Consider the following 57,671-nt stretch of genomic DNA (forward strand, 5'->3'; position numbering starts at 1 on the left):
ATGGCGTGCCCCAACGCCTGGCGGATTTACAGCAACACAACTGCATCTTCCTGCGGCAAAACGAAACGCCTTACGGCGTTTGGAGTTTCACCAATGGCGGGCGCACGCAAAACATCAAAGTGCGCGGAGCGTTAGGCTGCAACGACGGTGAAGTGGCCCTGAACTGGGCGCTGGAAGGTTACGGCATTCTGCTGCGGGCCGAATGGGACATCGCCCGTTACGTGCGCAGTGGCCGCTTGCGCCTGGTGTTGGAAGATCAGACCCCCACCCGCGCTGATGTCTACGCCGTTTATCCGCAACAGTTGCACCTGTCGGCGCGAGTACGCAGTCTGATCGATTTCCTGGTCGAGCGCTTCAAGCACATCGATCACCTGGAAGAACCGGAATCTACGTGCGAATGAATAGGGTTGGCGGGCGTCAACTCACGGGCCAAGAGCGGTCGTTGGTGATGGGGGCTATGAGCTCGGCTGTCGGTGCCGGGCATAGAGTATTGAACCACCCACTCCCGACGTTCCTCTAGTTTGCAGTTCAAACGTATCCGGATACCCCTTGATCAACTCGCTGAGCTTTTTATAGCCATGGGTGCGAGGATCGAATTCAGGTCTCAATTTGCTGATGTTGGTGCCCAGCGCTCCCAAGGGAGCCCAGCCGTCTTCGTCGGCAATGTCATCCAAGATCTTTGCGATAAAACTTACTGGTGCCTTGGGTCGCTTTTTTACCTCGGGCGTACTGGCGACTTTGACGGCCTCGATTTCGGCGAGTGGCTCGGGTTTGGGTCGATCATGTTCATTGCTTGCAGCAACAAGCACTTCACCGCGCAGCAATTCGGTATAGATGAACTTGTCGCAGGCCGACACGAACGGTCTCGGGGTTTTTTCTTCACCAAACCCGTAGACCGTCAAACCTTCTTCTCGTAACCGCGAAGCGAGGCGGGTGAAGTCACTGTCGCTCGAAACCAGGCAGAAACCGTCGAAGCGTCGGGTGTACAGCAGGTCCATTGCGTCGATGATCAAGGCACTGTCTGTTGCGTTCTTACCTTTGGTGTACGCGAACTGTTGGATAGGCTGAATCGAATGGTCGAGTAGCACCTTTTTCCATCCACCCAACTGAGGGCCAGTCCAGTCGCCATAGATCCGCTTGACGTTGGCGACACCGTACTTGGCGATTTCTTCGAATAAACCTTCGACAATTGCTGCGGGGGCATTGTCGGCGTCGATTAACACTGCCAAGTGTTTTTGCGTGGGGGTGGGTGCGTGGATGGCCATGGGTCGTCCTTGAGTTGAGGACTTCAACATACCGTTAAATCACGGATGAACAAAGGGATCACCGCTTCGCGCTAGAGAGCGTGTTTTGCCAACGGCTACGGGTTTGCGGTGATGTGCAAAGCGGAACCGATTAGCCAATGACTTTTAATCGACCGATAGCAGCCGATGGTCAGAGGCTGCTTTGGGTCGGCTGCTGCCCTTCGTAACTGGTCGTTATCGACCGAACGTAAGGAGGTAGGAACCTTTAAGGCCCACCCTCCCACAACTCAGCAGCCACCTGCGAGCATTGCTACGTCCAGTAATCGACCTGATGATGCCAGCCGCTCGACAGAAGTCGCAATTCAATCCCGAGCAATCTTGTCATTTACCAAGGCTTAGGGCAGGGTCGATACCACTGAGATCTCTGCCAAAGGAGTCACCCCATGTCAAAGCTATATCCCAGTATCGATCCCGAGGGGCTGGTCGAGTACTCAGTGGTCTACACCGACCGCTCGCTCAACCACATGTCGCAGTCATTTCAAGGCGTGATGAAGAACATTTCCAGGACCCTGAAACAGGTCTACAACGCCCAGGCTGTTGCGGTGGTCCCGGGCAGCGGCACATTCGGCATGGAAGCGGTGGCGCGACAGTTTGCCACCGACCAGCAATGCCTGGTGATACGCAACGGCTGGTTCAGTTATCGCTGGAGCCAGATCCTTGAGATGGGCAACATCCCAGCGGCCACCACGGTGCTGAAAGCCCGACCGGTCGACACTGGTCGCCAGGCTGCCTACGCCCCACCCCCTCTGGACGAAGTGCTGGCAGCCATTCAGGCGCAGAAACCGCAGATTGTCTTCGCACCCCACGTTGAAACCTCCTCAGGGATTATCCTGCCCGACGAGTACCTGCGGGCCGTCGGCGACGCCGTGCATGCGGTGGGTGGCCTGTTCGTGCTGGACTGCATCGCCTCAGGCACGCTTTGGGTTGATATGCAGAAATGCGCAGTCGACCTGCTGATCAGCGCACCGCAGAAAGGCTGGAGCGCCTCCCCTTGCTGCGCTCTGGTGATGCTCAGCTCTTTGGCCCTCGAGCGCATCGAACAGACGCATAGCAGCAGCTTCGCCTGCGACCTGAAAAAGTGGCTTCAGATCATGCAGGCCTACGAACAGGGCGGACATGCCTACCATGCGACCATGCCCAGCGATTCCCTCGCGCGATTTAACGAAGTGATGAAAGAGACGCAAGCCTACGGTTTCGACAAGGTCCGCGGCGAACAACAGGCTCTGGGCGATCGGGTGCGCGCAATGTTGGCCGGCAAAGGCATCAAAAGCGCGGCCGCAGCCGGCTTTCAGGCCCCTGGCGTAGTGGTGAGCTACACCGATGATGCCGACATCAAGAGCGGTAAGAAATTTGCCAACTACGGCCTACAGATCGCCGCCGGAGTGCCGTTGCAATGCGACGAGCCGGCCGACTTCCAGACCTTCCGCATCGGTCTGTTCGGACTCGAAAAGCTGCACAATATCGAGCGCACGGTCAGCATCCTCGAGCAGGCACTGGACGAGGTCATGGTTAACTAAGCCCTCATCTTGCCCGTAGCACATACCGAACTTGTGAATTCTAGGAAGGCATCCTGCCCTGGGCACTGCGGCCGATGGCGCTGATCTTCGACGAATATGACGCTGGTCGCCCGGACGTCATGTTAGAACCATAAGGGAAAGCCCGTGCACGCGTCTTACTGACACGTGCGCCCTTCAGCGCTATCAGAAAAGGTTTCCAACGAAGCCTTTCACGGGGCGGATGATTGGCGGCTGTATGACTTCCTCAGGGCGTGAAGCTGACGATGGCGACAGGCTGAAATCAGCCAGAGCAAACCATGAACACGCCACTAATGACTCCGTAATATGTGCACAAACCGTGTCGCTTTGCCTTCTCATGTCCGGCCCTGCAAACGATCCGCTACATGACCATTGATGCGTCAAGCGGGGTAGCGCGCCTGGCTCACCCCAGCGCTCTGAATTCGGCACACTCGCCCGTGCGCTGGCCCGAGCCGCGCTCGAGGCGTCATCGCAGACTATTCTTGATCTGAGTAACCGACCGGTCGCACCGAAGGAGGTCACTCGTTTATGCACTGTGTCCTTTTCGAAATCCGCCGCGGTTCGATCTGATGCATGAAGGCAAATCGAGCCGCGCCGTCATCGAGTTCCGATGAACTACCGGTCTGGGGCACGGCCCAGGCACTTTTGTCTGCCACCCTGAAACGGAGACGCCAGCATGAGCACCTTGAAACTTCACCCTGCACTGGACAATGGTATCCAACCCGCCGCCGCGAATTTCGCAGGTGGCACCCTGCAATGCCTGTGTGCAACCGACAAGGTCGAGGTCAAAATCGACGCACAAACGCTGCATAACCACGCGTGCGGCTGCAGCAAATGCTGGAAACCACAAAACGCGACATTCGCCGTCATCGCCGTGGTGCCTCGAGATAAGGTCAGCGTCATTGCCCACGGCGAAAAACTGGCGATTGTCGACGAAGCCGCCACCATCCAGCGCCACGCCTGCAAGCAGTGTCACGTCCATCTCTTTGGGCGCATCGAGAACAAGGACCATGCGTTTTATGGCCTGGACTTCGTCCACACCGAGCTTTCGCCACAGAGCGGATGGGCTGCGCCGGGATTCGCGGCGTTCGTGTCCTCCATCATCGAAACCGGCACACCGCCAGCGCAAATGAAGGCTATCCGCGAGCGCCTGCGCTCGATCGGCCTGGAACCCTATGACTGCCTGTCCCCGGACTTGATGGACGCACTGGCGACTCATGTCGCCAAACAGAAAGGCCTGCTCCCCGCCGCCTGATTGATCGGTCGCCGCGGTTCTTTTCCGGACCGCGGCGCTGCCTCTACATCAGGCAGATAACGGCCAGTTTTTACCTCTCACGACTGACCGAAAATCGCCGATAAGAACAATGAGACATTCCTTATTGATTTATTGCGTCGCGTGAACATTTTTACCCGCTGGTGCAGCAGAAATCGGGAAGGAGTCTAATATTGAATTGCCATAGATCGGTCCATCTCCTACCCGCGTAATGAGGCTAGGGACCGTTGGCATGCAGGCGGCTTTGGAGCCAACACCGGACCGGTGCTGGCTAAATAGATTCAAAATTGGAGGGAACCATGAGCAATCTCATCGCCACCGGCGAGCCACCTGAAGCCGTTCGCCTGATGGTCAAGGTTTACGCCTACTTGCTGCTCGCAGGGTTTGCGTTTGTTCCCGCCTATCTGATTGGCTACTTATACGTCTTTCAAGACCCCACCCTTATATTCGAGAACCACCTGTTCCATATATTTGCGATCACGGCAGCCACCTTGGCGGGCTTGTTTGTGACTTACGTCACGTGGCGCTGCTATCAGTCATCGGGAGATCCGCTGCTGCGATGGATGACGCTTGGTTTTCTCGGCTTTGTACTGATCTACGCGTTGCATGGTGCGTTCACCGGGCAAGCACACCACAATATCTGGCTATTCCTGCTTTATGGACCGGCCTCTCGACTGGTCATGTCGATTCTGCTGTTAATCGGAATGCTGTCGTACCACCGCCCACCTGATTCCGCGGACCAACGAATGAAGGCCCGCCCTTGGTTGACCTGGATAGGACTGTTCCTGCTGGTTGACGTAGCAGTGGCGTACGTCGCGAATTCACCGATCGCCGGCAATCTCGCGGTGCGCCTCTCGATGGAAGGTGGTGCCCTCATTCTTTCCACATTGACCGTGGTAATACTCCTGCTGCGCCGTATCCGTTCTCCACTGATGATGATTTTTGTCGTCTCGGTCACCGCGTTCGCGCTGTCATCGCTTGCCTTCATCCTTGCACGGCCGTGGAACCACATGTGGTGGCTCGCTCATGCGATCTTCGCCGGTGGGTTCTTCATGTTGAGCTATGGGGTCGTGCAAGCGTTCCTCACTACGCGGTCGTTCTCGAAGATTTACAGCCAAGAGGAGTTGATGGTGCGTCTTGCCGAAGCGATGGCGTATGCCGAGAGCGCCCTGCAGGAACTCCAGCGCACCAATCAAGAACTCGGGCACCTTGCGGCCACCGATCCACTGACTGGCGCTGATAATCGGCGTCGGTTCATGGAGCGGCTCGAAGTCGAAATGGGCCGGACCAAGCGTGGCGGTGAACCGTTCTCCGTGTTGGCACTCGACCTGGATAATTTCAAGTCCATCAACGATCGCTTCGGGCATCAGGTTGGCGATGACATCCTGAAGGATTTCGTGGAGAAATGCCTCGATTCGATCCGGCCGTATGACGGCGTAGCCCGAGTGGGCGGGGAAGAATTCATGATTCTGCTACCGCAGACTTCACTTGAAGGCGCGCATGTAATCGCTGAGCGTTTGCGAAGCACCGTCGCAAATAATTCTTTTCATGGCCTGCAGCGGTTAACCGTGGTCACCGTGAGCATCGGCGTTTCGCAATCCGGTCGCGACGGCGACACCATCGAGGCCATTCTGCGTGCAGCCGATCAACGCCTGTATCACGCTAAACACGAAGGCCGTAACCGTGTGGTCACGACCATCGAAGCCAGCCTCCAATCGCTGTGAAAGCGTCGGCACCGATACCCGGCTTTGCACCACTGCATTGGGCGTTATTCGATCTCCACATTTGGAGCGCTCCTTTCACAATGTACGGGCTGCGCTTGGCTTCAGATAGCACTGGATGCTCGAAAAATTCGTCTCAGTACTACAAGCGCCTTCGATGAGGATTTCTAATGACAAACCAATCCGCTTTCGTCGAGGTGGTTAAAGAGACCGATCCTATACTGCTCAGATCTTTGAATGACCTTCTCCCACAGCTTTCCAAAAACGCTCAAGCGATGACAATGGAAGATTTGAAGCAGATCGTGGATTCAGAGTGCTCCCATTTATTAGTCGTGAGAGCAACAAGTGGAGGAAGCATTTTGGGGGCGCTAACCCTAATTCATTTCCGTATTCCGACAGGCGTTCGTGCTTGGATCGAAGACGTCGTAGTAGATGCCAATGCTCGAGGCCAAGGGATCGGCAAAGCACTCATACAAGCAGCAATAGAAAAAAGCCATGACCTCGGCGCGAAAACACTGGATTTTAACATCCAACCCAGATCGTGAATCTGCCCATCGTTTATACGAAGGGGCAGGATTCTCGTTGCGCACAACAAAGGTTTACCGACATATCAAATGACGCAGGACCGTCCTGGATGGCTGCCGTCCTGGCCCCGCCGACTTGGACTTAAACGACGTCTGAGTTCCCCCACTCGGTCACCCAATTTCCAGGGCGACATACCAATAGCGCCATACCCGCCAATCCACAGAACCCTCAAGGCAACCTTTAAATGGCAGAATCTCCTTAACTTGATCGTTTCGGAGACCACCATGCTTCGCGCATTTGAACAAAGACTCGACCCCTTCCCGCCCGACGAGGTACCACCGCCACCCGAAGGCCTGGCTCGGTTCCTTTGGGCGTGCACACGGGGCGCCCGCGGCTATATTCTCGCGTTTGCGCTGCTCAGTGCCGGTGTGTCGATCTACGAAGCCTGGCTGTTTTCTTTCCTCGGTCAGGTCGTGGATCTGCTTTCTACCTGGAAGGCCGGCGGTGATACGGCTGCGCAGGAAAGTCGCGTGTTATGGGGCATGGGCATCGTAATGCTGACCAGCATCGGGCTGGTGGCGTTGCGGACCATGGTGCAGCACCAGATATTGGCGATCAATCTGCCGTTGCGGCTGCGTTGGGACTTCCACCGCCTGATGCTGCGGCAAAGCCTTTCGTTCTTTTCCGATGAGTTCTCCGGCCGGGTCACCACCAAGGTGATGCAGACTGCGCTGGCCGTGCGCGACGTGCTGTTCACCCTTATCGAGATCGCACCCGGAATCGGGGTGTATTTCATCGCGATCATCGCACTGGCCGGCGGCTTCGCACTGAAACTGATGCTGCCTTTCGTTGCCTGGATCGTGTTGTTCGGGCTGGCCATGCTCTACTTCGTGCCCCGCTTGGGGAAAGTCGGACAGGAACAGGCACATGCGCGCTCCTCGATGACCGGACGTATCTCAGACGCCTACACCAACATCACGACAGTGAAGCTGTTCTCCCATTCCAATCGTGAAGCGCACTTCGCGCGCGCGGCCATGGAGGATTTCAAGAAGACCGGCTTTCGCCAGATGCGCCTGGTCAGCCAATTCGAGATCGTCAACCAGGCGTTGGTGGTGGCGTTGATCATGGCAGCAGGCGGTTATGCACTTTGGCTGTGGCACCTGGGCGAAGTCGGCACAGGTGCCGTGGCGGCGATTACCGCCATGGCGTTGCGTATCAACGGCATGTCGCACTGGATCATGTGGCAAATGACCTCGCTGTTCGAGAGCATCGGCACCGTGCAGGATGGCATGACAACCCTTACCCGCGGCCCCAAGGTGCAGGATGCCCCGAACGCGGGCGTGCTGGTGACCTCCGGCGGGGCGGTAACCTTCGACAATGTGAGCTTCAACTACAATGGCGAACGCCAGGTGCTCGATGGCTTGAACCTGAACATTCGCCCGGGCGAAAAAATCGGCCTGGTAGGCCGCTCCGGCGCGGGCAAATCCACGCTCATCAACTTGCTGCTGCGCTTCTATGATGTCGACAGCGGGCAGATTCGCATTGACGGGCAAGACATTGCGCACGTGACACAAGACAGTCTGCGCAGCGCCATCGGCATGGTCACCCAGGATACTTCCCTGCTGCACCGTTCCATTCGCGACAACATCGCCTACGGCCGACCCGATGCAAGCGATGCTCAAATCCGCAGTGCCGCGGCCAATGCCCAGGCCGATGAGTTCATCAGCCAACTGAGCGACCGGCAAGGTCACTCCGGCTACGACACCTTGGTGGGCGAGCGCGGCATCAAGCTTTCGGGCGGCCAGCGCCAGCGCGTCGCGATTGCCCGAGTGATGCTCAAGAACGCCCCGATCCTGCTACTTGACGAGGCTACCAGCGCGCTGGATTCGGAAGTCGAAGTGGCCATTCAGGAAAGCCTCGATGAAATGATGAAGGGCAAAACCGTCATCGCCATCGCCCATCGGCTGTCCACGATTGCGGCGATGGATCGACTTATTGTCATGGATGATGGACGCATCATCGAACAGGGCACCCACACCGAATTGCTCGCTAAGAACGGCCTCTATGCGCGGCTGTGGCACCATCAGAGTGGCGGGTTCCTGGGTGAGGACCAGGGGGTGACCGAGGTTATGGATCAGGTATGAGCGTGAACGGCCCGAGATGATCTGCAAGCGGCTGCTTTGAGTCCGGTTGCAGCCAGGCCGTCCTGGTCTGGAACGAACAGTGACCAATAGCCGTAGACCTCGCTCATGCGAACATCCCTACTTCGCCGAGCCACCACGCGGCTTATAAAAAAGAAACTTCGAGGTCTCGGTGGTCTTGATGTATTTCCTGGCCCAAGCGGGTTTCACCTTCCTGTCGTGGAAATACATCGCGCCGTGGGTTCGATCGTTCAGTTGCTTGTTGAGCGCCTTGCGCGCGATTTCCTTGGCAATCGCGTATTGGGTTTCTTCCTGGACCTGATCCGAGCGTCCATCACACCACCACGAAAACTGACAATTTTTGCTTTCAGAACCTTGCTTGACCACGGCGCATACCGTGTCCGGAAAGCCCTCATGGCCCAGCCGGTTCATGACGACGCTGGCGACGGCTTCCATGTCGGCGGACGATTTGCCTTTGGATTCCCAATAGATGGAGCGTGCCAGACAGGTGATTGCATCGTCCATGGGCGACTGACCGGCCGGATCGACCGCCTGAGCCTCGGAGGTGGTGATGGTTTCGGACTTGGGCACCGGTACATCAGTGCCCTTCTCCGCGGCTTTCTGCTCAAGGACCACGGCCTTGTCCTCAGCCACTTCCTTTTTTTGCTCCTGCTCAGACGCGATGGCGTGGCCGGCGAGAAGGGTTATTGCCAAGCAGGTGGCTATCCAGATAACGCGCATGATCGATCCTTCGGACTGAACCGGAAGCACGCCGCACTGGCGACTTTGCTTGATTGTAGTTGCCTAAATTCATTCCAACAGACGGACAAAAAAACTGTCTTGGGGCGTGAAAAGTCGTTGCGCTCGCGGGGGTGAAATCGCGCATCATGGGCGCAGTCAGCTCAAGGGGATTTCCATGCGCTTCAAATCATCTGCTATGCGTCTTGCCACGTTGTCACTGGGAATGTTGTTCGCCGTGAATGCGTTGGCAGCCGACGAGAAACAACTGATTGATTCGATCAACCTTTACCGTAGCCAGGTGCAGCGCTGCGCAGGTCAGGTATCGCAGGAACTGCCACCGCTGGCCGGCGACCCACGGCTGGCGTTGAACGCCAACAGCGTCGGCAATCTACAGCAGGCAATGGCCAGCGCGGGTTATCCGATGAAGAATGTACAGGCGATCAGCCTGTCCGGGCCGCGTGATGCGCCATCGGCGATGAAAGCGATTCAGGAGAGTTTTTGCCAGATCGTGCTGGACCCGCAATTCGTCGATATCGGCGTCAGCCGCCAGGACCGTGAGTGGCGTATCGTGCTGGCGCGTCCACTGTTGAGCGCTCGCCTGGGCGACTGGCAGGCGGAAGGTCAGAAGCTGTTGGCCGAACTCAACATCGCACGCAGTCAGCCGCGCCAGTGCGGCACGCAATCCTTTGCGGCCACCACGCCACTGGCCTGGAACGCCACGCTGGCGACGGCGGCCGAGGAGCACTCCCGGTCGATGGCCAACAACAATTACTTCGATCACAAGGACCGCGATGGCCGCATGCCGGGTGACCGGGCTGAATTGGCAGGTTATGGCGGCGGGCAGATCGGCGAGACCATCGCTGCCGGCCAAGACTCCGTGCGCAAGGTGGTCGATGGCTGGGTGTCCAGCGCCGGTCACTGCGCGAACCTGATGAACCCACAGTACCGGGAGCTGGGCGCGGCGTATGCGGTCGATCCGAAGAGTGATTCGGGGATTTACTGGACGGCGATGTTCGGGGCGCAGTGAGTTCGGGACGACCGATAGAAAAAACCCGGAGCCCTGTCATGGGGCTCCGGGTTTCTTTTTGTAGGGGGCGTCAGTGGGTGCTTATTCCGGCGACTCGCCCCACGCGCAGCCAGGGCAGTCAAAGCCACCGTTCTGGTTGGTCTTGAGCATGGCGCGAATGTTTTTCAGGGCATTTTCACTGCCTAACCAACTCTTGGTAACGCTGATCAGCGCGCCCCAACCGGCGGCGGCGCCTTTATAGGGTTTGTAACGGTCGACTTGAGACATGGTAATTCTCCGTGACAATGCACACAGGCGTTGACCTGATTAAGGTCTTTGTTCGATTGACCGAGAAAGAATATGAACGGGGATTAAATATTGTCTAATCGCTATTTACGACTGCATTATCGAGGACATCTATCATTGTATTTTTTCGTTAATAATCAGTTGGTTGTACATACATAAAACAACATTAACCGCCTAAATAAATCCTTCATCGACTCCGTCGATCAGCCGGTCATTAATAGTGATTGGACGCCCACTCTAGTTGCTCTTAGCCTGCGCTCAACAACTCCGTTAATAGCGGAATACTCATGTCACGGATGCAAGCGAGGATGTCATGTCAGAGCGAGTCTTGATCGATGGGTTCTCCAGGCGTGTGGACTATCTGCGGATGTCTGTCACCGACCGCTGCGATTTCCGTTGCGTGTATTGCATGGCTGAAGACATGCAGTTTCTGCCACGCCAACGGGTACTGACCCTGGAAGAAATCTACCAACTGGCCGAAAGCTTCGTGGCGTTGGGTACCCGCAAGATCCGCCTCACGGGAGGCGAACCGCTGATCCGTCCGGGGGTGGTGCAGTTGTGCGAAAAGATCGCCGCCCTGCCCGGCCTGCGTGAACTGTGCATGACCACCAATGGTTCGCAGTTGGGCAAGCTTGCAGCGCCCCTGTTCGAGGCCGGGGTCAAACGGCTCAACATCAGCCTCGACAGCCTGGACCCGCAACGCTTTCGTGAACTGACGCGCACCGGCGATCTGGCGCAGGTCATCAACGGCATCGACGCGGCCAACGGCGCGGGATTTCGCCACACCAAACTCAACTGCGTGGTGATGAAGGGCCGTAACGACCATGAGATCAACGACCTCGTGAGTTTTGCCATCGACCGAAATCTCGACATTTCTTTCATCGAAGAAATGCCCTTGGGCACTATCCATGAACACAGCCGTGCAGAGTCGTTTTACGCAAGCCATCAGGTACGTGAACGGATCGCCGAGCGCTACACGTTGATCGAGTCCGCCGAGTCGACCCAAGGCCCGTCGCGCTACTGGCGTCTGGCCGAGGCACCGCAGATTCGTCTGGGGTTCATTTCCCCTCACAGCCATAACTTCTGTGGCACCTGCAATCGGGTTCGGTTGACGGTGGAAGGTCGTCTGCTGCTGTGTCTGGGCAATGAACACTCCGTCGACCTCAAGGCCGTATTACGCAGCCACCCCGGCCATCCCGAGCGCCTGGAGAAAGCCATTATCGAGGCCATGAAACTCAAACCCTATCGGCACAATTTCGAAGTGAACGACGATGTTCAGGTGGTTCGCTTCATGAACATGACAGGCGGCTGAACACAATGATCGTCAGACCCAAACCCAATCTGATCGGCGTCCTGACTTCCCAGAAATGCCCTCCGCCCCCAATCCAAAGTAGACGCAGAACCTGTGGGAGCGAGCTTGCTCGCGAAGAGGCCGGCACATCCAACATTGATGTCGACTGACAGACCGCTATCGCGAGCAAGCTCGCTCCCACAGGGTTTTCGGTTTTAGAACAATTCGCTGAAAGGTCCAATCGCGCTCAGAGGTATTCCCGCCGGTGACCGGAGGCTGAACCATGACGGTTCGGCCGCTTCAAAAAAAGACTCTGCGCCCGACTACCCAAACCAGTCCTTCATGGCTACTGTCTCTGGCTCTAGACGAATTTGAACAAGGAGTACCCGCTTGAGCCACACGCCCTCCTCGGTTACGGAACAGGAATTGCCAAAACCCGAAGCCATTACCCTGCGAGAGGCCTTCCGTTTCTGGCTCAAACTCGGCTTCATCAGTTTCGGCGGGCCGGCCGGACAGATCTCGATCATGCACCAGGAGTTGGTCGAACGCCGACGCTGGATTTCGGAGCGGCGGTTTTTACATGCCCTCAACTATTGCATGTTGCTGCCCGGGCCTGAGGCTCAGCAATTGGCGACCTACATTGGCTGGTTAATGCATCGGACGTGGGGCGGCGTGATCGCCGGAGCGCTGTTTGTGCTGCCGTCGCTGTTCATCCTGATTACGCTGTCCTGGTTGTATATCGCCTTCGGAGAAGTGCCGGTGGTGGCTGGACTGTTTTATGGCATCAAGCCGGCAGTGACCGCGATTGTGGTGCAGGCCGCTCATCGAATCGGCTCTCGCGCACTGAAAAACAACTGGCTGTGGGGGATCGCCGCCGCTTCCTTCACTGCAATATTCGTCTTCAACCTGCCCTTTCCATTGATTGTGCTGAGCGCGGCCGTCATCGGTTATGTCGGAGGACGCCTGGCCCCCGAGGAATTCAGGACCGGTGGCCACAGCGCTGCCAAAAAATCGTTCGGCCCCGCGCTGATCGATGACGACACTCCCACCCCCGAACACGCCCGTTTCAGCGGCTTGAAACTGCTTCGCCTGGCCCTTGTCGGTGCCGTTTTATGGGCGTTGCCGATGGGGATTCTCAGCGCATTTTTCGGCTGGGAAGGCACATTAACCCAGATGGCCTGGTTCTTTACCAAAGCGGCGCTACTGACGTTTGGCGGGGCGTACGCCGTGCTGCCGTATGTCTATCAGGGGGCGGTCGGCCATTATGGATGGTTGACGCCGACACAGATGATCGACGGTCTGGCGCTCGGCGAAACCACGCCGGGGCCGCTGATCATGGTGGTGGCCTTCGTCGGATTTATCGGCGCCTACGTTCAACAGGTATTCGGCCCGGATCAGGTTTTCCTGGCCGGCGCCCTCGCCGCCACGCTGGTGACCTGGTTCACCTTTCTGCCTTCCTTCCTGTTCATCCTCGCGGGCGGCCCACTGGTGGAGTCCACTCACAACGAACTCAAATTCACCGCACCGCTGACCGCGATTACGGCGGCGGTGGTCGGGGTGATCCTCAATCTGGCGTGCTTCTTTGGCTACCACGTTCTGTGGCCCAACGGTTTCAGCGGGCACTTCGACTGGCCTTCGGCACTGATCGCGATTGCGGCGGCCATTGCGTTGTTCCGGTTCAAACGAGGGGTTATCGAGGTTCTGATGGGCTGTGGGCTCGTTGGCCTGGCCGTGCATTTTCTGCGCTAGAGAAGGGTTGAGCATCAAGCCCGGACAACGGATATGAACTGCCGGGCGGGAAGAAGTGGCGTGATCCGGCAGCGATTGTTCACGCCTGCGCTTGCACCACCTCAATCCCGAGCTTTTGATAATCCCCGACATTGCCCGACGCCACATGGCGCTCGGTGATCAGGGTATGTATGCGCTGGCACGGCGCGACAACAAACGGCTCCACCGCTCCCAGTTTGTCGGCGGTGGTGACGGCAACGACATGGGAGGCGCTGGCGAGCATCGCCTGTTTGACCGGCACCTCGTCGAAGTGCAGGGAGCTGATGCCGACTTCCGGGTGAATCGCGCAGACACCGGTGAACAGCAGATCAGCCTTGATGCCCTCGATCAACCGCAGGGTTTCGTGTCCGCTGGACGACAGGGTCGCGGGATTGAGTTGCCCGCCCGCCAGAATCACCGTGATGCCTTTGTATTCGGCCAGGGTGATCGCGATCATCGGGGACGCGGTGACGGCCGTGATGGCAATGTCCGAAGGTAGCGATCGGGCGATCTGCAGCGTCGTACTCCCGGAATCGAAAATGACAATCTGGCCGTTGTGTACCTGGCGCGCGGCGAGTTGCGCCAGGTGGGTTTTCACCTCATCGGTTTCGCTGACGCGGGTGAAATAATCCTTGCCGGTGTCCTTGGGCCGCGGCAGTGCCCCGCCATGCACCCGCTGCACCAGCCCGGCAGTGGCCAACTCCGCAAGATCACGGCGAATGGTGTCTTCTGACACCGCGAAGTGCTGGCTCAGCTCGCCCGCCATGACCTTGCCGTCACGTTCAAGAATGAGCAGGATTTTTTGCCGGCGCAGTTGAGGGAGCTCGGCGGCTGAATGGGAGTCGTGCATGTTTTTGCCTGTTTTCGCGCGAAATTGCGTGCTTGTGCGAGATTAGCCAAAGCGCGGAATAAACACAAACCGCCGGCTATCAATTGTTTCGATGATTCAAATCAAGAAGCCGAATTTTTTATTTGTTTGTGACCTATTCAAGATGGCGCCATCAAAAATGTTTTGGATGAAAACTTCATGAACCTGAATTTTGCTTTTGCTTGCATGATCGTGGTCTCGTTTGCCATTGCGTTGGGGCACGCCTGATCAGCGGGAACCAAGGGCCATTCCCTCCCTCCTCCATCCAGAGTCGACTCATGCTGCGTTCCCTTGTATCGAACGGCGCTCTCGTCACGCCTGAAAGGCCGGATAGGAAAGCCGGCGCTGAAGATTATGGCGCGCAACGCAGAACCTGCCGGGACGCCCTCAATGACATCCGGCAACCTGACGGGTCGGCGATATACCGGGTAAATGAGGTCAGTTGACGGCGACCTGCCCCGCACTTCCAGCCGTCACCAGCGCCTTCAGCGATGCATCAAATTGCTTCAACGCGTTCAATTGCAGCTGGGTTTGTTGGTCGATTTGCGCGGCAATCTCCGGGGCCGCTTTGCCATGGACCCAGACCGAAGGCATCTGCTGTTCACGTGAGCCTTCGGCCTTGCCGATGTACTGCAGGTTTGAGTCGTAGAACTTGGCAAGGAAGCGCGCGTCAACCTGGTTGTTGTGCTTCGACACCAGACGGCTGTAGGTGTCCAGCATCACCACTACGTCAGGATGGGCTTGCACCAGCGCATCGAGGTTGTCGTAGACGGTCACCGACGCAAATTCTTTTTGCAGCGACCCCATGAGCCAGTTGATCGCGAGCTTCGGATCGGAGCTGTTGACGAAGGCGTTGCTGATGCGCGAATCCAGTGCAGGGTTCTTCGCGCCGTTCAACGCTACAGAATGGTACTGCTCAAGGTATTCGATCGTGTTGAGGGTGTTTTCGCTGTAAAGCACGCCCACGGATTGGACATGACGCAGGCCAGTGGCGCTATCGGCCATCGGTAGAAAGTGGCAGGACGGGTCGGACGCATATGCCGGCACGGTGGCGGCAACGCTGCCGGTCAATACGGCGACAAGCGCCAGTAAGCTAGACATTCTCATCGCGCAGTTCCTTCAGAGGCGATTGTGGTAGGTCGCTATCCTCCTCCGTTGCCGAAAAAACAGAACGTGCATTCCTTGATGGTGATTATTGATCAAACGAATGGTTCCGCCATGCTTTTGCGACTGAGGGAATCAGCAGTTCACGACGACCGTCCGGATGCTCGATTTGTTCACCGGTCAGTCGCAGGCGACGGTCGCTGAGGTAGTCGTAGCGTGATGGCGAGTGGATATCTGCGCGAAGCCGATTATGCTTCAAGAAACCTTGCAGCGATGCGAGGCCGTCAGCCTGTGTGCATGCTTCGCGCAATTCGTCATCCGATGACTTCAGCCCCAGGGCCTGGGTGCGGTAAAAAAGATAGTGAGGTACTCCGGCCTACAACAAGAACGACGGAGAAGACTCATGGCCGCAATCGACAACACTTCCACGGGCAGCGCGCCCCACCACGGGATCACCAAAGAGGAGCGCAAAGTCATTTTTGCCTCGTCCCTGGGCACCGTGTTCGAGTGGTACGACTTCTACCTTTATGGGTCTCTCGCTGCGATCATTGCCAAGCACTTCTTCGCCGGCGTCAATGAGACAACGTCCTTCATCTTCGCACTGCTCGCGTTCGCCGCGGGCTTCGCGGTACGCCCCTTCGGCGCCATTGTGTTCGGCCGACTGGGCGACATGATCGGGCGCAAACACACCTTTCTCATCACCATCGTGATCATGGGTATCTCCACCGCCGTCGTGGGCTTTTTGCCCGGCTACGCGACCATCGGTGTGGCGGCGCCGATCATCCTGATCAGCCTGCGCCTGCTGCAAGGCCTGGCCTTGGGCGGTGAGTACGGCGGCGCGGCGACCTACGTCGCCGAGCATGCACCGAAAGGCAAGCGCGGCTACTTCACTTCGTGGATTCAAACCACTGCAACCCTTGGGCTGTTCCTCTCGCTGCTGGTGATCCTCGCCTGCCGAACCATTCTTGGCACCGAAGCTTTCGAGGCTTGGGGCTGGCGGATTCCCTTCCTGCTGTCGATCCTGCTGCTGATCGTCTCGGTGTACATCCGCCTGCAACTCAGCGAGTCGCCGGTGTTCTTGAAGATGAAAGCCGAAGGCAAGTCCTCCAAGGCGCCGCTGACCGAATCCTTCGCCCGCTGGGACAACCTCAAAATCGTGATCATGGCCCTGCTCGGCGGCACTGCCGGCCAGGCCGTCGTCTGGTACACCGGGCAGTTCTATGCGCTGTTCTTCCTGTTGCAGACGCTGAAGATCGACCCGCAGACCGCCAACTTGCTGATTGCCGGCTCCCTGCTGATCGGTACACCGTTCTTCGTCATATTCGGCAGCCTGTCCGATCGCATCGGCCGCAAGGGGATCATCATGGCCGGCTGCATCCTGGCGGCAGTGACCTACTTCCCGATCTTCCATGCGTTGACCCAATACGGTAACCCCGACGTCTTCATCGCGCAGGAGAAAAACCCGGTCACGGTGGTCGCCGATCCCGGCCAGTGCTCGTTCCAGTTCGACCCGGTGGGCAAGGCCAAATTCACCAGCTCCTGCGACCTCGCCAAGACCGTGCTGGCGAAGAGGGCCATTCCCTACAAGAACGTGAAGGCCGAACCGGGCACCGTCGCGCAGGTCCGCATCGGCGACAAGGTGATCCCGAGCTTCGAGGGTACCGGCATGCCGGCCGCCGACTTCAAGGTCAAGAACGACGCCTTCGCCGCCACCCTTGGCACCGCGCTCAAGGACGCCGGCTACCCCGAGAAAGCCGACCCGGCCAAGACCAACTACCCGATGGTGCTGCTGCTCCTGACCATCCTGGTGATCTACGTGACCATGGTCTACGGCCCGATCGCCGCCTGGCTGGTGGAACTGTTCCCGGCACGCATCCGCTACACCTCGATGTCGCTGCCCTACCACATCGGCAACGGCTGGTTCGGCGGTTTTCTGCCCACGGTGGCGTTCGCCATGGTCGCGGCCACCGGTGATATCTACTACGGGCTGTGGTACCCCATCGTCATCGCCGTGATGACGGCCATTCTTGGCACGTTCTTCCTGCCGGAAACCAAGGATCGGGAAATTCATCACACATAAGACTGGCATCTGCCCTCTCCTGCCAGGGAGAGGGCAATCCAGAGACGATCAAACGGTCTACGCTGCGGGGCGCTATTGATCTATTTGTTCGGCTCGTCAGGAACGTAACACGCCAATCGCCCGCCGATATTTTTCAACGCGCTCCAGGTCTTCCCACGACGGCTGGGCGATCCGCGACAAGTCGCTGTTCTCTTCCAGATCCGCCAGTTTCACCACTCGGCCTATCGGGTTCTGCGCCGCGCGTTCAACGAAGGCTTCATAGGACTCACCCGGCACTTTAGTGACCGACTCGATGGCGGTCAGAACGGCTTCGCTGAAGCCTTCCTTGCGCAGGTCATCAAGGCTGATGCCGCAGTCCTCGACCACGTCATGCAGCACCGCGACGATGCGTTCTTCCAGCGTCGTGACCCGCAACATGACTTTCAACGGATGCAGGATGTAAGGGCTACCGCCCTTGTCGACCTGGCCCTCGTGCGCGGTGGCGGCGATGGCAATGGCGCGTTCCAGTGTCTGGCTCATGTCGTTCTCCCTGGGTAATCGGCGTTCGTATTGGAGCTCGCCGCAATGACCGTGAAAATCCGGGCTCAACCCAACAGATGCTGTGAGATGAGTTTGGAAATCTCGACCATCGACGTCCTTCCGGTGAATTCAAACTTCACTTTGCCCAGCGCCGAGAAGTAGATCTCCAGCTCAGAATCCAGGTCGAAGGTGCCCGAGGTTTCCACGGAGTAAGCGACGATGTTTTTGTAAGGCAACGAAGTGAAGTCTTTTTTGCTGCCGGTGATGCCTTGGACGTTGACCGCAATAATTCGCTTATTGGTAAACACCACACCGTCGCGCATGGATTTATAGGCATCAATGACCTGCTCGCCGTCCAGCAGCAGCGCGGTGACTCGCTCCGCGTACTCGTTGTTTTGCTTGAGTTTGAAAAAGCCTTTGTTGTTGAAATCGATCATCCGCCATCCCCTTCCTTAAAGAGTGTTCCCTGGATTGCCAGCGCGTGGCGCGGCGAGCATACCATCGGGCCTGCGCTTTTTGCCCCCCCTCCCACAGCGGATCTGAAAAACCAATGGAACCCCGCGCCTCATCGCGTTTTCGAAACCCTATCAGCGCTGATCTTTGATCAAACAAGGCGCCATTGGAGAGGAAATCCCGATGAACAGTAGACTGCTGTTTTTGCTGGCCAGCCTGAGCCCCACCCTGGTCATGGCTGAAGGCTGTGACGTGCTGACCCGCTCCCAAAGCCCTTCCGTGCCGGTGATCGAAACGCATAGCTGCTATGAGTACGAAGGCATGCCGGTGAACGCCATCGATTGGTCATGCAGCAACGAGAGCAAAGACATGCTGACCAGCACCAAGAAAAAAGTCGAACAGTGCGCCGATCATTCTCAAGCCACTTGCATCGCCACGTTGACGCAAGAATCGCTGGCCAACCCTCACTCCACCAGCAAGGACAAGAACAGCACATCGCTGAATATTCCGAACAATGCTCAGGTCACTACGTATTACTACGGCGCTGAGCATTTGGGTCAGGCGAAAATTGATTGCGAGTCGGGCGGTGGTCACTGGAAAGCGCAGTAGCCACCTCCGTTAGCCATCGGCGGACGGAGAACTAAAAAAGCCCCGTCCATTTCTGGCGGGGCCTTGGTGAATACGTCAGGCTCTAAGCACCCATGACCTCATGGCCCGCTGGAAGCGGTCATGGAGGAATAACTAAACGGGCACCCTGCCCTTGCCACGCCGTCCAGAAGCGCATTGTTCACTGCCCTGCGTTTCCTCAATGCCCGTACTTTCAAGGGCCATCTCCTCAATGTTCTTGCCCAGGACGTGATGAGTGCGCAACAGAAAATGCGACAGCGCCGGAATCAGTATCAACGCGCCCAACATGTTCCACAGGAACATGAAGGTCAGCAGAATGCCCATGTCCGCCTGGAACTTGATCGGCGACCAGACCCAGCACACCACGCCAGCCGCCAGGGTAATCCCCACCAATCCCACTACGCGACCGGTGAACGACACCGCGCGGCGGTAGGCTTGCATCAACGACAGCCTCTGACGCTGGTACTGCAGCTGGACGCTGAGCAAGTACAGTGCGTAGTCCACGCCGATACCGACGCCCAAAGCAATCACTGGCAGCGTTGCCACCTTCACGCCAATCCCCATGACCACCATCAAGGCCTCGCAAAGGATGGAGGTCAGTATCAGCGGCAGCAGGGCCACCAAAGTAGCGCGCCAGCTGCGGAAGGTGATCAGGCAAAACAGTGTCACCGCCGCATAGACGTACAGCAGCATGGTGCGATTGGCCTCGCGCACCACGATGTTGGTCGCCGCCTCGATACCGGCGGTGCCGGCAGCCAGCAGAAACTGGCGATCCTCGGTGCTGTTTTCCCGGGCGAACTTGTCCGCGATGGCCACCACGGCGTTCAGGGTCTCGGCTTTATGGTCCTTGAGGAAGGCGATCACAGGTATCAGCGAACAATCGGTGTTGAAGAGCTCCGGGGAATTGACCGAGGCTTGTTGGGCGGCGTAGTTCAGTACGTTCTGGTTGCGCTGGATGCTGTTGAGCTTGGGATTGCCCTCGTAAGACCCCGCAGTGATCTGCCGTACCGCATTGACCAGCGATGCCGTGGCCTGAACCCCGGGATATTGCTGTAGCTCCCAGGCCAGGCGGTCGGCGAGGATCAGCGTCTGGTAGTTCAGACAGCCTTCTGCCGGCGTCTTGATCATCACGGCAAAGAGGTCGCTGGACAGCGCGTAATGCTGGGTGATGTAGGCGTTGTCGCGGTTGTAGCGCGAGTCCGCCCGCAGCTCCGGAGCACCGCTGTCGAGGTCGCCGATTTTCAAATTCAGGCTGACCGCAAAGCCACCGATCCCCAGCAACACGGCGACCAGTACGGCACCGGTGGCCCACTTCGGCGTCGTGAAGCGATCCAGTTTGTCCCACAGTTTGCCGAAGCCGTTATGCGCGGCCACGCGCGTGTCGATTTTCAGCGCACGCTCGGCAGCCTTAGCACCGACGCCGACAAAGGACAGCGCCACCGGCATGAGCAGCAACGACGTGAAGATCAGCACCGCCACACCGATACTGGCGGTGATGGCCAAGTCCTGAATCACCGGGATGTCGATCAGCATCAACACGGCAAAGCCCACCGCATCGGCCAGCAGCGCCGTGACCCCTGCGATAAACAGGCGGCGGAAGGTGTAGCGTGCGGCCACCTGTTTATGGGTGCCACGGGCAATGTCCTGCATGATGCCGTTCATCTTCTGCGCCGCGTGGGACACGCCAATGGCGAAGATCAGGAACGGCACCAGGACCGAATACGGATCGATGGCATAACCCAGCCAGGCGACAATGCCCAACTGCCAGACCACTGCGATCAGCGAACAGCCGACCACCAGTAACGTGCTGCGCACACAGCGGGTGTAGGCATAAATGATGACCAGCGAAGTGACCACGGCCAGGCCGAAGAACATCATCACCTGAATCAAACCATCGATCAGGTCGCCAATGAGCTTGGCAAAACCGATCACCCGGACCTTGTAGTGGCCCTTGCCCTCCTCCCCGACCTTACGTGCCGCGTTGTCACCGGCGAATTCGATCTTGTCGCGCAATTGCTCTTCGAGCATCCGCGAAAATTGATGGTAGTTAATGCTCTGGCCAGTGGCCGAGGCTTTGTCCAGCAGCGGCACGATCAGCATGCTCGACTTGAAATCGCTGGCGACCAGGCTGCCGACGATGCCGGCGCGGGTAATGTTCTGCCGCAGCTGTTCGATGTCCGATGGCGAACCCTGATAACTGTCAGGCATTACCGGGCCGCCCTGAAAGCCTTCCTCCGTGACTTCGGTCCAGCGCACGGCCGGTGTCCACAGCGACTTCATCCAGGCGCGATCAACCCCTTCGGTGAGGAACAGTTCGTCGTTGACCTGCTTGAGCACATTCAGATAGTCAGGGTCAAAAATGTCGCCCTGGGTGTTTTCCACCACCACCCGTACCGAGTTACCCAGACCGCGCAGCGATGCGCGGTTTTCCAGGAAATTCTGAATGTAAGGCTGGCTCTGTGGGATCATTTTTTCGAAGCTGGGGCGCAACTCCAGACGGGTCGCCGCCATGTAACCCAGCACCAGAGTAGCCAGCGTCATGAGCACGATGAACAGCGGGCGATAGTTGAACACCAGCCGTTCCAGCAGGTTGCCGGAGCGCCGATCAAAGTCATGCAGATCGCGGATCACCGGCATGTTGTCTTGCTTGGTAATGGCCATGTCTGAGTACTCGCTCTTATTGTTCTGGCTCTTATTCTTTGAGAAGCGCACGGGCGCCACGGCTACCCACCACGATCAGCGAACCATCGCGGGCCAGGGCGGCACCGGCCACCGGTGACGGGTTTTGTTGTGGCATCACTTGCAACCGGGCGGTGTTGGCCTGATCGACCAGCATGTGCCCTGCCTGGGTGAACAACCGATAGTGACCTTGGGCATCCACGGTGGCGGCGGTGACACTGACTTGCAGGCCGGTATCGAACGGTTTCCAGCTCAACCCGCCATCCGTGCTACGCAACACATTGCCGCGCAGACCGAAAACAACGACTTCGCCAGGCTTGCCGACGACACCGAAATAGCTGCCTTGATACGGTGTGTTTACGGCGGCGAAACGCTGGTGCGAATCGTCCCATTTCAGTACCAGGCCTTGCTCACCGACGATGTACAGCGCATCGCCGGTCGACGTGATGGCGTTCAAGTGAAAATTCTGCGGGTTGTCGGTACGGTCCTGAAAAGGCGTCCAGCTCTGGCCGCCGTCCTCGGTACGCAGAATCAGATTGAACACACCGACCACGTAACCGACCTTGTCGTCGGCGAACCAGACGTCGAGCAAGGGTTTGTCGGCGCCCTCCTCGACCAGTCGCTGACCATCAGCGACGAGCAGCGGCCATTGCTCGTTGGTCGGTTCGGCATTGGCCAGCGCAGCATAATGCTTGACCAGCAATGCCCCGATCTCTCGACCGTCCAGTTGTTTTTTCCAGGTCACGCCGGCGTCGCTGCTGTGCAAAATCACACCATCGTTGCCGACCGCCCAGCCTTGTTCGGGGGAAGGAAAGTACACGGCATTGAGGTCGCTGCTGACCGGCACGTTGGCCTGCTGCCATTGCTGGCCGGCATCGTCGGAATAAAGAATGTGACCACGCTGCCCGACCGCGATCAGGCGCTGCCCGGCATTCGCGACGTCGAGCAAGGCACTGCGTACGGCCAATGCACTGGGCTTGGCGGGCAGGTCCAGCACATCAACGTACCCGGAGGCGTGTGCAATCGTCTGCCACAGCGCCAACAGCATCGCCAATATCAACGGCGCAAGCGTTTTGAATGAACACATACTGCGTCCTCCTCCAAAGCTGAAGCCGGCGCTCTACCGCAACCGGCCCAGACTTTTGTGGTGCGTTACTTAGCGAACGCCATTACCGGCCAGCGCATCAGGCGACCACTGCGACTTGGCGAGCGGTTCGATGTATTTGATGCCGCCGTACGCGCCCGACAAACCGTTGATGTTGTAGGTCCCGCCCACCAGGTCATAGATCACGTGCGGCGTGGTGTTGGGGGTCGTGACGTCGTAGCTTTGAGAGAGGAAGCTGAAAGAACCACGGTACAACTGACCACGGGCATCGTACTGATCGGATGCCAGAGCGACCCAGCTGTCCTCGTCCAGATAGAAGCGACGCTTGGCGTAGACGTGACGGGCACCGGCCTTGAGCGTGCCTTCCACGACCCACACCCGATGCTTCTCCCAACGCACGAATTGCGGTGCCAGGTGGTTCGGTGTGGTCAAGGCTTTAGGGTCCTTGATGTAGCTCAACGCGTAGGTGTTGTACGGCATGATCATTTCCTGCTTGCCGACCAGTTTCCAGTCGTAGCGATCCAGTGCGCCGTTGAAGACATAAACGTCGTCATAGGTACCCGAACCTGCGGTGCCCGGGTTTGGCGTGTCGTAGGCCAGGGTCGGTGCCAGTTTCACGCGGCGCTGCCCAGGCAAGTACTGCCAGGCGCGACGCGCCTGCACCAGCGGGTTGGCAGCGTCCTTGAGCATGACCGCCTCGCCCGCGCGGCGCGCGGGGCCGGTGTAGAACAAGCGAGTCTGAAAGTAGGTGTCCTTGCCATCGATGACCTTGTTCGGCTCTTCGAAAATCGGGAACGAGTTGACGATTTCGCCGCTGGTGGCCAGATTTTGCGAGCCTGACGAATCCACGTTCCAGGAATCGTATTTGGTTGAATAGGCGACGCCTTGATAACGCAACAAGTGATTCCACATGGCCTCGGCTCCCGATTGCGGGATCGGGAACGGCACACCAGGCAGCACGTTCTCGATGGCGTTACCACCTTCCAAAGACTTGGCGCCAGTGGCGTTCTTCAAGGTGTTGTCCAACACACTTTTAGGCAGTGCCACGCTGCGGTGGGTCGGGTAGACCTCCACGCGAAAACTCGGAAAACGCTTGGCCAGTTCGATGGTGACGGCGGTCAGTTGATCCTTGTACTGAGCGACGTTTTTGCCATCGATTACCAGCAGCGGCTTCTCGTTGGCGTAAGGGTCCGGGCGAAAGGTATCACCGGCCTTGAAGCCTGCCGGCAGGCTGGTCAGCCCACCGGTGTAGGCCGGAATGGAGCCATCGGCATTGCCGGCTTTTTCGGCGCCCACGGCGGTCAGGTTGCTCCCCAGTCTGGCGGCGTCTGCGGCGGGCACGGCGGCCTGTGCGAGACCGGCGAAGGTCAGCGCCAGGGAGGCGGTCAACAGAGTGTGCATGCATTTCATGGTGTCGTTCTCCTGCTTGTTTTTAAGCAATCGAAAATCAGAAAGTTGTCTTGAAGGTGGCCGTGACCATGCCGCGATCCTTGAGCTGGGCCGAGGTCCCGCCGAAGGCGGTGGTTTGACCGGGTACGCAGTTGTACTGGCCGTTGGCACCTGGTGCAGCGCCGTCTCCCTGACTGCCAGCGCTACCTGGCGAACTGCAGGTGTCGAATGGACCGAAGTTGTCCACGTATTTCAGGTCGAAGCGGTACTGGTTGCGCACATCCATGCCGATACCGATCGAGTAGCTGCCGGAATCCTCGTTACCGCCCAACTGCACGGCGGAGTTGCCGTTGAGGCCGACGTTGTAGGTCATCGGCATATACATATCGATGCCCGGGAAGACCTGGAACCAGGTCGGGTTGAAGTTGACGCCAATGATGTAGTTGTCTTTGGTGACCTTATCGGTGCCGTGGTACCAGTCCTCACCCTTGAACAGTTGCTTGTTGTCAGTGACCTTCAGCCAGCGGCTGTAGCCGAGCTCGACCAGCAACGAGGAGCTGTCCCACAGTGGCGTGTCGCCAAAGGTGGTCAGGCCGTTGAGCACCGCATGTACGGTGTTGCCGCGGGCCACGCCGTCTTCGCCATTAAAGCTGCCGATGAAACCGGGCAAGCCGCGGGCCGCCGCGGCCGGGTTGACGGTGCCGGCGACGCTGGCCAGGGGCATGTTTTCGCGGTAGTTCAAGTCGAAGCCGACGCTGACGTCGCCGACGCTTTTCGACAGGCTGATGCCATAGATATCGATGTCATCGACGTAGAACTGGTTGTAGCTGCCAATGTTGCCGGAGATCAGTTGCGCCGGGCCCACAGCGGTCGGCTGCAGCACCAGGTTGGGCAGAATGTCGGAGGTGTTGCGGTAGTAGACGCCGAGGGTGCCGTCCAACCACTCCGGGCTCCACTTGGCCATCAAACCGAAGTCGCCACGCTTGTCCGGGGTGAAGGTATGGCCGTTGCTCAGGCGCAGGAACTGGTTGGCACCGATCGGGCCAGGGGCACCGAAGAATGGATTGACGCCGCCGATCAACGACAGGTTATGCCCGCCATTCTGGATGCCGTCGTTAAAACCCAGATACGTGCCGGATTCCGGCAGGCGCGAAGCGTCCCAGTCGAGGAAGTACTGCGCGCCGAGGGTCAACTCCGGGTTGACCGTGAAGTTGACGGACAGTTGATTACGCGGGATGAACAGTTCCTTGGCTTCGGTGCCTGGCACCGCCAGCGCCTTGGAAATGTCCAGGCCGGACTGGCCGTAGCTGTTGCCGTGGGCAAAGGCCAGGATGCTTTCGCCCCAGTACTGCGTGTGCTTGCCGAGCTTGGCACTGAGGATCGACTCCTCGCCGATTTCCGTACTGCCGAAAACGAAGGCATCGAGGATCTCGGCCGACGGTCCGTTGTAGTAGCGATCGGCATAGCCGCTTATGTGGCGGGAGTCCGGTACACCGTGGTTGAGCTGGTTGGTTGCCGCGTTGTCGCTGCCGACATTGTCATAGGCGTGGTCGTACCACGTGTTGGCGCTGACGCGAAAACCGGCCTTCTTCTGGTAAGTCACATCCAGTTCAGAAAGCACATCCAGGCGTTGGGACACCGCACTGCCGGAAGAGAAGTTGCGGTTACCGTCATTGTTGTTCCAGGAATTGGCCAACTTGCTGTTAGGACTTTCGACCCGCTGGGCATAGTTGAACTTGAACGTGTTGTCGAAACGCACCGCCCAGTCTTCATTGCCGGTATTGACTTCGAAGGCATGAGCCGCCGGCAACGCAGCGACGAACAGCGCCGAGGCCAGCAGGGTTGGCTCCCACACACTCACACCAGTAATTTTTTTGATTCGCATACGTTGGCTCCGATTTTTTTTGTTTTTGTTTTTATGTTTATAAAAAAACATCTGGCCGCCCAATTCGGGCGTGACAGTGCTCACCACTCTTATCCCCATCAGGGGAGCGTTCGATTCAATTAAAGTGACCCAATCAATACCGCCGGAGTCAGCACACCCCGCGGCATTGAACGACCCGACTCAACTACCGAGTCGTATCAACAGCAACACCAGTCCCAGCAAGAACACGGTTTCACCGACCATCAACAGGATGGGTTTGAGCCCCACCGTCGCCAGTTCCTTCAACTGGATTTTCATCCCCAGCGCACTGATGGCGACGACCAGGCACCAGCTCGACAACTGGTTGCCCAGGGTCTGCACCGCTGAAGGCAGCCAACCGAAACTGGTTACGGCGGCCAAGGCGATGAAGGCCACGGCAAACCAGGGCAACAACGGTGGCCTCTCACCGGTCCCCTGCCCGCCCTGAGAACGAGTGATCAAAACAGCACAGACGATGACCGGCAGCAGCATGGCGATGCGCATCAGCTTCACCACCGTGGCGGTATCGCCGATGTCATGGGACATGCTGTACCCGGCGCCGACCACCTGAGCGACGTCATGGATGGTGGCGCCGAGAAACACTCCGGCCTGCAGCGGATCCAGGCCGAGCGCCCGGGAAATCACCGGATACAGAATCATCGCCAGGGTCGACAGGGCGGACACCCCAATGACCGTGAACAACGTCGCGCGCTCCTTGGCATGATGGGCAGGCAGCGCCGCTGCCAATGCCAGCGCCGCGGATGCGCCGCAGATTGCGGTCGCGCCACCGGACAACAGACCGAACAGCACGTTGAAGCCCAGGGCGCGCGCCGCCAGCATGGACACCAGAATGGTGACCACCACCGACACCACAACAATCAGCACCGGATGCCAACCGAGCGCCGCAATCTGCTCCAGGGAAATGCGCATCCCGAGCAAGGCCACCCCGATGCGCAGCACTTCGCGAGCGCTGAAATCGATACCCGGTTTGCTCGGCCCCGCCGCCAGAAAATTCATGGCCATGCCGAGCAAGAGTGCCAACAGCATCACTGGCGCCTGGTACTGGTCAGCCAGAAACCGCGCCGCAATGGCGACGACGATGCTGGCCAGAACTCCCGGCAGGTGCTGGCTGACAACCGACTGAAACTGAATGACGGCGGATCTGGACATAACTAAACCTTGATACCCATGGCCGGCAGCGAACGCGTGCTTTCACGCTTGATCCGCGCCGCCATATAAAAGAAGAATCCACCCAGCACCAGCGCAAGAATGTCGCTGACCAGCAGCACATGGGTCAGTGGTGAGTCCATTCCGGCAGTCGTCAGCACATCGCTGATCCAGCCCACGACGAACGTGCCGAGGGCGACCGAAAAGAGGTTCAGCATCAACATCGAGCAGCCCATTACCGTCGAACGCATCCGCACGGGTACGGCGCCCTGAATCGCAGTGGTCGCGGAACCGTAAAGCGACATCACCATGAAAATACCGACCGCCATGCCGACGTAGAACAGCGGCGAGTCTGTCGGGACCAAGCGATAAGCGATCATGAACGGCGCGCACACCAGCATCATCAACACCAGCACACTGGCGTGGCCGCCCTTGAAACGTGGGGCCAGGCGATCGCTCAAAATGCCACCGGCCAATGCACCCAACGAGCCGAAAACAATCTGCATGACGCCCATGGTCATGACGATCGTCGCCGGGTCCATGCCCCGCTCGCGGGCAATCCACAGTTGCGCGAAGGAAATGCCCGGATAGACCAGATGAGCCAGCACAAAACCGGCAACGGTATAGCGCACCCCACGGTTGCTGCGCAGCTCAGCGAACACCGCGGCCATCTGCGTCTTGAGCGGGGCTCCACGCTCTTGCACCGCGTTGTTATTGCGCTTGTCGCTCATCAGCATCAACGGCAGACCGATGGCAATCCCGGCAATTCCCAGAACATGGAACGTGGTGCGCCAGCCATGGGCGGCGCCTAACGTGCCCGCCAACAAAAAGCTGCAACCGATGCCCAGCGGAATGCCGAGGTAGAACAGTCCCATCGCCGTACCCCGGCGCTTTTCGGAGAACAGCTCCATCAACAGCGCCGTCGCGGCAGGCACCAACGCCGCTTCACCGGTGGCCACCAGAAAACGCGCCGCCACCATTTGTTCGAAGTTCTGGACATAGCCAGAAGCAATCGTGCAAACGCTCCAGATCAGCATGCCGGCGCCGATCACGCGTGGCCGGCTGTGACGATCGGCCAGCGCGCCGAGAAGCACCGCCATCACGCCGTAGCTCAGCACCCAGACCGCACCGACCAGAAAGCCGTACTGCGCGTTATTGATCGCCAGCTCGCTGGTGATTTGCGGTGCGAAGCCCAGCAGAATATTTCGGTCCACCTGAGCCAACAGGTGAATCACCATCAGCGTTGCCAAAACGGCGCAAGGACTCTTTTTCCAGAACATCGTCTGTACCTTTGAGTTGTTTTTATGAAGGTAAGGCCGGATGCCGCTCGTCCTGCCAGGACTAGCGCATGGTCCGCCGCTTCGGCCCGAGGGAAAGTGCAGTGATGCGATACGCGTCACCCACCCAGTTGCACAGCAGCGGACGCGTACTGTCCGGCTCAATAACGTCGATTACGCCAAAGCGTTCAGCCGTACGCAGCGGTGAAGCGAGGGCCTGGTAATGGGCCTCCAGTTCTTTGCGCCGCGCCAGCGGATCATCCGCTGCAGCGATTTCTTGCTTGTAAGCTGCCGCTACACCACCCTCGATCGGGATCGAGCCCCACTGCGCCGACGGCCAGGCAAACCGATGTGGCAATGCCGTGCCCGTCGGGCCATGCCAAGGGCTGACCATGGCACCGGCAAGGCCGACACAGCGGCGCAGCACGATGGTGATCACGGGCACACTGGCCTGCTCGATCGCATGCACGGCCTGCATCGCCGCACTCAAGGTGCCCTGCATTTCCGCCTCTTGCCCGGTCATGACACCCGGCTGATCCACCAGGAAGATCAGCGGCAAATGAAAGGTGTCGCACAGGTCGATGAACCGGGTCTGCTTGAGTGCCGCCGCACGGGTCAACGCACCGCCGCCGACTCGCGGGTTGTTGCAGATGATCCCCACCGAGTAGCCGTTGAGACGGGCAAACGCGGTGATAGTCGACGCGCCGAAATCCGGGGACATCTCGAACAGACTGTCTTTGTCGACCAGCGACTTGAGGATCTTGTGCGGGTTGAAGATCTTGCGTCGGTCATGGGGAATGGCATCGTTGAGCCACGCGTCGCGCCGACCAGGCGAGTCCGTCGATGTCACCCGCGGCGGCTGTTCCCAGACATTGCCCGGCAGATAAGACAGAAAGCGCTTGGCCAACTCCAAAGCCTCGGCGTCGGTATTGGCGGCCAGATTGATCATGCCGCTGTGACGATGCACCTGGTCGTAACCACCGAGATCGTTCTTGTCGATATCAATACCAAACGCCTGCTTGACCACGGGCGGGCCGGCCGCGAATACCTGGCTCTGGCCGCGCACCATAATCGCCAGGTGTGAGGCGGCGACCCGCAACGCACCCAGACCCGCACAGGCACCATGGGCAATGCCGACAACCGGCACGGCACCCAACAGATTGGTGATCGGCAACAGGGCATAACCCGGAATCTTGGTATGACCGAGCTTGTCGAGCAGCTTCACACTGCCGCCGGCGCTGTCGATCATGCGAATGATCGGCAGCTTGTATTCCCTGGCATAACGATCGGCGTAGATCCACTTTTCAGCGACCGCCGCTTCCGACGAGCCGCCGCGAATGGTGAAATCATCGGCCGCCACCACGGTACGCCGCTGTTCGATCGTGCCCACGCCGACGACTGCTGTGCTTGGCGTAGCAGAGGCAATTTGGCCTTCTGCCGTGTACTTCACGGCGCCGGCCAGGATGCCGAATTCCTCGAAACTTTCGCCGTCCAGCAGATGGCCAATTCGCTCACGCGCCGTGAGTTTGCCCTGGGCATGCTGCTTTTCCACCGCTTCCGGGCCACCCAATGCATAGGCGACCTCGCGACGCGCGCGGATGTCGGCGAGTTCCAGCGACCATTCCGGGGCAACAGGCGTGCTCATGATGATTTCCTCTCCAGGCGCGCGCGATAGTCATCGCGCAGAATATTTTTCACGACCTTGCCGGCATTGTTGCGCGGCAGAGCATCAACGAACTCGATGAGACGTGGCTTCTTGTAGCCGGCGATCAGTGAAACGCAATGGCTGCCGAGGGTTTCGCTGTCGACCGTGGCGCCTTCGCGTCTGACGACAAAAGCCGCGATACGCTCACCCCACTCCGGGTCGGGCAATCCAATAACCGCCACTTCGACCACTTGTGGATGGCTTTCCAGCGCATCCTCGACTTCCCGGGCGTAGACGTTGAAGCCACCGGAAATGATCATGTCCTTGTTGCGCCCGACGATATAAAGGAAGCCCTGCTCGTCGAGGTAACCCAGATCGCCTGAGTAGTACCAGCCATCGCGGATGGCTTCGGCTTCCAGATCGGGACGGCGCCAGAACGCCACTTCGCCGATACCGTCGGTGGCGATGGCGATCTCGCCGATTTCACCCATCGCCGTCTCTTGACCGTGGGCATCGCGCACAGTGATCTGCACATTCGCAGTCGGTTTGCCGCAGGAGCGCAGCACACCGTCTTCAGCGTGTTCATGCGGATACAGCACCGCCAGCGGCTGTACCGCCTCGGTCATTCCATACTGCTGGCGCATCACCGGGCCGAACCGCGCAATGGATCGGCGGATCAGGTCCACGGAGGTCGGCGCCGTCCCGTAATGAATGCACTTGAGCGACGAGAGATCGGCCTCGACACCGCTGTCGAGGGTGTCAAGCAAGCGCGTGAGCATGGTCGGCACGCACATCATTTGCGTGATCCCGTGCCACTCGATTTGCCGCAGCGTTTCCAGAGGCTCGAACTTCTCCAGAATCACATTGCGCGCCCCCCGCAAGTAGCACGGCAGCAAATGGACGCCGGCAGCATGGGTCAAGGGGCCAACGTGCAACATCGCATCCTGCACGCCAAGGCTGTATTCCATGGCGTAGAAGTGGTTGCTCAAGCGTTCGTACCAACGCTTGATCGTGTAGGTCACGCCCTTGGGTTTTCCGGTAGTGCCCGAGGTATAGGCGATACGCAGCAGCGCATCCGCGCAAACCTGAATGTTGGGCGCGTTGGCTGGCATTGAAGCGAGCACCTGGCGGTACTCCAGAACCTGCAGCGCCTGCCAATCAAGTCCCATCACATGCCGCAGGCTATCGACACGACCAAGAACACCCAAACCGATCTCACGGAACTCCGGCCCCACCACCAGCAGGCTTGCGCCGGCGTCCTCCAGGATTGCGATCTGCTCGGCCAGCGTATGCCTGGCATTCAGCGCGACATAGACCAGCCCCGCCTTCTCGACTGCGAAAACGCTCTCGATAGCCTCGGGCGAGTTGTTCAGTAAAACAGCGACGCGCTCCCCAACCTGCAACCCAAGGGAAACCAGGGCATGGGCCAGACGATTACTGCCCGCCTCGACCTCGTCATACGTCAGGCAGTTGTCGCCGAAGATCAGAGCGGTGCGGCCCCGGTGCTGCCGGGCAGCCCAACTGAGCATGAGTCCTGCGGTACGTTTTTTTGTCATGATATTTTGTCTTATTGTCGACAATTTGACACAGCACTTGGGAGTGTTGTGCCCCCGTGTTAGTTATTCCAATTGATTTGATGCGGCTTGATGGGAAGCGTTAATCAGTTCAACCATCATTTGGGCGGCAACCGTGCTGCTGTTTTGTCTGAGTGCCTCGACCAGCTGACGCCAATGAATGACGGAAGCCTGCCGGCGCTCGGGGGAACGCAACCCCAACCGTGTGTAGCGAGCGGTCTGGATACCCAGCGCACCCATAAGTTCTGCCAGCTGCTTGTTACCACACGACTGGAACAACAGCGTGCTCAGGCGATAACTGCCTTGGGCGTACTCATCCAGCGCATCCGACTGCGCAGCAATCAACTCAAGCCGGGTGACGATGGCATCCATTTGATTCACTACAGATGCATCAAGATCCACCAGGTACTTGGCTAACAACCCGGCCAACACGGCGCGGATCTCGAACAGGTTGTCGATCTCCTGCCGGCTCAATGACGTTACATGCGCGCCACGCTGCGGCACGATGGTCACGACGCCTACCTTCTCGAGAATGCGCAGGGCCTCGCGAATCGGACCCCGACTGACCTGGAAGTGGTCGGCCAGTTCCTGCTCACGCACCGAATCCCCCGGCCCGTATTCACCTCGCAAAATCGCAAGCGTAATGCTCTCGGCAATCTGCTCCGGCATCGTCAACACGCGCTGGCGACCAGCGCGCATGATACCTATTGCACTACCGCCCTTGGCGGCCGACGCCGAACCTGCATTCATTGACATAGACTTCAATCGCACTCCATCAGCAAAACATCCTGGCCATCTTTGACCACGTCGCCCTCGGCAACGAGGACGCTCACGACTCGACCCGACTCCAGTGCCATCAATGGAATTTCCATTTTCATGGACTCCATGATGATCAGCATCTGATCTTCTTCAACGACATCGCCTTCGCAGACATGGATCTGCCATACCGTTCCAGCGACATCCGATTTAACCGCGATTGTACTCATTCTCGCCCCCTCCAAAACACAACTGTTTTCTGAAATCGCCAGGCCCTTGGCTGTCGCACGCTACGCTTTTTTTATCAAGAGCTGCGTAAACGCCCTGGGTGATGATCAGCAAACTACATCATTGTCTGATTGTTGACAATCATACGTTTCGATGTTTTTATCGGTCAAGGCAATTCGAACAACAAGAGGCCTGAAGGCATGTCACTCACACATAAAGAAGCACGACGAATCCTTGAGATACTGGATCACACGACGCATCTGGACTTCCTTGAAGTGCGCATCGGTGACACCACGCTAACGGCCAGCAAGTCCGGCACGGTTCAGCGGTCGCTTGAGCCTGTGCAAGGCGCCACGCCCGCAAAACCCACGCAGCCGGCACCCTCCGTGGTGGCCACGAGCGAGCCCGAAGTCGCCGAAGGTCAGGTCGCGGTGCGAGCGACCATGATGGGCACCTTCTATCGCAAGCCCAGTCCCGACCAACCGTCGTTTGTTGAAGAAAACACCACGGTGGAGGCCGGGGCGCCCCTGTGCCTGGTTGAGGCCATGAAACTCTTCAACACCCTCGCCTCCCCGGTGACAGGCCGCGTCGTGCGCATCGTCGCCCAAGACCTGCAGATGGTTCAGCGGGACCAGTTATTGATGATTATCGAACCGGAGACTCGCTGATGAGCAGCATTCCCGTGGCAACCCGCGACATTCGTCGGGTATTGATCGCCAACCGTGGCGAAATCGCCGTGCGCATCGTGCGCGCCTGTAAAACCCTGGGCATTGAATCGGTGGCGGCCGTCTCCGAAGCCGACCGGGACAGCCTGGCTGCCCGCCTCGCCGACCAGTACGTCATCATTGGTCCACCTCCAGCGGCGCAAAGTTATCTGTGCGCCGATCTGCTGGTACGTACCGCACTGGAACACCGCTGCGACGCCATCCATCCGGGTTATGGCTTCCTTTCCGAGCGCTCGCATTTCGCTCAGGCCTGTGAAGACGCCGGCCTCGTGTTCATCGGCCCCTCAGCGGAAATCATTGATTCGATGGGCGACAAAATCACCGCCGTCGGTCTGGCCGAAAAAGCCGAAGTGCCGCGTGTGCCGGGCTCGGACGCCGTGGCCGATGCCGAGACTGCCCGCAGTATTGCCAGCGACATCGGCTATCCGGTGCTGTTCAAGGCAACGGCCGGGGGCGGCGGACGTGGCATGCGGATCGTGCGCAGCGATGAAGAAGCCGAGGCGGCCTTCCGTTCGGCCTCCTCGGAAGCGCAAGCCGCCTTTGGCGATCCGACCCTTTATGTCGAGAAGTTCATCGAACTGGCGCGCCATATCGAAATCCAGATCATGGGCGATCGTCATGGCAACGTGGTGCATCTGGGCGAACGTGAGTGCTCGACCCAACGCCGTCACCAAAAGCTGATCGAGGAAGCACCCTCCCCCAGCCTCGCGCCGCAAACCCGGGAGCAAATGGGCGAATGCGCCGTACGTCTGGCGAAAAATGTCGGCTACTTCGGCGCGGGTACGATCGAATTCGTAGTCGATGACCGCGATGGAAAATTCTATTTTCTGGAAATGAATACCCGCATCCAGGTCGAACACCCGGTGACGGAGATGATCACCGGCTACGACCTGGTCGCCGAGCAGATTCGCATCGCCGCAGGCCTGCCGCTGTCGTTCAGTCAGGCCGACGTGAAGCTGGTCGGCCATGCGATCGAATGCCGGATCAATGCCGAGGACCCGGACCGCAATTTCCTGCCGAGCCCGGGTCTGGTGAGCGAATGGCAACCACCCAAAGGCAAAGGGGTACGGGTCGATACCCACTGCTACAGCGGCGCCACCGTGCCACCTTTTTATGACTCCCTGCTCGCCAAACTGATTGTGCATGCGCCGACGCGCAGCGAGGCGATCGTGCTCATGCGCAAGGCACTGGAGGATATGAAAATCGTGGGCCTGTCGACCACCGCCAGCTTCCATCATGCCGTACTCGACCACCCGGACTTCGTCGCGGGCCTTGTCACCACACGCTGGGTTGAAGACGTCTTCGTACCCGCTCGCAAACAGGCTTTGAAACAAGCCAAGGAGCGCGCATGAGCATGACTACATTGGTCGATGTCAGCCTGAGCGACGGTCAGACCACGGCCTGGGGCGGTGGCGCGAGTACCGCGATGCTGCTGGGTACGATGAACTCGCTCGGGCACGCACGGCTTGCCGCCATCGAGGTATTGAGCCCGGCGGTGATCGAGCAGTGCATCAGCCGCGACGAGAACCCGCTGCAACGCATCGCCGCGTTGCGCGAGCGCGCCAATGGCACGCCCCTGCGCGCAACCGTGAACTTGCTGCCCGCCCACGGCCATCTCGATGTGCTCGCTGGTGAAGCGCTGGACACTTGGCTGCGCCTGCTCGCTAAATCCGGGATCAGTGAGGTCGTGCTGATTGATCCGCTGCTGGACCTTTCGCGTCTGGGCAACGCCGTACAAAAGGCGCAAGCCCACGGCCTGACCGCCATCGCCGCTCTGCCCTATGTGGACGATCCCGAGCATTGCGACGCGTACTATTCGGCCTGCGCCGCGCGCCTGGTGCTGACCGGTGCCCAGCGCATCATGTTGCGAGACGAAGCGGGCTTGCTGCATGTCGATCGCCTGCCGAGCTTGCTTTCCGCCCTGCGCAGCGGCGTGGATGGCAAACCGCTGGATCTGCACACGCGCTGCCACACCGGCCTCGGCCCGCAGGTGGCGCTGGAAGCGATTCGACTGGGCATTGACCGCCTCGACGCTGCATTACCCGCCGTCGCCAACGGCGCATCGACGCCTTCGCTGGCCTTGCTGATCCGCTCGGCGGCGTTGCTCGAACTGCCACTGCAAGCACCGGATCAGGACCGCCTCAAAGAAGCCCAGACCCAGCTCGCTGCCGTGGCGGATCAGGAAGGATTTGCCGAAAGCCCGCCTTGGGCCTTCGACCTGGCGCCTTACGAACACCAGTTGCCAGGGGAGATCGCCGCCCAGGCCATGCAAGCGTTGCGCGAGCGCGGGCGTCTGGCTGATCTGTTCGAGTTTTCCCGCGAATGCACGCGCATTCGTCAGGAGCTGGGCCATCCGCCGATGCTGCAACCGTTCGCCCAAGCGATCGCGCGCCAGGCACTCGAACATCTCGATGCCGCCCCACGCTTCGCCACGTTGCAGCCCGCGCTGCGCCGCTGGCTGCAAGGTTGCTACGGCCCGATCGACACATCGCTGACCCGCCTGCAAAAACGCATCGGCGCCGTCGCCAACCCTGGCCGTCCAGCCAACTTGCCCGCCACTGAAGAAGCACTGGCGGCGCTGGTCTGCGGCTGCCCTGCGCTGCCACCGCTGCAAAAACTTCACTATGAAGTTCGCTCGCCTGAGCAAGCCCTGACACACGGGCTGCTGCAACGCTGGCCCAACTACACCGTATTGAGTGTCACAGGCCCCGGTCTGTCCATCCATCTCGAACACAGCAAGGGGTGACATGTGCTGAATCAACTACGCGAAAAAGTGAGCGCGGAATTTGCCCGCACCGGCAAACGTCGCCGTATCCAGTTGGTCGATGCCACCCTGCGTGATGCACACCAGTGCCTGTGGGCAACGCGCATGCGCACCGAGCACATGCTGCCGATGGCCGAGCGCCTGGATGCCCTGGGTTTTGATGTGATTGAAGGCATTGCATTGGTGCAGTTCGACGCCAGCGTGCTGTTTCTCAACCAGAGTCCACTGGAACGGCTACGCCTGTTGTCCGAACGCATCCGCCACACGCCGCTGCGCGGTATCGTGCGCAGCAACATGTTGCGTAGCTTCTACCCCGAGCCGGACGATTTGAGTGAGCTGTACGTCGAACGTCTGGTCGCCAACGGTGCGCGTGATATCGGTTTTCTCGACTCCCTGCACTGCTGGGATAACCTGGTGCCTGCGATCTCCACCGCCAAGCGACTCGGCGCGACAACGACACTCGCCATGATTTACAACCTGGCACCGGGCTACGACGCGTCGTTCTATGCCGCCAAGGCGCGCGAGGCCATCGAGCGCTTCGATATCGACGCCTTTACCTTCGGCGACGCCGGCGGCAGCCTGACCGTGGAGCAGGTGCGCAGCATTGTGTCGGCGATCAAGGCCGTGATCGGTGATCGACCGCTGGAAATCATCACCCATTGCCTGAACGCGACCGGTTCGCTGGTTGCGCTGGAAGCCGCCGTGCACGGTGCCGATCGCCTGCTGTGCTCGATCGATCCGCTGGCCAACGGCAATGCCGGGCCAGCGGCACAGATGCTGGCGCGCAACCTGCGTGAGATCGGCTTCGAGGTCAGTTTCGATGACCGCGCGGCAGACGAAATCGGTGACTACCTCGCCGGGGTTGCCGAAGAGAACGGCTTCCCCGTGGGAGTCCCGGCGGAGTACGACCCGGCTCACTTCGTCACCCAGTACGCTGGCGGCGCCATGTCCAATCTGCAATCGCAACTGCAGCTGGCGGGAATCGCCGACAAACTGCCGGTCGTACTCGAGGAGATCGGCCGCATCCGCGTGGAACTGGGCTCGCCCGTGATGGCGACGCCCTTCCCCGCCATGATCGCCGCCCAGGCGGTGATGAATGTATTGAGCGGCGAGCGTTACAAGGTGGTGCCGGACGAAGTGAAAAAGTACGTGTGCGGCTATTTCGGCGCCCTGCCACTACCAGTGGACCCCGACGTAAAAGATCGCGTGCTCGCCAATGGCTCCCGCGAGATCTCCCTTGAACCACCGGCGCTGGCGCCAAGAGTCCCTGAGCTGCGTCGTCGTTATCCCGGCCTGTCGGATGATGAACTGCTGCTGCGTGCCATGTACGGCGACGAAAAGATCGTCGGGCTCGCGCCCACCGTGGTCGATGACACTTTCAGTGTGCGCCGTCCGCTGCACGAACTGATCGCCGGTCTGGCCAAACTTCCGTCACAACGCCATGTGCATATCGCCATGGCCGGTTTCGAACTGCGTACTCGCTGAGGCTGCCATGTCAACTCCTCTCTCTGCACGGCCATTGCCGCAACCCACCGCCGAAACGGCCGCCTATTGGGCGGCCGCACAGGAACACCGACTGGTGATCCAGCGTTGCGGCGGCTGTGGCCACTGCCAGTTCTATCCGCGAGCATTCTGCATCGAATGCCTGTCCGACAGCCTCGAATGGATCAATGCCAGCGGTCGTGGACGCATCTACACCTACACGGTCTGCCGGATCGCGCCCTCGCCAGCCTTCGAGTCTCGGCTGCCTTATGTCGTTGCGTTGATCGACCTCGATGAAGGCGTCCGCCTGGTCGCCAACATCCTCGATGCCGACCTTGAGCGCGTCGCCATCGGCGCCCGCGTCAGCGTCTGTTTCGAGTCCGTCAGCGAATCCTGCACGCTGCCCCAGTTCACTCTTTTGGATTAGCCGTCACCATGGAAATGATTACCGACCACTTCGATGCCGGCGCCAATCGCCACCCGGATAATGTCTGCCTGCAAGGCACAGGTTTCAGCCTCACCTACGCCGAGGTTCAGGCCGACTCCCATGCCATCGGCCATGCCTTGTCGCTGCTGAACCTGAGTTCAGCCCATGTCGGCGTACTGGCGCCTAATCATCCGCTGAGCTTCGTCGCCATGCTGGGCGCCTTGCGCGCAGGGGCTACCTTCATCCCCCTGAATGCTCGTGATTCGATCGACAGCCTGATCTGGTTCATGAGCTTCACAAAACTGTCCGTGCTGGTGCTGCACTCTCAGTACGCCGAGCATGCCGAGCGCATCCGCGCGGGTGTGCCGACGCTGACAACCGTGATCGGCCTGGACGAACCCATCGCTGGCCTGAGCATCGCCAACTGGTGCCGCGAGCATGCCGGTCAGCGCTGCACCGTGCGCAAGTCGCTCGACGACACCGCCCTGATCAAGTCCTCGGGTGGAACAACAGGACAGCCAAAGGCAATCATGCAAAGCCATCGTGCTCTGCTGGCCGCCTACCGCATCTGCAACCAGTTCATGCCACCGGCAAAAAGTCCCGCGCACCTGGTCGTGGCACCGCTGACCCATGCTGCGGGTGCGACCGCCATGGCGCTGTCGACTTTCGGCACGCGCAATGTGATCGCGCCATCCGCCGACCCGGGCGCGGTTCTCGAAACCATCGAGCGGGAACGCATTACCCACCTGTTCCTGCCGCCGACCCTGATCTACCGACTGCTGTCTCATCCGGATGCCAAGACACGCGACTGCTCCTCACTTGAATACGTGATCTACGGCGCCGCCCCGATGTCCGTGGACAAACTGCGCGAGGGTATCGCCCTGTGGGGACCGGTGTTCGTTCAGTGTTATGGCCAATCCGAAGTCCCCGGTGTGATCACGGTGCTGACGCGCGAAGACCACATGCGGGACGGTAAGCATCTGGGTTCCGCCGGTCGCCCCACCGGCGCCTGTGAAGTGGCACTGATGGATGAGGAAGGACGGATCGTCGAGCCCGGCGAACGCGGCGAGATTGTCGCGCGCGGCGAACTGGTCGCGCCGGGTTACTACGACAACCCGCAAGCCAATGCTGAAGCACGACGTTTCGGTTGGCACCACACCGGTGACATCGGCGTGTTCGACGAAGCGGGTTACCTGTACATCGTCGATCGCACCAAGGACATGATCATCTCCGGCGGTTTCAACATCTACCCGAGCGAAATCGAACAGTTGATCTGGGCGCATCCGGCCGTCATGGATTGCGCCGTGGTCGGCATTCCCGACCCGGACTGGGGTGAAAAAGTCATCGCCGTCATCGAACTCAAGGCTGGCGCCAGCGCGACCGCCGAGGAGTTCGTCGCGACCTGCCGCGAAAAACTCGGCAGCCTGAAGACGCCCAAACACGTGTTGTTCTGGGAGAGTCTGCCGCGCAGCCCCGTCGGCAAGGTGTTGAAGAAAGATGTGCGCGCGCAGCTCATCGCCCAGGAGCCGCAGCCATGACGATCGACGCTTCCCGCCTGGCCGGCCGTTACGCCATCGTCGGCGTGGGCGAGGCCGGTCTTGGCAAAGCCCAACCGGGTGACACCGCGCTGTCGCTGCAATGCCGATCGGCACGCGAAGCCTTACTCGATGCCGGGCTCACCCTGGCCGATGTCGATGGGGTTTTTGCGCACTGGGACGACCGCGCCAATGCGCTATTGGTGAGCGAATATCTGGGGATCACGCCGCGCTTTGTCGATAGCACGGTGGTGGGCGGCGGCTCGCCGCTCACCCACTTGATCCACGCCATGGCCGCGATCGACGCCGGTTTGTGCTCGGTGGCGCTGGTCACTTATGGCAGCACCCAGCGACTGGATCACAGCCGCAACCGTGGCGGCCTGTTCGCCGACCCGCGCTCCCCGTCGGGCCAGTTCGTGTCGCCCTACGGTGTGCTCAGCCCGATCAGTTGGTACGCCATGCTCGCGCAGCAGTATATGCATCGCTATCAGGCGAGCGCAGAGGACCTCGGTGAGGTGGCGATCAATGCGCGGCGATGGGCGCAATTGAATCCACAGGCCACGCTGCGTAAACCACTGACGATGGAGGAGTATCTGGCTTCGCCGCTGATCTCGGACCCGTTACGCAAGGCCGATATTTGCCTGGTCAGCGACGGCGCCGGCGCGCTGATCCTCACCAAAGCCGAGCACGCCCGTACGCTGGCTAAGCCGCCCGTCTTCATCCGCGGCTTCGCTGATACCTATCTGCGTCACGTGACGCCAATCGACTCGTTCGACTGGCTCGACCATGGCGTTATCGGCGGCYGCACCGAGCGCGTCCTGCGTATGTCGGGCATTGCGCGCAGCGAATTGAGCATGGTGCAGATCTATGACGCCTTCACCATCAACGTGCTGGTCGCACTCGAGGCCATGGGTTTCTGCCCGCCAGGTCAGGCCGGCGCGTTCCTGCGCAGCGGTATTGCCGCGCCCGGCGGCGCTTTACCGGTGAATACCTCGGGCGGTGGATTGGCCTTCAACCACTCCGGTCAGTTCGGCATGCAACTGCTGATCGAATCGGTGCGTCAGCTACGTGGCGAATGCGGCGAGCGCCAGGTCGCCAACGCCAACAGCTGTCTGGTACAGGCGGCCGGGCTCGTGATGTCGGCGTTTATGTCAATGGTGTTGGCGAACGACGCGGGTGATTGACGATGATTACGGCAACCCCTACTCCAACCATGCAAGCTTTTCGGATGTTCGACTGGCACGACGGCGGCCGCCTTTGCGAAGTGCCTGTGCCAGTTCCCGGCCCTGGTGAAGTGCGCCTGCGAGTCGGGGGTAATGGCCTCTGTCAGTCGGATCTGCATGCGCTTGATGACCTGTGCTGCTCCCCGCCGCACCTGGATGTGCAGCTGCCGATGACCCTGGGCCATGAGATCGCCGGCTGGATCGACGCGCTCGGGCCGGGCGTCACCTGCTGGGCGGCTGGTCAGGCGTGCGCCGTGAGCATTCCCGGCTGTGGTCATTGTCGCGCTTGCCTTGACGGTTGGAACAACTATTGCGCCACCTCGCGGCGCATCTACGGTGGCGGGTATGACGGCGGGCTGGCCGAATACGTCGTGGTCCACGAGGACTGCCTGGTCGATATTGGCAATCTCGAACCCTGGAAGGCCGCGCCGCTGACCGACGCCGGACTCAGCTCCTACCACGCGGTCAAGCGCGTCGCGCCAATACTGCAACCAGGCAGCAGCGTACTGGTTATCGGTGTCGGTGGACTGGGGCATATCGCTGTCGCCGCGCTTGGCGCGATCACGGCTGCCCGCGTCATTGCCATCGATACACGCGTCGAGGCCTTGGGACTTGCCGTCGGACAGGGGGCGGAACAGGTCCTGGATGCCACCGGATTAACACCCAAGGCATTCGTCAAGCGTATCGGCCAGGTCGATGCGGTTCTGGATTTTGTCGGCAGCGGCGACACCCTGCGCCTTGCTGCCGGTGTGATTCGCCCGCTCGGGCATATCGTGGTGGTTGGGCGCGGGCGCGGTGCCTTCGCGCTACGCAATGGCTCACTGCCCTATGGCGCGATGATCAGCACCACGTTTGGTGGCAGCAAGTCCGAGTTGATCGAGCTCATCGCGCTGGCGTCCACCGGCCGACTACCGATCCACCTGAACCGCCATCCGCTGGATGAAGTACCGCAAGTCCTGAGCAAAATGCGTCGCGGCGAAATCGTCGGACGTGCCGTCATCGTTCCCAATGAGACTTACCAATGACTCGCGAACACACCTCACCCGAACAAGAACTGCACTCGCGCCGCGCAAGCACCCTGAAAATGGGCGGTGAAGCCAAGCTTCAGGCACGCCGCGACGCCGGCGTGCTCAACGCACGGGAACGCCTGGCCGGCCTGCTGGACGCCGAGTCGTTCAGCGAAATCGGCATGCTGGCCCACTCTTCCCGCCCCGAAGATCGGGACAGCACACCCGCCGACGCCAAGATCACCGGTTTTGGCCGCATCGACTCTCGCCGGGTAGCCGTCGTGTCCAACGACATGACAGTGAAAGGCGCGTCGTCCTCATGGATCAATGCGCGCAAGATCGCTTACATGAAGGAGTGCGCCACCCGCAACGGCATGCCGCTGATTTTCCTCGGCGAATCATCCGGCCAGCGCATGCAGGACGCGATGGGTGCGGGCAGCATGGCCGGTGGAGGTCAGGATGCCCAACAATATTGCCGACGCCGCGAAACCCCTTGGGTCAGCGCGGTACTCGGCGCCTGTTTTGGTTCGGCGAGTTGGTACTCGTGCCTGTCTGACTTCACGGTGATGCGCAAAGGTGCATTGCTCGCCGTCTCCAGCCCCAAGGTCACCTCAGTGGCGATCGGTGAATCATCCGATACCGAAGAACTCGGTGGCTGGCGCATGCACGCCGAGATCACCGGGTTGGCCGACATGGTCGTCAACAATGATCAGGAAGCACTGACCGCTATCCGGCGTTTCCTCAGTTACCTGCCCTCTCATTCGAATGAGACGCCAGCCGTGTTGCCCTGTGGGCCTGAAGACCGTCCGGATTCCTCTGGACCTGAAAACATCGTCCCGGTCGAGCGCACCAAGACCTACGACATGCGCAAGCTTCTCGCCACGCTGGTTGATCGCGACAGTCTGTTTCCACTCAAGGACCGCTTCGGTCGCTCGGTGGTCACCGCCCTCGCCCGCCTTGAAGGCGCCAGCATCGGCATCGTCGCCTCCAACCCGCAATACAAGGGCGGAGCGCTGGACGCCGACGCCTGCCGCAAGGCCACCGGTTTCATCGCAATGTGCGACTCGTTCAACATCCCGCTGGTATTTCTGGTCGATACGCCCGGCTTCCTCGTGGGCATCGAAGGCGAAAAACGCAGCGCACCGGCACACATCATGAACATGATCCACGCCGTACAACTGTGCTCTGTGCCGAAGCTCTCGGTGATCGTGCGCAAGAGTTTCGGTCAGGCCTATCTGAATTTCGGCGGTGGCCGCAACAGCGACCAGTCGGCCGCCTGGTGCATGGCCGACGTCAGTTTCGTCGACCCCGGCGTTGCGGTCAGCGTCGTGCATGACGTGACCCGCGAGTCCGACCCCGAGCGCTATGCCCAACTACACGCTGAATTCTCAAAAGACACGTCGGCCTTTGCCCTGGCCGGTGCGATGGGCACCCACGAGGTGATTGCACCGGGAGAAACCCGGCGCTTTCTCGTCGAGGCACTGGCGGCTCAGCGGCGCGGAATCAATAACGGTATCGGGCGCCATGAAATGCGTACGTGGCCGACTTACTTTTGACCTGCGCACACCACTGACAGGCTGCGGGACTCTTCACGCTGAATCCCGTCGCCCAAACTTCAAGGAATCTCCATGAACGTGTTAATCGTGCATGCCCACCCCGAGCCAAAATCCTTCACCGCAGCGCTGCGCGACCAAGCGGTTGAGACGTTGCAATGCCAGGGACATCAGGTCCGGGTATCCGACCTGTACGAGATGAATTGGAACCCGGTGGCCAGTGCCGATGATTTCGCGGCCAGAGAAAACCCTGAGTACCTGGTCTACGCGCTTGAGCAGCGACGAAGCAGCAAAGAGCAAACGCTCGCCGCCGATATACAGCAAGAGCTGGACAAACTGTTGTGGGCGGACTTGCTGATTCTCAACTTCCCGATTTACTGGTTCTCGACACCGGCCATCCTCAAGGGCTGGATTGATCGCGTATTGGTGTCCGGCATCTGCTACGGCGGCAAACGCTTCTATGATCAAGGCGGCCTCAGCGGCAAGAAAGCACTGGTGACCGTGACGCTGGGCGGACGTGAACACATGTTCGGCGAGGGCGCCATCCATGGTCCGTTGGAGGACATGCTTCGCCCGCTTCTGCGCGGGACGCTGGCCTATGTCGGGCTGGAGGTGCTGAAGCCTTTTGTCGGCTGGCATGTCCCGTACATCAGTGCTGAAGCTCGACAGGCATTCCTGGTCAGCTATTGCCGACGGCTGGAGAACATCAATGAAGACAAGCCGATTGAATACCCACGCTTGAGCCAGTTCGATGATCGACTCTTTCCCCGACTTGACCTGGACGGTGCCCCAAGCAGCGTCAGCTAACCCTTAACTGCCGCTTCAATCCCAGCGATGTCGATCTTTCCCATTTCCATCATGGCGTCGAACGCGCGCTTGGCCGCTGCTTGATCAGGATTGGTTATCGCGGCGGTCAGAACGCGTGGTGTGATCTGCCATGACAACCCCCACTTGTCCTGACACCAGCCGCATACATTTTCCTGGCCGCCATTTCCGACAATCGCGTTCCACAAGCGATCCGTTTCGGCTTGGTCGTCGGTTGCAACCTGGAACGAAAAAGCCTGGTTGTGCTTGATTGACGAGCCCCCGTTCAGTCCGAGGCAAGGGATGCCCATCACCGTGAACTCGACCGTCAAGACATCGCCCTGCTTGCCTGCCGGATAGTCGCCAGGCGCGCGAAGGACAGCGCCCACAGCGCTATCGGGAAACGTCTCGGCGTAGAACGTCGCAGCGTCCAACGCGGTGCCGTCGTACCACAGACAAATCGTGTTTTTGCTGATCATCTTGGTTCTCCAGAATCGGAATGGGTCCGTGCATTTTAGCAGCGCATTCAGCGCCCGAGCCCCTGGTCTGCCGACTTCAGTAGCTGCTCCGCATTGGAGGCGATACCATCCCGGCCTCGCATGGAGTGTGCGAACACATACTCAAAGGATGAACACATGAGCCGCACCGACCACATTTGCCTGATGGCGACCTATAACAAATGGATGAACGCAAAGATCTATGGGGCAACCCGGTGCTTGTCCGATGATGAGCTCTCAGCCGATAGGAAAGCGTTCTTCAAGTCTATTCTTGGGACGCTAAACCACGTGGCGATCGGAGACACTGTGTGGCTAAAGCGATTCGCCAAGCATCCAGCGGACCACTCGGCACTGGAGCCGGTGAGGCAACTTTGCGATCCGGAAAGCCTCGACCAGTTGTTGTTCTCTACTATTCCAGAGCTCTCAGTGCATCGAGAGAGACTCGATCAGATAATCGTCGAATGGGCTCACTCTATTGCAGAGTCCGATCTAGACCACACTCTCCATTACGCCAGCATGAAAGGGGTAGTGTCCGATAAGGATTTTTACAGCCTGGTCATGCATTTTTTCAACCATCAAACCCATCACCGTGGTCAGGTTACAACGCTGCTTTCACAGGCGGGTATTGACATAGTTGATACAGATTTAGTCTTTCTCATTCCATCCCAATAATCGAAGACTGGAATGGAACATCTCGACTAAAGGACGCGACATTTATGGAAATTCCCTTTTCTCAAATCAGCGAGCGTTTGAACAATCGCCGATTTACGGTAGCGGACAACGCCCACGGGCTATCCGGTACAGACACAGTGTTTCATTACCATGTCGAGGAAAATGCCATTTCGGGCACTTACCAAGGCGGCCGGATCCGCATGGGTAATCAAGTCGGGCGCGCGACAGGCCCCGATACCATTGAGCTTCTTTATCAGTGTTTAACTACGGATGGCGAGATGCTTGCCGGCTGGTCGCGTGGCACGGTAGGCGTCGATCACGCAGGACGTACCACTCTGACCTTCGTATGGGGTTGGTTGTCGGGCGCGACGGGAGGCGGGGAGTCGAGCTACGTCGAGCTGGTCGCGTAGCAGTTAAGGATTTTTTGATAATTGCGCGTCCATCTGTGCAGTAGCAACTCGCAAATCTCACTCGCCCGCTGCGTCGGCAGGCGCGTGAGGACGTCCTTTACCCAGCGTCAAAAATAGCGGAATCGAGCTGTCAGCTTTCACTACTTAATTCCTCTGCAAGCCATTCAATCAACGCGCTCACCTCAGTCCGGTCTTCCCCGCCCCGCTGTCTAAAAACTGATATCGCATCGGGTAGAGGGACACTTTCTGCGCAAGGTCTCACCAGCGCACCGCTATCAATAAGCCTGCCGGCGGTTCGGCGCCACCCCATTGCAATGCCATGCCCTTCAACGGCGGCCTGGAGCATTAAGGGGTAACTATCAAACACGGAGCCCTGAGGATAACCCTCCAATGTCTGCCCAAACGCCTGCAGCCAGGTATCCCATTCCATCAAGTGAGGCGGCGTGGCGCGATGGTGTAAAAGCGTGTGGAGGCGAAGATCGCTAATCCCGAGTGACTGTCGGGCAGTCAGGTAATGGGGACTGCACACTGGAAACACTTCATCGGCGGCGGTGAACGCCAAAACATGCAAGCCGCTGGGGCGTCCGGTGCTTTGTAAGGCCACGTCGAAATGGTCATTGAATTCAGTCAACGGTCTGGTGGATGTCGCGACCTGAATCTCGATTTCCGGGTGTAGCTGGTGGAACGTCGAAAGGCGCGGCATTAACCAATAGAACGCTTCGCACAACTGGCACAGTAAAACGACACGGTTTTTGCGAGGCGATTGACGAAGGGCGACGGCATTGTCGCTGATACTTTGCAACGCGGCACTCACCACGCGCCCTAGCTCACGCCCCTCCTCCGTCAGGAAGACTGCGCGGTTGCGGCGGCAAAAAAGCTTCAGTCCCAGGTTATCTTCGAGCCCGCGGATCTGGCGGCTAATCGCCGCTTGCGTGATGTGCAATTCATCGGCGGCCCTTGAAAAACTTTCCAGTCGAGCAGCCGCTTCAAAGGGCAGCAAACTGGAAAGCGGCGGCAATGACTTCCCAAGCGTATTCATAATCAGAGGTTATGCATCCAAGACCGAGAACTCGTTTGTAGCATACCTCTGAGGCTGTGCAACATGAGCTGAATACCTCGCGGATACGCCTGATGACCACTGCTCACTCAAACATCATCACCGGAGTGACCCTTGCCGTGGTCGCGACCCTGAGCTGGGCCCTGAACTTCGTGGCGCCCTACGTCACTGGCGCCTACAGCATCTACGACTTGATGGCCGTCCGGTTTCTGATCGCCGGCGTGCTGGGTGTGGGTGTCGTCGTGCTCTGTCGCGGCCAGCTACGGTTCCTGCGTCGCGATCAGCAGTTTCTCGCCGCAGGTCTGGGGGTGATCGGATACCTCGGGTACAGCACCTGTATTGCCGCAGGTGTCATTTTTGGCGGACCCGTACTGACTCCAGCGTTTATCGGCATGGTGCCGGTCTTGCTGGCACTGCTCAGCAACGCCGCGAAAAAAACGCTTCCATGGCGCAGACTGACGATACCGCTGACGTTTTTGACGGGTGGGCTTTTGCTGTCGAACATCAGCAGTATCAATCAACCCATGGCAGGCGACGAGTCGTGGCTGATGGGGTTGGTTTTTTCAATCAGCGCCGTTGTCTTGTGGCTCGCATTCAGCTTGCTGAATCAGAGAGCCCTGGGAAAACTCCCGGCCAATGCGTCAGGTCTCTGGACAGGCCTCATGATGGCGGGCGCCGGAATGGGCACTTTGTGCTTGTTACCGGTGGTGCAGGCGCTCGACCTTCTCAAGCTGCCAACCTTGGGTTTCGGTGTTTCCCTTGCAGGACATTTGTACCTCTGGGGCCTCGTTATTGCGGTGATGTCTTCACTCGTCGGGGCCTGGGCGTGGAACGCAGCGTCCCGTCGTCTTCCCATGGTGCTTTGCGGGCAACTCATATCCCTTGAATCGCTGTTCGCCACACTACTCGGCTTGTTGTTTCATAGCCGGCTGCCAACACCTCTGGAAGCGTCAGGTCTTGCTACCGTTCTCGTCGGGGTGGTTATGGCTGTTCGTATCATCCTGGCTTCCAGTGAATCTATATCCAACAAGAGCGCCTTTTCAATCCCGTAGATACGTCGGCCGGCCATGCTGTCAAAACCTTTCGGGCACCTTGAAGGTAGAAAACCCCAAGCGTTCACCTAAGCTCTAAGGGGAGATTTGCGTATCTGGACAACGCTGAGAAAGACCGTCGCTGAATGACGCCAATGCCACTCAGCGCGCCCTGTCCACCGGATGGATCACGAGGTAGCTGTCGACGGCATCGTCGATGGTTGGAAAGAACGCTGTTTCGCCAAACCGTGCGAAAAGCCCGAATCGCTTCAGCTTGTCCTTCACCGGGTCCTTCATCTCGGCCACGCACAACTTGATGCCCGCCGCGTGCAAGGTGTCGTCCAGTTCAGCCAACACGTCGGCAGAGGTCACGTCCACACTGGTGACCGGTTCTGCCGCAACGACCAACCAGCGCACGGGCGTAGGCGATGTCGCCACTGCGTCGATCACTCGCTCATTGAACAGTTCGGCGTTGGCGAAAAACAACGGTGCATCCCAGCGAAACAGCACCAGGCCGGGTATAAGGTGCGCGTCGGGATAGCGCTGGATGTCGTGGTAACCCTTGATGCCATCGACTCGCCCCAGTACCGCGGAATACGGCCGCCAGCCATCCCACAGAAATTCGATGACGGCGATCACGATGGCCAGCCCGATGCCCTCGATCGCACCGAACACGGCCACACCGACGGTGCAGACGATCGACAACCAGAACTCCCAGCGCTGGATGCGATAAATGCGTCGCAGGTCGGCCACTTCAAACAGGCCGATGGCCGACGCGATGACCACCGCTGCCAATGCGCTGTTGGGCAAATTCTGCAACAGGTTCGGCGCCACCATCAGCAGCAGGGCAACAGCCAACGCGCCGACAACGCCGGTCAACTGGGTTTTGGCGCCTGCGGCTTCAGCCACGGGGGTACGTGAAGAACTGCTGCTGATGGGAAAACCCTGGAAAAATCCAGCCGCCAGATTGGCAAAACCGAGCCCTGCCATCTCCTGGTTCGGATCGACATAGGTACGGGTCCGCGCGGCATAGACACGCGAGAGCACGCTGGTGTCGGCGAACGACACCAGGGCGACGGCGCAACCGCCGATGAGCACGGGGACAATATCGGCGCGGGAGAGCCAAGGGATGGCGAACGCCGGTAAACCTTGCGGAAGAGAGCCCAGGACCGACACCCCGGCGCGCGAGCCAAGGTCCAGCACACCGACGGCGACAGTCGCGCCGACCACCGCGATCAAGATGCTCGGCACGCGCTTGTAGTCCTTGAGCAGCAGGATCACGACCAAGGTGGCAGCGCCGATCATGAACGCGGTCCAGTTGGTCTTTCCTTCCATCACCGCGGTGGCGATGGCCCATATGTTTCTCAGCGGGCCATCGGACTGAATCGAAAAACCGAAAACCTTGGGTAATTGGCTGATCAATACGGTCAGCGCAATGCCGTTCATGTACCCGTAGCGGATCGGTTTGGACAACAACTCGGTAATGAAACCCAAACGCATGATGCCGGCCAGGATGCACACGGTGCCTGAAACGATCGCCATCATGCCCGCCAGGGCGACGGCGCGATGCGGGTCGCCGCCCGACAGGGGCAGGACGACAGCCAGGATAACGGCGGCCAGTGAGGAATCCGGGCCCAGCACCAGAATCCGGCTAGGCCCGAACAATGCGTAAGCGAGTAGCGGAACGATGGTCGCGTAGAGGCCATAGATGCCGGGTACACCCGATGCCACGGCGTAGGCGATGCCGACGGGCACCAACATCGTGGTGAGCACCAGCCCGGCCAGGATGTCGTGACGCAACCAGGCAACCTGGTACCCGCGCAGCGTGCGAAGCCCGGGAAGCCAGCGGCCCAAACCGGTTTCGTCGCCGGTATTGCGGCGTGCAATCCGGCCCGCTTCGGGGACGGGAGGCGAAGAATCCGAATCGCTCATAGAGCTGTGGCCTAAAGGTGTACAGGGCAGATTCGCTTACACGCGCCCGTCAGAATTTTTCGGGCACTCGCTGGTGCGGATAATCCGGGTCGCGATAGCCGCCTGGTTTCTGCCGTTTGGGCAAGATCACCTTCTCATGTGCGACCTTCTTGTACGGGATGCGGCTGAGCAAATCGGTGATGATGTTAAGACGCGCCCGCCGCTTGTCGTTCGAGTTGGCCACCAGCCACGGGGCATGTTCGGTGTCGCTCGCCTTGAACATGTCGTCACGCGCGCGTGAATAGTCATACCAGCGGCTGTATGACTTGAGATCCATGGGGGTCAGTTTCCAGATTTTGCGTCCATCCTTGATACGTGCCTGAAGCCGGCGGGTCTGCTCCTCTTCGCTGACTTCCAGCCAATATTTGAGCAGGATAACGCCCGAATCGACGATCGCGCGCTCTACAAGGGGGATGGCCCTCAGGAAGCCGGTAACCTGCTCTTTGGTGCAGAACCCCATCACGCGCTCGACACCCGCCCGGTTGTACCAACTGCGATCGAAGATCACCACTTCGCCGGCGGCGGGCAGGTGCGGCAGGTAACGCTGCACATACATCTGGCTTTTTTCTCGATCAGTCGGCGCCGGTAGCGCTATCACCCGAAAGACACGCGGGCTGACGCGTTCGGTGAGCGCCTTGATCGTCCCGCCCTTGCCAGCGCCATCGCGCCCCTCGAAGACGATGCAGACCTTGATGCCCTTGGCTTTTACCCACTCCTGCAACTTGACCAGTTCGACGTGCAGGCCGCGCAGTTGCTCAAGATAATCCTTGTTTTTCAGTTTTGGGCTTTCAGCAGATTTACGCTTAAGGGCTTTTTTCTTGTCCTTTGCCATGATCGAGACCTCACCAATAAACAGCGTAGGGTTGCTATCGGCTCATCCGCCGAGCGCGATGATCGCGGTGATCAGTACAGCGCCGGTGACTGCCATTGCAAGACCGCCTTGCCACGGTTTTGCGCCGGCGTACTTCGAGAGCATCCAACCGGCGATGAACAGCACTCCGAGTCCGACCAGGTTAGACAGCCGTACGGCGAGCGCCGTCTGGTCGAGCAATAGAAACGGCACGACAAGCGGGAATGTCGAGAGCACTACCAACAGAAAAACGCCGACAGCGCCCCTGAAATCATCCCAACCGAGGCGCGGCGGTACCGGCATGGATGAATACTCGACCAGGCGGCGACGCAACGATTCCAGCTCTTCAGGGCCGGCCGCTGCGGCGAGACGCGGGGGTAACGCCTCGGCAATGAGCGCTTGCCCGGCGGCTGCATCGGTCGCATCGCGCAGGTTGGTGCGAAGCGTACGGTTGCGCGTGCGCTCGATCAGGGTTCGCAGCAAGTACATCACGGCGTCCGCGAGGCCCCAGGCGAGGTTGCACCCCAGCGCAGCGATCATCATCGTCCGTTCCGCCTCCTGGCCAGACGTCGCCACGCTGATCGTCCCAGTGAAGGTCATTGCCATGAGCAGGCCGAAGATGACCTCCGTGACACGGTCGACCGGATCAAGTACACGGGCCCGCTTTTGCTCTCCAGTGCTTTGCATGCGCTCATCCTCGCCACGGCTGCGTCAGCGTGGTCCTCATTTTCAGCCGTGCCTGGATGGCCAAGACACTGCATCCAGAAGTGCACAGAAAAGCTTAGTTCAGACTTCGCCTGTCACAACGCGACGTATCGACAACGACTAAACTTTTGCCATTGAACCTTGTTTCCCAAGGAGATCTCTGTGAGCGCCGCGCCCCTGTCCGAACTCGATGCCGCCCTGCCTGGCCTGGCCCGCAAGATCCGCGTGCTGGAGGCCCTGTCCTGGCCGGATGGGGTCGAGGAAGTATTCCTGACACGTTGGCGTGCCGGGCAGGCAGAACTGCCCAAGGTCGAGTTGCGCCCGCGCGACCACAGCGCCGACATCGCCGCCCTCGAAGCCTTTATCGGCCGCTGCGATGAGGGCCATCCGGCCGGGCGCCACCTCGCCATGACGGCGCGCAGCTATGCCACGGCCGGACACATGCTCGGTGCCATCGGCACACCCGCCTTTACACAGTATTCGTCAGCGCTGTACCGGCGCCCGGACTTCTACTACACACGCCTGAAACTGAGCATGCTGGACGCGGCCCAATTCTTCCTCAAGACCACCGACGCCCTTCTGGGCGGTGCGCGGATTCCACCGAGCCCGGCCAACATCCCGGCCGAGGCCTTCGCCGCCTGGATGCAGCCGGAACTCGACCGCTTCTTCGGACCGGGCCGGATCACCGTCGTGCTCGACCCGACCCTGGCCGCCAAGGCCATCGCCGGGGCCAGTCGCATCCGCCTGCGCGCCAGCGCCCTGTTCTCGGAACTGGACAAGAACCAGCTGTTGCAGCATGAGGCCTTCGTGCATGTCGCCACCGCACAAAACGGCGCACTCCAACCTAACCTGAAAAGCCTGGGCCTGGGGGCGCCACGCACGACCCAGACTCAGGAGGGCATCGCCACCCTGGCCGAGCTGTTCACCGGCAGCATGGACATCAACCGCCTGCGCCGCCTCGCCCTGCGCGTGCTCGCGGTCCAGCAGGCGCTGGAGGGTGCTGACTTCATCCAGGTATTCGAAGGTTTTCTGGCGGCGGGTCAGTCGCAAGAAGAGTCCTTCCGCTCGACCCAGCGGGTGTTCCGCGGCGCCGACCTGCGCGGCGGTTCGGCGTTCACCAAGGATGCCGCCTACCTGACCGGTTTGCTCGGCGTGCATACCCTGTTGCGCATCGCGATCCGCGACAACCGGCCAGAACTGGTGGGCCATTTGTTCGCCGGGCGCCTCAGTCTGGGCGATACCGTTCGCCTGGCCCCGCTCTTCGAGTCCGGCTGGCTACAGGGGCCGCTCCATGTCCCGGCCTGGGCCTGCGACCTGCGTCTGCTCGCCGCTAACCTGGCGTTCTCCGCGTTTATTTCCCGAATCAAGCTGGATGTACTCGATCTGGAGGTGCTCATGGCCTTCGCCGATGAGCATGAAGCCGATGCCAGCGCCTAGCGTTTAAAGGGAGAGCCACCGAACCAAACGCTCTGCATCAGTTATTTATACTCAAATGCCAGCTTAATAATATTTTACCGATACCAGGGTGATCCCTAGTCTTGACCCCAAGAAATGGCAGGCCGTTACCGACCTAAATCCAACTTCGAAGGGTATAGAGATGACCACTGAAAAAATAAAAACAGATACGCTGATTGTTGGCGCCGGTCAGGCTGGCGTGGCCATGAGTGAACACTTGAGCAAACTCGGCGTGCCGCACCTGGTGCTGGAGCGCAACCGTATCGCCGAGCGCTGGCGCACCGGGCGCTGGGATTCGCTGGTGGCCAACGGTCCGGCCTGGCACGACCGTTTTCCCGGCCTCGATTTCGACGATCTCAGCCCCGACGACTTTGCCCCGAAAGAACGCGTCGCCGACTACTTCGAAGCCTACGCCAGGAAATTCAACGCCCCGATCCGCACCGGCGTGGACGTGCTGAAGGTTGAGCGCAATGTCGGTCGCCCGGGCTTCACCATTGAAACCTCTGAAGGCGTGATCGAGGCCAACCGCGTGGTGGCCGCCACCGGGCCTTTCCAGCGTCCGGTTATCCCGCCGATTGCACCGAAAGATCAGCCATTCACCCAAATCCACTCGGCCGAATACCGCAACCCGGCGCAGTTGCCCGAGGGTGCAGTGCTGGTCGTCGGCGCCGGTTCGTCGGGCGTGCAAATCGCTGATGAACTGCAGCGGGCCGGCAAGAAGGTTTATCTCTCGGTCGGCGCCCACGACCGCCCTCCTCGCGCCTATCGCAACCGTGATTTCTGCTGGTGGTTGGGTGTGCTGGGTGAATGGGATCAGGTCGCCATGAAACCCGGTCGGGAACACGTCACCATCGCGGTGAGCGGTGCACACGGCGGCCGCACCGTGGACTTCCGCGGGCTGGCCCATCGCGGCATGACGCTGGTGGGTTTGACCCAATCGTTCAGCGGCGGCGTAGCGACTTTTCAACCGAACCTTGCCGAGAACCTGGCGCGCGGCGACGAGAACTATCTGGCGCTGCTCAATGCCGCCGATGCCTACATCGAGCGCAATGGCCTGGACCTGCCGGAAGAACCTGAAGCGCGCATTACCTTTTCCGATCCGGAATGCGTGACTCACCCGATCCTTGAGCTCGACCTGGTCAAGGCCGGCGTGACCTCGATCATCTGGGCCACCGGTTTTGCCACGGATTACAGCTGGCTCAAGGTTGATGCCTTCGACGACAACGGCAAGCCGGCGCATCAGCGCGGCGTGTCGAGCGAGCCGGGCGTGTATTTCCTCGGCCTGCCGTGGCAGTCCCGCCGTGGGTCTTCGTTCATCTGGGGCGTTTGGCATGACGCCAAGTACGTGGCTGATCACATCGCCATCCAGCGTTCCTACCTCGACTACCACGACGCCGCGCAACGCGAGGCTGAAACTGTCCCGGCCGCCCATAAAACCACTGTCAGTGCTTGAGCCATTTTTCTTCAGGAGCTTCAAATGTCCACGCCAACCCATACCCGTATTCGCATGTTCAACACCAAAGAAACCTACCCGAACCAGAGCCTGGACAATGACCTTTGCCAAGCCGTCCGGGCCGGCAACACCGTTTACGTTCGCGGTCAGGTCGGCACCGATTTCGAAGGCAACCTGGTGGGTCTCGGCGACCCGCGAGCGCAAACCGAGCAAGCCATGCGCAACGTCAAACAGTTGCTGGAAGAAGCCGGCAGCGACCTCAGCCACATCGTGAAAACCACCACCTACCTGATCGACCCGCGTTACCGCGAGCCGGTGTATCAGGAAGTGGGCAAGTGGCTCAAAGGGGTGTTCCCGATCTCGACCGGGTTGGTGGTGGCGGCGTTGGGGCAGCCGCAGTGGTTGATGGAGATTGATGTGATTGCGGTGATTCCTGAGTAGACCGAGTCACGGCCATCGCGAGCAAGCTCGCTCCCACATTTGATCTGCGTCGTACACAAAACTGTGGCCACTGAAGATCTCCTGTGGGAGCGAGCTTGCTCGCGAAGGCGCCCGCACAGACGACCCTTTTGCCAAGGCAATACAAGGAGCAAAACCATGACCTTCTCCATCGCCGCCCGTTGCCCCGAAACCGGTCAGTTCGGCATTGCGATCAGTTCCTCAAGCATCGCCGTCGGCGCCCGCTGCCCCTGGCTGCTGCCGGGTGTCGGCGCCGTTTCTACGCAAAACATCACCCTGCCATCGCTCGGCCCGGAAACCCTCGCCCTCATGGAACAAGGCCTTGCACCGGCCGAGGCGTTGGACAAAGTCCTGACCCGCAACGGCTACAGCCAATATCGCCAGATAACAGCGATTGACCACCTCGGCCGCACCGCGCATTTCAGCGGTGCGCAAACCCTGGGCAATCACAACGCCGTGTCCGGCGATCAATGCGTGGCTGCCGGCAACATGCTGGCGGACCGATCAGTGATCGAGGCCATGGTCGAGGCGTTCGAGCATGGTGAAGGCCAACTGACCGACCGCCTGCTCGCGGCCATGAAAGCGGCCATCGCCGCGGGCGGCGAAGCCGGGCCGGTGCATTCGGCGGCGGTGGTGGTGGTCGGCGAATTGACTTGGCCGATCATCAACCTGCGGGTGGATTGGGCGGATCACGACCCGATCGGCCAGCTTGAGAAACTCTGGGACGCCTATCGCCCACAGGTCCAGGACTACATCGACCGCGCCCTGGCCCCTGACAAATCCCCCGGCTACGGTGTCGCCGGAGACGACCGATGAGCAACAGCCTCGATTTGCTGAAAACGTTGGTGGCCTTCGACACCACGAGCCGCGAATCAAACCTGCACCTTATCGAGTTCGTCCGCGACTACCTCGAACGCTTCGACGTGCCTTGCGAGCTGGTCTACAACGAGCAGCGCAGCAAGGCCAACCTGTTCGCAACAATTGGCCCGGCGGACCGGCCGGGCATCGTGCTGTCGGGGCACACCGACGTGGTGCCCGTCGACGGCCAGCCGTGGACCGTTGCGCCGTTCGAACTCACCGAGCGCGACGGCAAGCTGTACGGTCGCGGCACGGCGGATATGAAAGGCTACATCGCCTGCGTACTGGCCCTGGTTCCGTCACTGGTAAAGGCCACGCTGCGCCTGCCGGTACACATTGCGCTGTCCTACGATGAGGAAGTCGGTTGCCTCGGTGTGCGTTCGTTGCTGTCGGAATTGGAAAAGCGCCCGGTCAAACCGATGCTCTGCATCATTGGTGAACCGACCGAACTCAAACCGGTGCTGGGCCATAAAGGCAAACTGGCGATGCGCTGCGACATTCACGGCGAAGCCTGCCATTCGGCGTACGCCCCACTCGGGGTCAACGCCATTGAATACGCCGCCGAACTGATCGGTGAACTGGGACGGATCGGCAACCGACTCAAAGCGCCCGAGCACCACGACACGCGATTCGATCCGCCCTTCAGCACGGTGCAAACCGGCGTGATTTCCGGCGGCAAGGCCTTGAACATCGTCCCCGCCGATTGCCGCTTCGACTTTGAAATCCGCGCCCTGCCCTCGCATGATCCAAGCCACGTTGCGCAGGAGCTTAAGGCCTACGCCGAACAGCAGGTATTGCCGCGCATGCGTGCGGTGAGTGAACAGAGCGAGATTCGATTTAGCGAGTTGTCGGCGTATCCCGGACTGGCGACCGATGCGCACAGCGAAGCGGCTGAGTTGATTGCTGCGTTCTGCGGCTCCCGAGAGTTCGGCACCGTAGCCTTCGGAACCGAGGGAGGCCTATTCGACGCCGCTGGAATTCCCACCGTCGTCTGCGGCCCCGGCAGCATGGACCAAGGCCATAAACCGGACGAATTCGTCAGCCTCGAACAACTCACCGCCTGCGACGCCATGCTGCAACGAATGCTGCTATCGATCAGCTGAATCACAAAGATCCAGAACACCCAAAAACCCCTGTGGGAGCGAGCCTGCTCGCGATGAGGCCATGTCAGCCAATATCAATGCAGCTGACCCACCGCTTTCGCGAGCAGGCTCGCTCCCACAGGTTTTGTGCCCATCCAACGACTGGTATTCAACCCCGTCTGCGCCCGCGCGGACGCCGTAAAACCAGCAATCACACCCTCCCCACACGACATACATTTTTTAGCGTCTATACCCACAAACTTACTAATTTATCTCTCACTCCCCACCGCACATCATCAACTCCAACAAGAAAAGCGTCGCCTCCGCGCGGCGCTCACCGAAGTACGTCCACGTACTCAAATTGCCTTGGAGTCCGTCATGGTTACCGCAGCAACAACCTCCGCCCCGCTCATCGAAAAACACACCATCGGCTACGTGCCGCCCGAAGATCGCCACGGAAAAACCCGCGACCTGTTCACGCTCTGGTTCGGCGGCAACATCGCGCCGTTGCCCATCGTCACCGGCGCCCTCGGCGTGCAAATGTTCCACCTGAACCTGGTGTGGGGCATCGTCGCCATCCTCGTCGGCCATCTGGTCGGCGGCGTACTGATGGCCCTGCACTCGGCGCAAGGCCCGCAGATGGGCATCCCGCAAATGATCCAGAGCC

The 57,671-nt window shown here is 59.6% G+C and carries 51 protein-coding genes and 1 pseudogene (2 of these 52 cut by a window edge); 30 read left to right on the forward strand and 22 right to left on the reverse strand.

Annotated elements, in window-relative coordinates:
- A protein-coding gene (locus EAH74_RS14310; protein ID WP_140679329.1) for a LysR family transcriptional regulator crosses the window boundary here: on the forward strand, positions 1-401 show its 3' end. The gene continues 523 nt to the left of window position 1, outside the view; the window shows 401 of its 924 coding nt (coding positions 524-924); the start codon falls outside the window, past its left edge; its stop codon occupies positions 399-401.
- A gap of 54 nt (positions 402-455) precedes the next feature.
- Here the strand turns inward: EAH74_RS14310 and EAH74_RS14315 are convergent, their stop codons facing one another.
- A complete protein-coding gene (locus EAH74_RS14315; RefSeq protein ID WP_140679331.1) occupies positions 456-1,265 on the reverse strand; it encodes an NYN domain-containing protein in 810 nt (269 codons plus the stop codon).
- Between the two features lie 422 nt (positions 1,266-1,687).
- Between EAH74_RS14315 and EAH74_RS14320 the strand changes: the two genes are divergently transcribed.
- The 5 genes from EAH74_RS14320 to EAH74_RS14340 all read left to right on the forward strand — a co-directional run bounded on the left by EAH74_RS14320 (position 1,688) and on the right by EAH74_RS14340 (position 8,502).
- Complete coding sequence (locus EAH74_RS14320; protein WP_140679333.1) at positions 1,688-2,821, forward strand: aminotransferase class V-fold PLP-dependent enzyme; 1,134 nt, start codon at positions 1,688-1,690, stop codon at positions 2,819-2,821.
- Positions 2,822-3,515: 694 nt separating this feature from the next.
- Positions 3,516-4,094 (forward strand): S-(hydroxymethyl)glutathione synthase, encoded by a 579-nt coding sequence (gene gfa, locus EAH74_RS14325; RefSeq protein WP_140679335.1) that lies wholly within the window; start codon positions 3,516-3,518, stop codon positions 4,092-4,094.
- A gap of 317 nt (positions 4,095-4,411) precedes the next feature.
- Positions 4,412-5,836: a GGDEF domain-containing protein gene (locus tag EAH74_RS14330; RefSeq protein ID WP_140679337.1), complete on the forward strand. Its 1,425-nt coding sequence runs from the start codon at positions 4,412-4,414 to the stop codon at positions 5,834-5,836.
- A gap of 167 nt (positions 5,837-6,003) precedes the next feature.
- Positions 6,004-6,378 carry a GNAT family N-acetyltransferase gene (locus EAH74_RS14335; protein ID WP_240050510.1) on the forward strand — a complete coding sequence of 125 codons (375 nt, stop codon included), beginning with the start codon at positions 6,004-6,006 and terminating at the stop codon, positions 6,376-6,378.
- 264 nt (positions 6,379-6,642) lie between these two features.
- Positions 6,643-8,502: an ABC transporter ATP-binding protein gene (locus tag EAH74_RS14340; protein ID WP_140679339.1), complete on the forward strand. Its 1,860-nt coding sequence runs from the start codon at positions 6,643-6,645 to the stop codon at positions 8,500-8,502.
- Between the two features lie 117 nt (positions 8,503-8,619).
- Here EAH74_RS14340 and EAH74_RS14345 read toward each other — a convergent pair whose 3' ends face one another.
- Positions 8,620-9,240 (reverse strand): cell wall hydrolase, encoded by a 621-nt coding sequence (locus EAH74_RS14345; RefSeq protein WP_140679341.1) that lies wholly within the window; start codon positions 9,238-9,240, stop codon positions 8,620-8,622.
- Between the two features lie 175 nt (positions 9,241-9,415).
- Here EAH74_RS14345 and EAH74_RS14350 point away from each other — a divergent pair, with 175 nt between their 5' ends.
- A complete protein-coding gene (locus tag EAH74_RS14350) occupies positions 9,416-10,267 on the forward strand; it encodes a CAP domain-containing protein (RefSeq protein ID WP_140679343.1) in 852 nt (283 codons plus the stop codon).
- Positions 10,268-10,351: 84 nt separating this feature from the next.
- Here EAH74_RS14350 and EAH74_RS14355 read toward each other — a convergent pair.
- Positions 10,352-10,534 (reverse strand): annotated as a pseudogene (locus tag EAH74_RS14355) (hypothetical protein); the annotation flags it as partial.
- 331 nt (positions 10,535-10,865) lie between these two features.
- On the opposite strand from EAH74_RS14355, the gene moaA reads away from it, so the two are divergent.
- Both moaA and chrA read left to right on the forward strand, forming a co-directional pair.
- Positions 10,866-11,864 (forward strand): GTP 3',8-cyclase MoaA, encoded by a 999-nt coding sequence (gene moaA / locus EAH74_RS14360; protein WP_140679345.1) that lies wholly within the window; start codon positions 10,866-10,868, stop codon positions 11,862-11,864.
- 369 nt (positions 11,865-12,233) lie between these two features.
- Positions 12,234-13,592: a chromate efflux transporter gene (chrA, locus tag EAH74_RS14370; protein WP_140679349.1), complete on the forward strand. Its 1,359-nt coding sequence runs from the start codon at positions 12,234-12,236 to the stop codon at positions 13,590-13,592.
- 79 nt (positions 13,593-13,671) lie between these two features.
- Here chrA and EAH74_RS14375 read toward each other — a convergent pair whose 3' ends face one another.
- Both EAH74_RS14375 and EAH74_RS14380 read right to left on the reverse strand, forming a co-directional pair.
- Complete coding sequence (locus EAH74_RS14375) at positions 13,672-14,460, reverse strand: DeoR/GlpR family DNA-binding transcription regulator (RefSeq protein ID WP_140679351.1); 789 nt, start codon at positions 14,458-14,460, stop codon at positions 13,672-13,674.
- Between the two features lie 456 nt (positions 14,461-14,916).
- On the reverse strand, positions 14,917-15,585 hold the full coding sequence (locus EAH74_RS14380; RefSeq protein WP_140679353.1) for an ATPase: 669 nt from the start codon (positions 15,583-15,585) through the stop codon (positions 14,917-14,919).
- 400 nt (positions 15,586-15,985) lie between these two features.
- Between EAH74_RS14380 and EAH74_RS14390 the strand changes: the two genes are divergently transcribed.
- Positions 15,986-17,662, forward strand: coding sequence for an MFS transporter (locus tag EAH74_RS14390; protein ID WP_140679357.1), 1,677 nt, complete (start codon positions 15,986-15,988; stop codon positions 17,660-17,662).
- Positions 17,663-17,758: 96 nt separating this feature from the next.
- Here the strand turns inward: EAH74_RS14390 and EAH74_RS14395 are convergent, their stop codons facing one another.
- On the reverse strand, positions 17,759-18,181 hold the full coding sequence (locus tag EAH74_RS14395; protein ID WP_140679359.1) for an HD domain-containing protein: 423 nt from the start codon (positions 18,179-18,181) through the stop codon (positions 17,759-17,761).
- 65 nt (positions 18,182-18,246) lie between these two features.
- Entirely contained in the window at positions 18,247-18,618 is a 372-nt protein-coding gene (locus tag EAH74_RS14400; RefSeq protein ID WP_123367934.1) for a PH domain-containing protein, read from the reverse strand.
- A 199-nt stretch (positions 18,619-18,817) separates the two neighbouring features.
- Between EAH74_RS14400 and EAH74_RS14405 the strand changes: the two genes are divergently transcribed.
- Entirely contained in the window at positions 18,818-19,243 is a 426-nt protein-coding gene (locus tag EAH74_RS14405; RefSeq protein ID WP_140679361.1) for a hypothetical protein, read from the forward strand.
- Between the two features lie 132 nt (positions 19,244-19,375).
- Here the strand turns inward: EAH74_RS14405 and EAH74_RS14410 are convergent, their stop codons facing one another.
- The 10 genes from EAH74_RS14410 to EAH74_RS14455 form a co-directional block, all read right to left on the reverse strand.
- Complete coding sequence (locus EAH74_RS14410; protein ID WP_240050511.1) at positions 19,376-21,922, reverse strand: efflux RND transporter permease subunit; 2,547 nt, start codon at positions 21,920-21,922, stop codon at positions 19,376-19,378.
- A 31-nt stretch (positions 21,923-21,953) separates the two neighbouring features.
- Positions 21,954-23,027 carry a WD40/YVTN/BNR-like repeat-containing protein gene (locus tag EAH74_RS14415; protein WP_140679362.1) on the reverse strand — a complete coding sequence of 358 codons (1,074 nt, stop codon included), beginning with the start codon at positions 23,025-23,027 and terminating at the stop codon, positions 21,954-21,956.
- A gap of 69 nt (positions 23,028-23,096) precedes the next feature.
- Positions 23,097-24,455 (reverse strand): DUF1329 domain-containing protein, encoded by a 1,359-nt coding sequence (locus tag EAH74_RS14420; RefSeq protein ID WP_140679364.1) that lies wholly within the window; start codon positions 24,453-24,455, stop codon positions 23,097-23,099.
- A 37-nt stretch (positions 24,456-24,492) separates the two neighbouring features.
- A complete protein-coding gene (locus EAH74_RS14425) occupies positions 24,493-26,319 on the reverse strand; it encodes a DUF1302 domain-containing protein (protein WP_140679365.1) in 1,827 nt (608 codons plus the stop codon).
- Between the two features lie 180 nt (positions 26,320-26,499).
- Positions 26,500-27,507, reverse strand: a complete 1,008-nt coding sequence (locus EAH74_RS14430) for a YeiH family protein (RefSeq protein ID WP_140679367.1) — start codon at positions 27,505-27,507, stop codon at positions 26,500-26,502.
- A 2-nt stretch (positions 27,508-27,509) separates the two neighbouring features.
- Positions 27,510-28,784: a spinster family MFS transporter gene (locus EAH74_RS14435; protein ID WP_205012912.1), complete on the reverse strand. Its 1,275-nt coding sequence runs from the start codon at positions 28,782-28,784 to the stop codon at positions 27,510-27,512.
- 61 nt (positions 28,785-28,845) lie between these two features.
- A complete protein-coding gene (locus EAH74_RS14440; protein ID WP_140679368.1) occupies positions 28,846-30,426 on the reverse strand; it encodes an acyl-CoA carboxylase subunit beta in 1,581 nt (526 codons plus the stop codon).
- Positions 30,423-31,982 carry a class I adenylate-forming enzyme family protein gene (locus tag EAH74_RS14445; RefSeq protein ID WP_140679370.1) on the reverse strand — a complete coding sequence of 520 codons (1,560 nt, stop codon included), beginning with the start codon at positions 31,980-31,982 and terminating at the stop codon, positions 30,423-30,425. Before EAH74_RS14445 ends, EAH74_RS14440 begins: the two co-directional genes overlap by 4 nt.
- A gap of 63 nt (positions 31,983-32,045) precedes the next feature.
- Entirely contained in the window at positions 32,046-32,756 is a 711-nt protein-coding gene (locus EAH74_RS14450) for a GntR family transcriptional regulator (RefSeq protein ID WP_140679372.1), read from the reverse strand.
- 5 nt (positions 32,757-32,761) lie between these two features.
- Complete coding sequence (locus tag EAH74_RS14455; RefSeq protein WP_140679374.1) at positions 32,762-32,986, reverse strand: acetyl-CoA carboxylase biotin carboxyl carrier protein subunit; 225 nt, start codon at positions 32,984-32,986, stop codon at positions 32,762-32,764.
- A gap of 198 nt (positions 32,987-33,184) precedes the next feature.
- Here EAH74_RS14455 and EAH74_RS14460 point away from each other — a divergent pair, with 198 nt between their 5' ends.
- From EAH74_RS14460 to EAH74_RS14505, 10 genes are all read left to right on the forward strand, one after another.
- Positions 33,185-33,652, forward strand: coding sequence for an acetyl-CoA carboxylase biotin carboxyl carrier protein (locus EAH74_RS14460; RefSeq protein WP_140679376.1), 468 nt, complete (start codon positions 33,185-33,187; stop codon positions 33,650-33,652).
- Positions 33,652-35,061: an acetyl-CoA carboxylase biotin carboxylase subunit gene (gene accC / locus EAH74_RS14465; protein ID WP_140679378.1), complete on the forward strand. Its 1,410-nt coding sequence runs from the start codon at positions 33,652-33,654 to the stop codon at positions 35,059-35,061. The genes EAH74_RS14460 and accC overlap by 1 nt, the downstream gene beginning before the upstream one ends.
- The gene (locus EAH74_RS14470) at positions 35,058-36,455 is read left to right on the forward strand and encodes a hypothetical protein (RefSeq protein ID WP_140679379.1); all 1,398 of its coding nucleotides are present in this window, start codon (positions 35,058-35,060) and stop codon (positions 36,453-36,455) included. Before accC ends, EAH74_RS14470 begins: the two co-directional genes overlap by 4 nt.
- A 3-nt stretch (positions 36,456-36,458) precedes the next feature.
- Positions 36,459-37,958 (forward strand): carboxylase, encoded by a 1,500-nt coding sequence (locus tag EAH74_RS14475; protein WP_140679381.1) that lies wholly within the window; start codon positions 36,459-36,461, stop codon positions 37,956-37,958.
- Between the two features lie 7 nt (positions 37,959-37,965).
- On the forward strand, positions 37,966-38,382 hold the full coding sequence (locus EAH74_RS14480; protein WP_140679383.1) for a Zn-ribbon domain-containing OB-fold protein: 417 nt from the start codon (positions 37,966-37,968) through the stop codon (positions 38,380-38,382).
- Between the two features lie 8 nt (positions 38,383-38,390).
- A complete protein-coding gene (locus tag EAH74_RS14485; RefSeq protein ID WP_140679385.1) occupies positions 38,391-39,920 on the forward strand; it encodes an AMP-binding protein in 1,530 nt (509 codons plus the stop codon).
- Positions 39,917-41,101, forward strand: coding sequence for a thiolase C-terminal domain-containing protein (locus tag EAH74_RS14490; protein ID WP_193560134.1), 1,185 nt, complete (start codon positions 39,917-39,919; stop codon positions 41,099-41,101). The genes EAH74_RS14485 and EAH74_RS14490 overlap by 4 nt, the downstream gene beginning before the upstream one ends.
- A 2-nt stretch (positions 41,102-41,103) precedes the next feature.
- Positions 41,104-42,165, forward strand: a complete 1,062-nt coding sequence (locus EAH74_RS14495; RefSeq protein WP_140679387.1) for an alcohol dehydrogenase catalytic domain-containing protein — start codon at positions 41,104-41,106, stop codon at positions 42,163-42,165.
- On the forward strand, positions 42,162-43,703 hold the full coding sequence (locus EAH74_RS14500; RefSeq protein ID WP_140679388.1) for an acyl-CoA carboxylase subunit beta: 1,542 nt from the start codon (positions 42,162-42,164) through the stop codon (positions 43,701-43,703). Before EAH74_RS14495 ends, EAH74_RS14500 begins: the two co-directional genes overlap by 4 nt.
- A gap of 72 nt (positions 43,704-43,775) precedes the next feature.
- Positions 43,776-44,507: an NAD(P)H-dependent oxidoreductase gene (locus EAH74_RS14505; RefSeq protein WP_140679389.1), complete on the forward strand. Its 732-nt coding sequence runs from the start codon at positions 43,776-43,778 to the stop codon at positions 44,505-44,507.
- On the opposite strand, the gene EAH74_RS14510 is transcribed toward EAH74_RS14505, so the two are convergent.
- On the reverse strand, positions 44,504-44,983 hold the full coding sequence (locus EAH74_RS14510; protein ID WP_140679391.1) for a VOC family protein: 480 nt from the start codon (positions 44,981-44,983) through the stop codon (positions 44,504-44,506). The two genes, EAH74_RS14505 and EAH74_RS14510, sit on opposite strands and share 4 nt — an antisense overlap.
- A 156-nt stretch (positions 44,984-45,139) precedes the next feature.
- On the opposite strand from EAH74_RS14510, the gene EAH74_RS14515 reads away from it, so the two are divergent.
- Together EAH74_RS14515 and EAH74_RS14520 are read left to right on the forward strand one after the other, a co-directional pair.
- Positions 45,140-45,673 (forward strand): DinB family protein, encoded by a 534-nt coding sequence (locus EAH74_RS14515; protein ID WP_140679392.1) that lies wholly within the window; start codon positions 45,140-45,142, stop codon positions 45,671-45,673.
- A 44-nt stretch (positions 45,674-45,717) separates the two neighbouring features.
- The gene (locus tag EAH74_RS14520; protein ID WP_140679393.1) at positions 45,718-46,083 is read left to right on the forward strand and encodes a hypothetical protein; all 366 of its coding nucleotides are present in this window, start codon (positions 45,718-45,720) and stop codon (positions 46,081-46,083) included.
- A gap of 130 nt (positions 46,084-46,213) precedes the next feature.
- Here EAH74_RS14520 and EAH74_RS14525 read toward each other — a convergent pair whose 3' ends face one another.
- On the reverse strand, positions 46,214-47,122 hold the full coding sequence (locus tag EAH74_RS14525; RefSeq protein WP_140679395.1) for a LysR substrate-binding domain-containing protein: 909 nt from the start codon (positions 47,120-47,122) through the stop codon (positions 46,214-46,216).
- A gap of 92 nt (positions 47,123-47,214) precedes the next feature.
- Between EAH74_RS14525 and EAH74_RS14530 the strand changes: the two genes are divergently transcribed.
- Positions 47,215-48,192 (forward strand): DMT family transporter, encoded by a 978-nt coding sequence (locus EAH74_RS14530; RefSeq protein ID WP_140679396.1) that lies wholly within the window; start codon positions 47,215-47,217, stop codon positions 48,190-48,192.
- Between the two features lie 141 nt (positions 48,193-48,333).
- Here the strand turns inward: EAH74_RS14530 and EAH74_RS14535 are convergent, their stop codons facing one another.
- Genes EAH74_RS14535 through EAH74_RS14545 form a run of 3 tightly spaced genes read right to left on the reverse strand, consistent with a single transcriptional unit; the run spans position 48,334 to position 51,679 of the window.
- Positions 48,334-50,103, reverse strand: a complete 1,770-nt coding sequence (locus EAH74_RS14535; RefSeq protein WP_140679397.1) for a SulP family inorganic anion transporter — start codon at positions 50,101-50,103, stop codon at positions 48,334-48,336.
- Positions 50,104-50,152: 49 nt separating this feature from the next.
- A complete protein-coding gene (ppk2, locus tag EAH74_RS14540; protein ID WP_140679399.1) occupies positions 50,153-50,974 on the reverse strand; it encodes a polyphosphate kinase 2 in 822 nt (273 codons plus the stop codon).
- A 42-nt stretch (positions 50,975-51,016) separates the two neighbouring features.
- On the reverse strand, positions 51,017-51,679 hold the full coding sequence (locus tag EAH74_RS14545; RefSeq protein WP_140679401.1) for a hypothetical protein: 663 nt from the start codon (positions 51,677-51,679) through the stop codon (positions 51,017-51,019).
- 180 nt (positions 51,680-51,859) lie between these two features.
- Between EAH74_RS14545 and EAH74_RS14550 the strand changes: the two genes are divergently transcribed.
- The 6 genes from EAH74_RS14550 to EAH74_RS14575 all read left to right on the forward strand — a co-directional run.
- Positions 51,860-53,134, forward strand: coding sequence for a flavohemoglobin expression-modulating QEGLA motif protein (locus tag EAH74_RS14550; RefSeq protein WP_140679403.1), 1,275 nt, complete (start codon positions 51,860-51,862; stop codon positions 53,132-53,134).
- A gap of 160 nt (positions 53,135-53,294) precedes the next feature.
- Complete coding sequence (locus EAH74_RS14555) at positions 53,295-54,605, forward strand: flavin-containing monooxygenase (protein WP_140679405.1); 1,311 nt, start codon at positions 53,295-53,297, stop codon at positions 54,603-54,605.
- 24 nt (positions 54,606-54,629) lie between these two features.
- Entirely contained in the window at positions 54,630-55,046 is a 417-nt protein-coding gene (locus EAH74_RS14560; RefSeq protein WP_140679406.1) for a RidA family protein, read from the forward strand.
- A 156-nt stretch (positions 55,047-55,202) separates the two neighbouring features.
- The gene (locus EAH74_RS14565) at positions 55,203-55,880 is read left to right on the forward strand and encodes a DUF1028 domain-containing protein (RefSeq protein ID WP_140679408.1); all 678 of its coding nucleotides are present in this window, start codon (positions 55,203-55,205) and stop codon (positions 55,878-55,880) included.
- Positions 55,877-57,025: an acetylornithine deacetylase gene (gene argE / locus EAH74_RS14570; protein WP_140679410.1), complete on the forward strand. Its 1,149-nt coding sequence runs from the start codon at positions 55,877-55,879 to the stop codon at positions 57,023-57,025. The genes EAH74_RS14565 and argE overlap by 4 nt, the downstream gene beginning before the upstream one ends.
- Positions 57,026-57,382: 357 nt before the next feature.
- A protein-coding gene (locus tag EAH74_RS14575) for a purine-cytosine permease family protein (protein WP_140679412.1) crosses the window boundary here: on the forward strand, positions 57,383-57,671 show its start. It continues 1,127 nt past the right edge of the window; 289 of the gene's 1,416 nt are visible here — the first part of the coding sequence; it begins with the start codon at positions 57,383-57,385; its stop codon lies off the right edge, out of view.

This window comes from Pseudomonas mandelii, from assembly GCF_006438925.1.
Classification (GTDB): Bacteria; Pseudomonadota; Gammaproteobacteria; order Pseudomonadales; family Pseudomonadaceae; genus Aquipseudomonas; species Aquipseudomonas mandelii_C.

Coding starts and splice junctions, on each gene's coding strand:
- EAH74_RS14315 (WP_140679331.1), bottom strand. CDS start 1,265: ATGGCCATCCACGCACCCACCCCCACGCAAAAACACTTGGCAGTGTTA.
- EAH74_RS14320 (WP_140679333.1), top strand. CDS start 1,688: ATGTCAAAGCTATATCCCAGTATCGATCCCGAGGGGCTGGTCGAGTAC.
- gfa (WP_140679335.1), top strand. CDS start 3,516: ATGAGCACCTTGAAACTTCACCCTGCACTGGACAATGGTATCCAACCC.
- EAH74_RS14330 (WP_140679337.1), top strand. CDS start 4,412: ATGAGCAATCTCATCGCCACCGGCGAGCCACCTGAAGCCGTTCGCCTG.
- EAH74_RS14335 (WP_240050510.1), top strand. CDS start 6,004: ATGACAAACCAATCCGCTTTCGTCGAGGTGGTTAAAGAGACCGATCCT.
- EAH74_RS14340 (WP_140679339.1), top strand. CDS start 6,643: ATGCTTCGCGCATTTGAACAAAGACTCGACCCCTTCCCGCCCGACGAG.
- EAH74_RS14345 (WP_140679341.1), bottom strand. CDS start 9,240: ATGCGCGTTATCTGGATAGCCACCTGCTTGGCAATAACCCTTCTCGCC.
- EAH74_RS14350 (WP_140679343.1), top strand. CDS start 9,416: ATGCGCTTCAAATCATCTGCTATGCGTCTTGCCACGTTGTCACTGGGA.
- moaA (WP_140679345.1), top strand. CDS start 10,866: ATGTCAGAGCGAGTCTTGATCGATGGGTTCTCCAGGCGTGTGGACTAT.
- EAH74_RS14375 (WP_140679351.1), bottom strand. CDS start 14,460: ATGCACGACTCCCATTCAGCCGCCGAGCTCCCTCAACTGCGCCGGCAA.
- EAH74_RS14380 (WP_140679353.1), bottom strand. CDS start 15,585: ATGAGAATGTCTAGCTTACTGGCGCTTGTCGCCGTATTGACCGGCAGC.
- EAH74_RS14390 (WP_140679357.1), top strand. CDS start 15,986: ATGGCCGCAATCGACAACACTTCCACGGGCAGCGCGCCCCACCACGGG.
- EAH74_RS14395 (WP_140679359.1), bottom strand. CDS start 18,181: ATGAGCCAGACACTGGAACGCGCCATTGCCATCGCCGCCACCGCGCAC.
- EAH74_RS14400 (WP_123367934.1), bottom strand. CDS start 18,618: ATGATCGATTTCAACAACAAAGGCTTTTTCAAACTCAAGCAAAACAAC.
- EAH74_RS14405 (WP_140679361.1), top strand. CDS start 18,818: ATGAACAGTAGACTGCTGTTTTTGCTGGCCAGCCTGAGCCCCACCCTG.
- EAH74_RS14410 (WP_240050511.1), bottom strand. CDS start 21,922: ATGGCCATTACCAAGCAAGACAACATGCCGGTGATCCGCGATCTGCAT.
- EAH74_RS14415 (WP_140679362.1), bottom strand. CDS start 23,027: ATGTGTTCATTCAAAACGCTTGCGCCGTTGATATTGGCGATGCTGTTG.
- EAH74_RS14420 (WP_140679364.1), bottom strand. CDS start 24,455: ATGAAATGCATGCACACTCTGTTGACCGCCTCCCTGGCGCTGACCTTC.
- EAH74_RS14425 (WP_140679365.1), bottom strand. CDS start 26,319: ATGCGAATCAAAAAAATTACTGGTGTGAGTGTGTGGGAGCCAACCCTG.
- EAH74_RS14430 (WP_140679367.1), bottom strand. CDS start 27,507: ATGTCCAGATCCGCCGTCATTCAGTTTCAGTCGGTTGTCAGCCAGCAC.
- EAH74_RS14435 (WP_205012912.1), bottom strand. CDS start 28,784: ATGTTCTGGAAAAAGAGTCCTTGCGCCGTTTTGGCAACGCTGATGGTG.
- EAH74_RS14440 (WP_140679368.1), bottom strand. CDS start 30,426: ATGAGCACGCCTGTTGCCCCGGAATGGTCGCTGGAACTCGCCGACATC.
- EAH74_RS14445 (WP_140679370.1), bottom strand. CDS start 31,982: ATGACAAAAAAACGTACCGCAGGACTCATGCTCAGTTGGGCTGCCCGG.
- EAH74_RS14450 (WP_140679372.1), bottom strand. CDS start 32,756: ATGTCAATGAATGCAGGTTCGGCGTCGGCCGCCAAGGGCGGTAGTGCA.
- EAH74_RS14455 (WP_140679374.1), bottom strand. CDS start 32,986: ATGAGTACAATCGCGGTTAAATCGGATGTCGCTGGAACGGTATGGCAG.
- EAH74_RS14460 (WP_140679376.1), top strand. CDS start 33,185: ATGTCACTCACACATAAAGAAGCACGACGAATCCTTGAGATACTGGAT.
- accC (WP_140679378.1), top strand. CDS start 33,652: ATGAGCAGCATTCCCGTGGCAACCCGCGACATTCGTCGGGTATTGATC.
- EAH74_RS14470 (WP_140679379.1), top strand. CDS start 35,058: ATGAGCATGACTACATTGGTCGATGTCAGCCTGAGCGACGGTCAGACC.
- EAH74_RS14480 (WP_140679383.1), top strand. CDS start 37,966: ATGTCAACTCCTCTCTCTGCACGGCCATTGCCGCAACCCACCGCCGAA.
- EAH74_RS14485 (WP_140679385.1), top strand. CDS start 38,391: ATGGAAATGATTACCGACCACTTCGATGCCGGCGCCAATCGCCACCCG.
- EAH74_RS14495 (WP_140679387.1), top strand. CDS start 41,104: ATGATTACGGCAACCCCTACTCCAACCATGCAAGCTTTTCGGATGTTC.
- EAH74_RS14500 (WP_140679388.1), top strand. CDS start 42,162: ATGACTCGCGAACACACCTCACCCGAACAAGAACTGCACTCGCGCCGC.
- EAH74_RS14505 (WP_140679389.1), top strand. CDS start 43,776: ATGAACGTGTTAATCGTGCATGCCCACCCCGAGCCAAAATCCTTCACC.
- EAH74_RS14510 (WP_140679391.1), bottom strand. CDS start 44,983: ATGATCAGCAAAAACACGATTTGTCTGTGGTACGACGGCACCGCGTTG.
- EAH74_RS14515 (WP_140679392.1), top strand. CDS start 45,140: ATGAGCCGCACCGACCACATTTGCCTGATGGCGACCTATAACAAATGG.
- EAH74_RS14520 (WP_140679393.1), top strand. CDS start 45,718: ATGGAAATTCCCTTTTCTCAAATCAGCGAGCGTTTGAACAATCGCCGA.
- EAH74_RS14525 (WP_140679395.1), bottom strand. CDS start 47,122: ATGAATACGCTTGGGAAGTCATTGCCGCCGCTTTCCAGTTTGCTGCCC.
- EAH74_RS14530 (WP_140679396.1), top strand. CDS start 47,215: ATGACCACTGCTCACTCAAACATCATCACCGGAGTGACCCTTGCCGTG.
- EAH74_RS14535 (WP_140679397.1), bottom strand. CDS start 50,103: ATGAGCGATTCGGATTCTTCGCCTCCCGTCCCCGAAGCGGGCCGGATT.
- ppk2 (WP_140679399.1), bottom strand. CDS start 50,974: ATGGCAAAGGACAAGAAAAAAGCCCTTAAGCGTAAATCTGCTGAAAGC.
- EAH74_RS14545 (WP_140679401.1), bottom strand. CDS start 51,679: ATGCAAAGCACTGGAGAGCAAAAGCGGGCCCGTGTACTTGATCCGGTC.
- EAH74_RS14555 (WP_140679405.1), top strand. CDS start 53,295: ATGACCACTGAAAAAATAAAAACAGATACGCTGATTGTTGGCGCCGGT.
- EAH74_RS14560 (WP_140679406.1), top strand. CDS start 54,630: ATGTCCACGCCAACCCATACCCGTATTCGCATGTTCAACACCAAAGAA.
- EAH74_RS14565 (WP_140679408.1), top strand. CDS start 55,203: ATGACCTTCTCCATCGCCGCCCGTTGCCCCGAAACCGGTCAGTTCGGC.
- argE (WP_140679410.1), top strand. CDS start 55,877: ATGAGCAACAGCCTCGATTTGCTGAAAACGTTGGTGGCCTTCGACACC.